The organism is Kitasatospora sp. NPDC056651, assembly GCF_042792155.1.
In the GTDB taxonomy this organism is placed as follows: Bacteria; Actinomycetota; Actinomycetes; order Streptomycetales; family Streptomycetaceae; genus Kitasatospora.
In genome coordinates, this window is record NZ_JBHTWX010000070.1 from 1 (window position 1) to 42604 (window position 42604).

The 42604-nt window shown below is 73.8% G+C and carries 36 protein-coding genes and 2 pseudogenes; 21 read left to right on the forward strand and 17 right to left on the reverse strand.

Features of this window, described 5'->3' with window-relative positions:
* Positions 1-63: 63 nt before the first annotated feature.
* Positions 64-657, reverse strand: coding sequence for a cysteine hydrolase family protein (locus ACFRAR_RS24980; RefSeq protein WP_380700408.1), 594 nt, complete (start codon positions 655-657; stop codon positions 64-66).
* A gap of 118 nt (positions 658-775) precedes the next feature.
* A complete protein-coding gene (locus ACFRAR_RS24985; protein ID WP_380700409.1) occupies positions 776-1882 on the reverse strand; it encodes an NAD(+)/NADH kinase in 1107 nt (368 codons plus the stop codon).
* Between the two features lie 400 nt (positions 1883-2282).
* Here ACFRAR_RS24985 and gndA point away from each other — a divergent pair, with 400 nt between their 5' ends.
* The 4 genes from gndA to ACFRAR_RS25005 all read left to right on the forward strand — a co-directional run bounded on the left by gndA (position 2283) and on the right by ACFRAR_RS25005 (position 5214).
* Positions 2283-3737: an NADP-dependent phosphogluconate dehydrogenase gene (gndA, locus tag ACFRAR_RS24990; RefSeq protein WP_380700410.1), complete on the forward strand. Its 1455-nt coding sequence runs from the start codon at positions 2283-2285 to the stop codon at positions 3735-3737.
* The gene (locus ACFRAR_RS24995) at positions 3686-3886 is read left to right on the forward strand and encodes an SDR family oxidoreductase (RefSeq protein WP_380700447.1); all 201 of its coding nucleotides are present in this window, start codon (positions 3686-3688) and stop codon (positions 3884-3886) included. The genes gndA and ACFRAR_RS24995 overlap by 52 nt, the downstream gene beginning before the upstream one ends.
* A gap of 244 nt (positions 3887-4130) precedes the next feature.
* Positions 4131-4826 (forward strand): 2OG-Fe(II) oxygenase, encoded by a 696-nt coding sequence (locus tag ACFRAR_RS25000; RefSeq protein ID WP_380700448.1) that lies wholly within the window; start codon positions 4131-4133, stop codon positions 4824-4826.
* Positions 4827-4911: 85 nt separating this feature from the next.
* Positions 4912-5214, forward strand: a complete 303-nt coding sequence (locus ACFRAR_RS25005; protein ID WP_380700411.1) for a hypothetical protein — start codon at positions 4912-4914, stop codon at positions 5212-5214.
* Positions 5215-5296: 82 nt separating this feature from the next.
* Here ACFRAR_RS25005 and ACFRAR_RS25010 read toward each other — a convergent pair whose 3' ends face one another.
* Positions 5297-6031 (reverse strand): L,D-transpeptidase family protein, encoded by a 735-nt coding sequence (locus tag ACFRAR_RS25010; protein WP_380700412.1) that lies wholly within the window; start codon positions 6029-6031, stop codon positions 5297-5299.
* Between the two features lie 409 nt (positions 6032-6440).
* Here ACFRAR_RS25010 and ACFRAR_RS25015 point away from each other — a divergent pair, with 409 nt between their 5' ends.
* Positions 6441-7214: an SDR family NAD(P)-dependent oxidoreductase gene (locus ACFRAR_RS25015; RefSeq protein WP_380700413.1), complete on the forward strand. Its 774-nt coding sequence runs from the start codon at positions 6441-6443 to the stop codon at positions 7212-7214.
* Between the two features lie 172 nt (positions 7215-7386).
* Here ACFRAR_RS25015 and ACFRAR_RS25020 read toward each other — a convergent pair.
* A pseudogene (locus ACFRAR_RS25020) lies at positions 7387-7914 on the reverse strand (TetR/AcrR family transcriptional regulator C-terminal domain-containing protein); the annotation flags it as partial.
* Between ACFRAR_RS25020 and ACFRAR_RS25025 the strand changes: the two are divergent.
* A pseudogene (locus ACFRAR_RS25025) lies at positions 7902-8138 on the forward strand (hypothetical protein); the annotation flags it as partial. The pseudogenes ACFRAR_RS25020 and ACFRAR_RS25025 sit on opposite strands and share 13 nt — an antisense overlap.
* A gap of 135 nt (positions 8139-8273) precedes the next feature.
* Here the strand turns inward: ACFRAR_RS25025 and ACFRAR_RS25030 are convergent.
* Genes ACFRAR_RS25030 through ACFRAR_RS25040 form a run of 3 tightly spaced genes read right to left on the reverse strand, consistent with a single transcriptional unit; the run spans position 8274 to position 11175 of the window.
* The gene (locus ACFRAR_RS25030; RefSeq protein WP_380700414.1) at positions 8274-9092 is read right to left on the reverse strand and encodes a heme ABC transporter ATP-binding protein; all 819 of its coding nucleotides are present in this window, start codon (positions 9090-9092) and stop codon (positions 8274-8276) included.
* Between the two features lie 8 nt (positions 9093-9100).
* Positions 9101-10162, reverse strand: a complete 1062-nt coding sequence (locus ACFRAR_RS25035) for a FecCD family ABC transporter permease (RefSeq protein WP_380700415.1) — start codon at positions 10160-10162, stop codon at positions 9101-9103.
* Entirely contained in the window at positions 10159-11175 is a 1017-nt protein-coding gene (locus tag ACFRAR_RS25040; RefSeq protein ID WP_380700416.1) for a hemin ABC transporter substrate-binding protein, read from the reverse strand. Before ACFRAR_RS25040 ends, ACFRAR_RS25035 begins: the two co-directional genes overlap by 4 nt.
* A 172-nt stretch (positions 11176-11347) precedes the next feature.
* On the opposite strand from ACFRAR_RS25040, the gene ACFRAR_RS25045 reads away from it, so the two are divergent.
* Together ACFRAR_RS25045 and ACFRAR_RS25050 are read left to right on the forward strand one after the other, a co-directional pair.
* On the forward strand, positions 11348-12871 hold the full coding sequence (locus ACFRAR_RS25045; RefSeq protein ID WP_380700417.1) for an HtaA domain-containing protein: 1524 nt from the start codon (positions 11348-11350) through the stop codon (positions 12869-12871).
* A 45-nt stretch (positions 12872-12916) separates the two neighbouring features.
* Positions 12917-14560: an HtaA domain-containing protein gene (locus ACFRAR_RS25050; protein WP_380700418.1), complete on the forward strand. Its 1644-nt coding sequence runs from the start codon at positions 12917-12919 to the stop codon at positions 14558-14560.
* 80 nt (positions 14561-14640) lie between these two features.
* Here ACFRAR_RS25050 and ACFRAR_RS25055 read toward each other — a convergent pair whose 3' ends face one another.
* The 6 genes from ACFRAR_RS25055 to ACFRAR_RS25080 all read right to left on the reverse strand — a co-directional run bounded on the left by ACFRAR_RS25055 (position 14641) and on the right by ACFRAR_RS25080 (position 21341).
* Entirely contained in the window at positions 14641-15309 is a 669-nt protein-coding gene (locus ACFRAR_RS25055) for a heme oxygenase (biliverdin-producing) (protein WP_380700419.1), read from the reverse strand.
* Between the two features lie 181 nt (positions 15310-15490).
* A complete protein-coding gene (locus ACFRAR_RS25060; RefSeq protein ID WP_380700420.1) occupies positions 15491-16903 on the reverse strand; it encodes an MATE family efflux transporter in 1413 nt (470 codons plus the stop codon).
* Between the two features lie 24 nt (positions 16904-16927).
* On the reverse strand, positions 16928-17959 hold the full coding sequence (locus tag ACFRAR_RS25065) for a cysteine synthase family protein (RefSeq protein WP_380700421.1): 1032 nt from the start codon (positions 17957-17959) through the stop codon (positions 16928-16930).
* Between the two features lie 32 nt (positions 17960-17991).
* Positions 17992-19332 carry a Y4yA family PLP-dependent enzyme gene (locus ACFRAR_RS25070; RefSeq protein WP_380700422.1) on the reverse strand — a complete coding sequence of 447 codons (1341 nt, stop codon included), beginning with the start codon at positions 19330-19332 and terminating at the stop codon, positions 17992-17994.
* Positions 19323-20312, reverse strand: a complete 990-nt coding sequence (locus tag ACFRAR_RS25075; protein WP_380700423.1) for an ornithine cyclodeaminase family protein — start codon at positions 20310-20312, stop codon at positions 19323-19325. The genes ACFRAR_RS25070 and ACFRAR_RS25075 overlap by 10 nt, the downstream gene beginning before the upstream one ends.
* 39 nt (positions 20313-20351) lie before the next feature.
* Entirely contained in the window at positions 20352-21341 is a 990-nt protein-coding gene (locus ACFRAR_RS25080; protein ID WP_380700424.1) for a TauD/TfdA family dioxygenase, read from the reverse strand.
* A gap of 381 nt (positions 21342-21722) precedes the next feature.
* Between ACFRAR_RS25080 and ACFRAR_RS25085 the strand changes: the two genes are divergently transcribed.
* The 4 genes from ACFRAR_RS25085 to ACFRAR_RS25100 are packed head-to-tail and all read left to right on the forward strand — an operon-like array spanning position 21723 to position 26690.
* Positions 21723-23282, forward strand: a complete 1560-nt coding sequence (locus ACFRAR_RS25085; RefSeq protein ID WP_380700425.1) for an ABC transporter substrate-binding protein — start codon at positions 21723-21725, stop codon at positions 23280-23282.
* Complete coding sequence (locus ACFRAR_RS25090) at positions 23279-24277, forward strand: ABC transporter permease (protein WP_380700426.1); 999 nt, start codon at positions 23279-23281, stop codon at positions 24275-24277. Before ACFRAR_RS25085 ends, ACFRAR_RS25090 begins: the two co-directional genes overlap by 4 nt.
* Positions 24274-25122, forward strand: a complete 849-nt coding sequence (locus ACFRAR_RS25095; RefSeq protein ID WP_380700427.1) for an ABC transporter permease subunit — start codon at positions 24274-24276, stop codon at positions 25120-25122. The genes ACFRAR_RS25090 and ACFRAR_RS25095 overlap by 4 nt, the downstream gene beginning before the upstream one ends.
* Positions 25123-25160: 38 nt before the next feature.
* Positions 25161-26690 (forward strand): ABC transporter ATP-binding protein, encoded by a 1530-nt coding sequence (locus ACFRAR_RS25100; RefSeq protein ID WP_380700428.1) that lies wholly within the window; start codon positions 25161-25163, stop codon positions 26688-26690.
* Between the two features lie 18 nt (positions 26691-26708).
* On the opposite strand, the gene ACFRAR_RS25105 is transcribed toward ACFRAR_RS25100, so the two are convergent.
* The 3 genes from ACFRAR_RS25105 to ACFRAR_RS25115 form a co-directional block, all read right to left on the reverse strand.
* Entirely contained in the window at positions 26709-27284 is a 576-nt protein-coding gene (locus ACFRAR_RS25105; protein ID WP_380700429.1) for a MarR family winged helix-turn-helix transcriptional regulator, read from the reverse strand.
* Positions 27285-27395: 111 nt separating this feature from the next.
* Positions 27396-28382, reverse strand: a complete 987-nt coding sequence (locus tag ACFRAR_RS25110) for a M48 family metalloprotease (RefSeq protein ID WP_380700430.1) — start codon at positions 28380-28382, stop codon at positions 27396-27398.
* The gene (locus ACFRAR_RS25115) at positions 28379-28858 is read right to left on the reverse strand and encodes a BlaI/MecI/CopY family transcriptional regulator (protein WP_380700431.1); all 480 of its coding nucleotides are present in this window, start codon (positions 28856-28858) and stop codon (positions 28379-28381) included. The genes ACFRAR_RS25110 and ACFRAR_RS25115 overlap by 4 nt, the downstream gene beginning before the upstream one ends.
* Before the next feature lie 424 nt (positions 28859-29282).
* On the opposite strand from ACFRAR_RS25115, the gene ACFRAR_RS25120 reads away from it, so the two are divergent.
* The 4 genes from ACFRAR_RS25120 (at position 29283) to ACFRAR_RS25135 (ending at position 34927) form a co-directional block, all read left to right on the forward strand.
* Positions 29283-30347, forward strand: coding sequence for a ParB/Srx family N-terminal domain-containing protein (locus tag ACFRAR_RS25120; protein ID WP_380700432.1), 1065 nt, complete (start codon positions 29283-29285; stop codon positions 30345-30347).
* Between the two features lie 438 nt (positions 30348-30785).
* Entirely contained in the window at positions 30786-32171 is a 1386-nt protein-coding gene (locus ACFRAR_RS25125) for an ammonium transporter (protein WP_380700433.1), read from the forward strand.
* A 72-nt stretch (positions 32172-32243) separates the two neighbouring features.
* Positions 32244-32891 (forward strand): hypothetical protein, encoded by a 648-nt coding sequence (locus tag ACFRAR_RS25130; RefSeq protein ID WP_380700434.1) that lies wholly within the window; start codon positions 32244-32246, stop codon positions 32889-32891.
* 113 nt (positions 32892-33004) lie between these two features.
* Complete coding sequence (locus ACFRAR_RS25135; protein WP_380700435.1) at positions 33005-34927, forward strand: gamma-glutamyltransferase family protein; 1923 nt, start codon at positions 33005-33007, stop codon at positions 34925-34927.
* Positions 34928-35042: 115 nt separating this feature from the next.
* On the opposite strand, the gene ACFRAR_RS25140 is transcribed toward ACFRAR_RS25135, so the two are convergent.
* Positions 35043-36233 (reverse strand): alpha/beta hydrolase family protein, encoded by a 1191-nt coding sequence (locus ACFRAR_RS25140; protein WP_380700436.1) that lies wholly within the window; start codon positions 36231-36233, stop codon positions 35043-35045.
* Between the two features lie 167 nt (positions 36234-36400).
* Between ACFRAR_RS25140 and ACFRAR_RS25145 the strand changes: the two genes are divergently transcribed.
* From ACFRAR_RS25145 to ACFRAR_RS25165, 5 genes are all read left to right on the forward strand, one after another.
* Positions 36401-37552, forward strand: a complete 1152-nt coding sequence (locus tag ACFRAR_RS25145; RefSeq protein WP_380700437.1) for a sensor histidine kinase — start codon at positions 36401-36403, stop codon at positions 37550-37552.
* Positions 37549-38238 (forward strand): response regulator, encoded by a 690-nt coding sequence (locus ACFRAR_RS25150; protein ID WP_380700438.1) that lies wholly within the window; start codon positions 37549-37551, stop codon positions 38236-38238. Before ACFRAR_RS25145 ends, ACFRAR_RS25150 begins: the two co-directional genes overlap by 4 nt.
* Positions 38239-38498: 260 nt before the next feature.
* Complete coding sequence (locus ACFRAR_RS25155; protein ID WP_380700439.1) at positions 38499-38831, forward strand: streptolysin S family bacteriocin; 333 nt, start codon at positions 38499-38501, stop codon at positions 38829-38831.
* 344 nt (positions 38832-39175) lie between these two features.
* On the forward strand, positions 39176-39931 hold the full coding sequence (locus ACFRAR_RS25160; protein ID WP_380700440.1) for a hypothetical protein: 756 nt from the start codon (positions 39176-39178) through the stop codon (positions 39929-39931).
* A gap of 11 nt (positions 39932-39942) precedes the next feature.
* Positions 39943-42405 carry a lanthionine synthetase LanC family protein gene (locus ACFRAR_RS25165; protein ID WP_380700441.1) on the forward strand — a complete coding sequence of 821 codons (2463 nt, stop codon included), beginning with the start codon at positions 39943-39945 and terminating at the stop codon, positions 42403-42405.
* The last annotated feature ends 199 nt before the right edge of the window (positions 42406-42604 follow it).

Below are 42604 nucleotides of genomic sequence, written 5' to 3' on the forward strand. Positions count from 1 at the left end.
GTGTCCCCGACCGCGACGGTCGGGGACACCGGGGCCCGCTGGTGCCGAGGACCTGCCTCCTGCTCAGGCGCCGGCGGCGGCCAGGACCTTGTCGGTCGTCACCACCTTGGCGAACCGCATCGCGTGCAGCGTCGTGGCCGTGGCACGGGCGAGTTCGGCGGCGGTGATGGTGGTGCCGTCGGGGCCGGCCATGTCGAAGGAGTGCATGGCGTCGACGGGGAAGATCGCGTCGTAGCCGAGGTTGCCGGCCATCCGGGCGGTCGTCTCGTTGCACACGTTGGTGATGATCCCGGTGACGACCACCTGCCGGGCGCCGCGCTCCTGGAGCCAGGCGTGCAGGTCGGGGGTGCCGTAGAAGGCGCTGTTGACGGTCTTGGTGATGTGCAGGTCGGGCGTGAGGGCCGCGACGAAGTCCTTCAGGGCGTGGCCCGGCGTGCCCTCCTCCAGCGGGCCGACCGGGGTGGCGTGCTGGACGGTGACGATCGGGCGGCCGGTGGACTGCCAGGTGGCGATCAGCTCGGCCATCCGCTGCTCGGCCTGCGGGTTGTCGCGGGGGCCGAAGCCGGGATCCTCGAACCCCTTCTGGACGTCGATGAGGATCAGGACGGCGTCGGGGTCGAGGGTGAGCGGGGCCTCGAAGGCATCGGTGTTCGTCATGTGACTCATTGTGCTCGACCCCAAGCAGTGATGGGTGGACATGCCACTCATCGATGGATTTCTGCCGTCTTCCGTCCGCTGTCCGCCGTCCGCTGTACGCTGCCTCCGCGGAACCGGGTCAGGCGCCGTCGTCCGCTCGGCGCACGACGCGGGGGCGGTGCCTACCGGCCTCCAGGGTGGGCAGGTTCAGGTGCTCCAGGTCGTGCGGCGGCGGTGCCGTGAGCGGCCAGGTCGAGGGGACCTCGGCCGCGGCGGAGACGGTGGCGGGCGCGTCCGTCAGCCGCATCCGCTGCCTCAGCCGGCCGTAGAAGTCGGTCGGCCCCAGGCGCACCGCCCGCAGCCGGGTCGGTGACGCGTAGACGCCGACCCAGTCGCCGGGTTCCAGCACGCCGCGGAGCTGGCCGTCCACACTGACCGCCGCCAGACCCGAGTGCGGCAGCAGCCGCATGGCGATCGGCTCGTCCGGTGCGGCCAGGACGGAGCGCCTGAAGGCCATGTGCGCCGCGACGGGCGTGAAGACGAGGACCTCCGCCCGGGGCGAGACCACCGGCCCGCCCGCGGCGAAGCTGTACGCGGTCGATCCCGTCGGCGTCGCCACCAGCAGCGCGTCGCCGGCGTAGGAGGCGAGCAGCCTCCCCGCGAAGTAGACCGCGGCGGCGACCCGGCCGTCCCGGGCGAACTTCTCCACCACCACCTCGTTCAGTCCGAGCACGTCCAGCGCGACTCCCCAGCCACCCCCGGCCTCGCACCCCGTACGCACCTGCGGAGGGGGCAACGGCGGCCGGTGGGAGTACGGCGAGGGCGGGCCGGACTCCTCGGGGAGCGGGAGCGGCCGGGAGGCCCGCATCGTCACCAGCATCCGTTCCTCGACGCTGACGCGTGACTCCCGGACGGCCTCCAGGGCCTGGAGCACGTCGTGCGCGGGCACCTCGGTGAGGAAGCCCAGGTGCCCGAAGTCGATGCCCAGCAGCAGGGCACCCCCGTGCGACGCCAGGCGCGCACCGCGCAGGAAGGTGCCGTCGCCGCCCAGCGTGACGATGAGGTCCGGGTTCCCGGCCGCGGCCATCTCCTCCCTGGCACTGCGCCGAGGCCCGGACGCGTTCCACACGTCGATCTCGGTGCACCGGATGCGGTGGCCGTCGCACCAGGAACGCACCGAGCGGGAGGCCTGTACGGCTTCGGGGCGCCCCTTGTGGACGACGAGACCGATGCGTTCGACCGCCATGGCGTGCCCTCCTCGGCGAAGGTGGGGTGGGGGCCTCTCCAGGATGCGCTCCGGTCGCGAGCCCCGGCGACTCGCCGGGTGCGCCCTGCCCGGTCCGTCGGCTTGCGGGCCGCTGCCGGTGGCAGTCCGTCCGGAAACGCCCGGGCGGGCTACCCGGGCGGGCTAACCCCCCGCGCGGTCCCGCTCCCCGGTGGCGATCCTGGTTCCGGCCGCCCGTGGCGCACCGGAGCCGCTCGGCCCGAGGCGCCCGCGGCACGAACTCGCGGGCGTCCAGGCCCGCGAACCCGCCGGGGCCCGAGCCCGCCGGAGGCCGGAGTCCGGCGGAGACCCGAGCCCGCCGGGGCCCGAGTCCGTCGGAACCCCCGGCCCGTCGTAACCCCCGAGAGAGGAAGCAGCCGCCATGGAGGCATCCGCACAGATCGGCGTGACGGGGCTGGCGGTGATGGGCCGCAACCTGGCCCGGAACTTCGCCCGCAACGGCTACACGGTCGCGGTGCACAACCGCACCCCGGGTCGCACCAGAGCGCTGGTCGAGGAGTTCGGCCACGAGGGCTCGTTCGTCCCGGCGGAGTCACCCCAGGACTTCGTGGCCGCGCTGGAGCGGCCCCGCCGGCTGCTGATCATGGTGAAGGCCGGGTCGGCCACCGACGAGGTGATCGAGGAGTTCGCCCCGCTGCTGGAGCCGGGCGACATGATCATCGACGGTGGCAACGCCCATTTCGCCGACACCCGCCGCCGCGAGCGGGCGCTGCGCGAACGCGGCCTCCACTTCGTCGGCACCGGCGTCTCCGGCGGGGAGGAGGGCGCGCTGAACGGGCCGTCGGTCATGCCCGGCGGCTCCGCCGAGTCCTACCGCGTCCTCGGCCCGATGCTGGAGAGGATCAGCGCCCACGTGGACGGCGACCCCTGCTGCACCCACATCGGCACCGACGGGGCCGGCCACTTCGTGAAGATGGTGCACAACGGCATCGAGTACGCCGACATGCAGCTCATCGCGGAGGCCTACCACCTCCTGCGGGAGATCGGCGGCTTCGCCCCCGCCGAGATCGCCGAGATCTTCCGCCGCTGGAACAAGGGGCGCCTCGACTCCTACCTGATCGAGATCACGTCCGAGGTCCTCGCCCACACCGACGCCGCCACCGGCGGGCCCTTCGTGGACATCGTCCGGGACGCCGCGGAGCAGAAGGGCACCGGGCGCTGGACGGTGCAGACCGCCCTCGACCTCGGCTCCCCGGTCACCGCCATCGCCCAGGCCACCTTCGCCCGGGTCTCCTCCGCCCGGACCGAACTGCGCCGGGCCTACCGGCCGCTGCCCGGGGGCACCCGGCAGGAGCTGCGCCCGCACGAGGCCGAGCGCTTCACCCGGGACGTCGAGCAGGCCCTCTACGCGTCGAAGGTCATCGCCTACGACCAGGGCTGGACCATGATCCGCGACGCCGCGGCCGAGTACGGCTGGGACATCGACCTGGGCGCGGTGGCGAAGATCTGGCGCGGCGGCTGCATCATCCGCGCCGCCTTCCTGGACCGGATCCGCGCCGCCCACGCCGCCGATCCCGGCCTGGTCAGCCTGCTCGCCGAGGAGCAGTTCGCGGCCGAGATCACCGACGCCCAGGCGGCCTGGCGCACGGTCGTCGCGAGCGCGGTCCAGCACGGCATCCCGGTACCGGCGTTCTCCGCCGCACTCGCCTCCTACGACACCCTGCGCAGCGAGCGCCTGCCCGCCGCACTGATCCAGGGCCAGCGCGACTTCTTCGGCGCGCACACCTACCACCGCACCGACCGGGAGGGCAGCTACCACACGCGCTGGGCCGAGCCCGGCCGCCCCGAGGTCCGGACGGACACCGGCGCGGCGTAGCCGCACCCGCCGCCTCCCCGCTGCGCCGCCTGATCCGCCCCCACGAGGTGGCCAGCATGATCACGTACGTGGCCTCCGAACAGTCCTCGGCCACCACCGGCCGAGCGCTCGGCGTCGACGGCGGCCTCCTGCCCACGATCCTCCCCTGACCCGGCCACCCGCGGCGGCCGGGTCAGCGCGCGGCCCCGGAGGCACCCGCCGTCCGACGCGGTGTCCGAATGCCGCCAGCGCACGGCTCCGTCCAGGGGCGACGATCGGAACAGTCCGAACGCTGCCGCCGACGGCCCGCCCTGCCTGGGGGACCGTGGGCCCGCGCCTCCCTGCCCGTCGAAGGATCCCCCCGTGAACGACACGCTCTCCGCCGTCGAGGCGCCCACCTCGGACCCGGCCGTCCTGCCCGCGCTCGCCCAGCGCGACTGGCAGGACGTGCACGAGCGGCTGGACCGGGACGGCGCGGCGCTCAGCGGGCCCCTGCTGTCGCCCGCCCGGTGCCGGGAGATCGCCGCGCTCTACGACCGGCCCGAACTGTTCCGCACCACCGTCGACATGGCCCGCCACCGCTTCGGATCCGGCCAGTACCGCTACTTCACCCACGACCTGCCCGAACCCGTCGCCGCCCTGCGCGAGGCCCTCTACCCCCGCCTGCTCACCGTCGCCCGGGCCTGGGCCGGCAAGCTCGGCCGCCCCGCCCCCTGGCCCGACACCCTCGCCGAATGGGTCACCATGTGCCACGCCGCCGGCCAGGACAAGAGCTCCCAGATCCTGCTGCGCTACGGCCCCGGTGACTGGAACGCCCTGCACCGCGACGTCTTCGGCGACCTCGTCTTCCCCCTCCAGGTCGTCATCGGCCTCGACGCCCACGGCACCGACTACACCGGAGGCGAGTTCCTCCTCGTCGAGCAGCGCCCCCGTGCCCAGTCCCGCGGCACCGCCATCGTCCTTCCCCAGGGGCACGGCCTGGTCTTCACCACCCGTGACCGCCCCGTCCCCTCGGCCCGCGGCCACCGCGCCGGCCCCGTCCGCCACGGCGTCAGCACCGTGCGCTCCGGCCGCCGTCACGCCCTCGGCCTCGTCTTCCACGACGCCTGACACCTCGCCACCCCGTCCGCCGCCGACGCGCGCGCCCGTCCGAGACACATCGGCGGCGGACGACCCGCCAGAAGGACCGCACCCCATGGACATCCGCCCCGCGCCCGGCCGTTCCCCCCTCCTCCCCGGAGCCGGGACCACCGTCCACGGCGGTCTCCCCGCACCCGCCCCGCACACCGCCGCCGAACTCGCGGCCCTGCTGCGCCTGCTCGCGGACCACCGCCACCCGCGGCTGCGCAGCGTCGCGATCGGCCGCAGCCGCGACGACGCCTCCCGCACGGCCGCCGCCGAGTTCGCCGACGCCTGGCACGCCGCTGGGCACGCCGCCGGGCACGCCGTTCCGGCCGTCGTCGACTGCCCGCCCCTCGCCCGGGGCGCCGCCGGGTGAACACCACCACCGCCCTCGCCCCCCGGGCGCGGCCCGGTGCCGCGTCTGGGCCCTGTCCGGCCCTGTCCGGCCCTGTCCGGCCCTAGCCGATCGCGATGACGGGGTGGTCGGCGGGGTCGATCCACCGCATCGTCCGGGTCATGAAGGCGGCGGGGACGGCGACGCAGCCGGCGGTGGTTTCGGCTCGGGGGCCGAGGTCGTGGAGGAAGATGCCGGCGCCGCGGCCCTTCACGACAGGGGCGGTGTTGAAGTCGACGACCAGGACGTTCTCGTACTGGACGGGGTGGTCGACGAGGTGTTCGCTGCCGAGAGGGCCCTGTTCGGTGAGGTGGAATCCGCCCTCGGTGTCGGTGCGCATGCGGTTGTAGTAGGCGGAGGACGGGTCCTGGACCCACCAGTCGTGCGTGGTGACGTGGTGGTAGGGGATCCTCGTTCCCGGGTCCGGGGAGATGCCGAAGGCCTGGGTGAGGGTGTACGTGCCGGTCGGTGTGGTCCCGGTCCCCTGGACGCGGGTGAGGCCGTCGTGCGTGCCGCCGGACCCGATGCGCGCGTCGGTGGTGGAGTCGAGGGAGCGCCAGGTTCCGCCCCGGCGGACCCACAGGGTCACGGTGGCGCGGGTGCCTTCCGCCTTGACCGTGATCACCTGGTCGGCCCGACCGACCGTCACCGGCACGGGGAACGGGCCGCCGTCGGCCCGCGCGCTCGGGGCGGGGCCCGCGCCGGTGAGTGCGACGGCGGCGCCGAGTGCGAGGGCCGCGCCCAGACGGGGGAGCGCCGGGCCGCGGCGGTCGGCGGGGGGTGTCCGGGGGACGGCCATGGAGGGCCCTTCTGGTGGAGGACGGAAAAGGCGGAAGAGGACCGGCACGGAGGTTGCGCCGCATGCCGTCGGGTGGTGCCGTGGTCGGCCGCCCCCGCCCGGGTCGGGCCCGTCCACGCCAGGGCCATGATCGGCTCGCCGGGGCGGCCGCGCCAGCACCGACACCGCCGGGCTGTCCGAGGGGGCGTCACCCGACGAGAGCCGCTGACGCGGAACCCGCGATGCGGAACCCGCGATGCGGACGGTGATCCGACGCCGTCGGGGGTAGGAACCCGGCTGGACGGGGGCTGTTCGGGCGACACGGATGCGGACACGGACACGAGTATGGACACGGATGCGGACACGGCTCGGGCGCCGGGGTCCGCAGCGGATGGGGTACCGGGTGTTCCGCGGGATGAGGAGGAGGGGCATGGCGTCCTTGTCGGGAGATGTCGTCGTCGTCACCGGAGCCGCCAGTGGCATCGGCCGGGCGGCCGCCGTGCGGCTGGCCCGGGCGGGCTGGGTGGTCGCGGCAGTGGACGTGGATGCGGCCGGTCTCGACCGTCTGGCTTCGGAGGCCCCCGGGCTGCGGTCGTTCGTCTGCGATGTCACCGATGGGGCGGCGGTGGCCGAGGTCGTGTCCGAGGTGGCGCGGGAGCTGGGTGCGCCGCGTCGGCTGGTGCACTGCGCGGGTGTCGGTGTGATGGGGCGGCTGCTCGACCGGGATCCGGCGGACACCCTCCGCCTGATGGACATCGTGTACGGCGGCACCCTGCGGGTGGTTCGCGCGGTGGTGCCGTTGATGGCGGCCCGGGGCGGCGGTGAGGTGGTCCTGTTCGGGTCGATCGGCGGCTGGGTGCCGGTGCCGTTGGGCGGGGGGTACGGCGCGGCGAAGGCCGCGGTGCACTTCCTGGCCGAGATCGTCGCGGCGGAACACCGCGCGGACGGCATCCGGGTCCTGTGTGTCTGCCCGCCCGCGGTGGAGACTCCGATGCTGGATCGGATTCGTGTCGAGACCCCGCAACTGCTGGGTCCACGCCGGGGGTTGAGTGTCGATACGGTGCTGGACTCGATGGACCGGGCGCTGGCGCGCGGCCGGGCGTGGGCCTTTCCGGGGCGCGGGACCCGGGCCCTGTGGACGGCTCGGCGCCTGGCGCCCCGGGCGCTCAGCGGGATCGTCGGCCGGGTGCTGGTCGGCAAGTAGGGTGCCGGTCGCGGCTACCGGTACCGTCCCGAGGCCGCGCGAATACCCCTGTGGCTCCCGGTCGTTCGCACCGCCGGGCCGCCGGGCCGCCGGGCCGCCGGGCCGCCGGGCCGCCGGGCCGCCGTGTGGACGTGGCCGGGCCGGAACGGGCTTGGGGAGGGACATCACCCGCTCAGCGCACGCCGGCGAGGCCGTCCACCAGGGAGCGGAGTCCGTCCCGGTAGGTGTCCTGAGCGGTCAGCGGTTCCCGGCGGTCCGCGATCCGTGCCAGGTGGGGCAGATCGTCCGGGTCGAGGTCGGCGAAGACCTGCTGCCGGTAGGTCGGGCGGTCAACCTCCTTGCGGCGCCGGGCCGCTGTCGCACGGACCATGATCTCTCCGGTGGTGTAGTACCAGATCGCACGGTAGCCCCGAACGGCTCCGTCGAGTGACAGGCCGCAGGCGATCAGGCCGTCGATGATCTGCTCGACGAACCACAGGGCGTGGGCGGACATCAGGTCGTCGGCGGTCAGCACCTCCACGATCCAGGGGCAGGCGGCGAGCGCCTCGTGGATCGCGGTGGCCGCGGCGACCACCCGTTCCCGGGGTTCGTCCGGCAGCTCGGTCCGGCGCAGCGCCCGCGAGGCGTGGTCGTCGAGCAGTTGGACGAGCAGGTCCTCCTTGTCGCGGACGTGGTGGTGGAGCGCCATCGGCGTGCTGCCTGACCGGCGGTGTCCGCCTCTACTTCCGTCCCACCACGCCCGGTGACGCCGAGGACATGGTGCGCCTGACGGCCGGTACCGCCGCGGTCGTGCCGCGCGGCCGCTGGCACCGCCTGGAACTCGACGCCGCCGGCGACCTGATGTCGATCACCCTCCGCAGGGGCACCCTCCTCGAACCGCGCACCGGTGCCGGCAGCCTGGAGGCCGGGACCGCGCGCGGATAGCGGCAGCACCACACCGGGGCCGCCGGTGGGCCCGCCCTCCCGCGAGCAGCGGGGCGGCGCCGACCGGCTGGTCGGCCAGACGGCCTGAGCCGCCCCCCGGCCGGGGGGAGCGGCCGGAGGGCCGGGTCCTTCGGTTCAGGTCCGTTCCGGCAGCACCAGTGGCACCCCGGTGCGCGGGTGCGCGAGCACCTCGACGGGGTGCCCGTAGAGCTCGCTGAGCAACGGCGCCCGCAGCACCTCGGCGACCGGTCCGTCGGCGACCGTCGCCCCGGCGGACAGCAGGACCACCCGGTCCGCGTAGGCCGCCGCGAGGGACAGGTCGTGCAGCACCACGACGACGCCGTCCCCGGCGGCGGCGCGCTCCCGGGCGACCCGCAGCACCAGCTCCTGGTGGCGCAGGTCGAGGGCCGCGGTCGGCTCGTCCAGGAGCAGCAGCGGGGTGCGCTGGGCCAGCACCCGGGCCAGTGCCACCCGGGCGCGCTCTCCGCCGGACAGGGCGGTGAACGGGCGTCCGGCGAAGGCGGTGGACTCGGTGGCCGCCATCGCCTCGGCGACCACCGCCTCGTCCTCGGCCGCCGCCGCCGTACCGGCCCAGGGCGCGCGGCCCATCCGGACCACCTCGTCGGCGGCGAACGGGAAGGACAGCGCGGCGGCCTGCGGCAGCAGCGCACGGTGCAGGGCGAGTTCGACGGGGCGGTAGGAGTCCAGGGGCCGGCCGCGCAGGGTGACCTCGCCGCCGTGCGGCGCGACGTCCCCGGCGAGGACGGAGAGCAGGGTGGACTTGCCCGCGCCGTTCGGTCCGAGCAGGGCCACCACCTCGCCGGCGGCGACCCGTACGGACGCGCCGGCCAGCAGCGCGCGGCCGCCCGCCGTCAGCCGTACGGCCTCGGCGGTGAGCAACTCGGTGCCGGTCGCGGGCCGTTCCGGGACCGTCCGGTGTCGGTGCAGCCTCATGCCCAGCCTCATGCCCAGCCTCCCTGCTTGGTCCGGGTCCGGCGCAGCAGCCAGAAGAAGAACGGGCTGCCGATCAGTGCGGTGAGCACCCCGAGCGGCAGTTCGGCGGGTTCGGCGAGGGTGCGGGCGGCGAGGTCGGCGGCCACCAGTACCAGGGCGCCGCCGAGTGCCGAGGCGGGCAGCAGGAAGCGGTGGCCGGGCCCGGCCAGCATCCGCAGCAGGTGGGGGACGACCAGGCCGACGAAGCCGATGATGCCGCTGACCGCGACGGCCGCGGCGGTGAGCAGCGCGACCACGGTGATCAGCGTCAGGCGCATCCGCTCGACGTCGACGCCGAGGTGGCGGGCGGGGCGCTCGCCGAGGGCCAGCAGGTCCAGCCTGCGGGCGTACAGCGGGGCGACGGCGAGCCCGACGGCGGCGAAGGGCAGGACGGCGAGCACCTTGCCCCAGGTGGCCTGGGAGAGCGAACCGAGCTGCCAGAAGGTGACCTGGCTGATCGCGGCGGAGTCGGCGGTGAACAGGAAGATGCCGATCAGCGCGCCGCAGAAGGCGTTCACGGCGACGCCGGTGAGGATCAGCGTGACCACCTCGGTGCGCCCGCCGGAGCGGGCCATGACGTACACCGCGAAGGCCGTCAACAGCCCGCCGGCGAAGGCGAAGGCGGTGACCGTCCAGTTGCCGAGGACGTCCAGGCCGAGCACGATGCAGGCCACCGCGCCGACCGCGCCGCCGGAGGAGACGCCGATGACGGCGGGTTCGGCGAGCGGGTTGCCGAACACGCCCTGCATCAGCGCCCCGGCGCAGCCGAGCGAGCCGCCGACCAGCAGGGCGAGCACGACCCGGGGCAGCCGGACGTTCCACAGCACCGATTCGGGCACCCGGTCCAGGGCGTGCCCGCCCAGGCCGAGGCGGTGGGCGGCGGAGGCGAGGACGTCGCCGAGCGGGATGCGGTAGGCGCCGGTGCCGGCCGCGATCAGGGCGCAGAGCACCAGGGCGGTGGCGAGCGCGGCCGTGACCAGGGCGGTCCTGGACGGCCCGGGGAGGCTCTTCTCCCGTACGGCGGTGGTCACTTGGCGCCCGCCGGGTGGAGCTGGGCGGTGATCTCCCGGAGCACCTGGGGGGTGCGCGGGCCGTAGCTGAGCAGCTGGCCGTCCTCGACGGAGACGATCCGGCGGTCCAGCCCGGCCGGGGTCTGGGCGACGCCGGGGAGCTTGAGCAGGCCGTCGACGCCGCCGACCGAGTCGAGTCCCTTGCTCATCACGAGGATCGCGTCGGGCGCGGCCTTGACCAGGGCCTCGCTGGTGAGCGGGGTGAAGTCGCCGGTGAGCCCGGCGGCGGTGCCGGCGTCCTCGCCGCCGACCGCCTCGATCAGCGAGCCGGCGCCGGAGGCGGGGCCGCCGAGCAGGTAGACGGAGGCGCTGCCGCGCAGGTAGAGGAAGGCCACCTTGGGGCGGTGGCCGGTGGCCGGGACGGCGGCCTTGGCGGCGTCGATCCGCTGCTCGGTGCGTTCCCTCAGCTGCCGCCCGGCGTCCGGCACTCCGAGGGCGGAGGCGACCGTGTCGGTGCGCGGGCCGACGTCGGCGAGCCTCTTGGCGTCGTCCAGGACGATCAGCGGGACGCCGGCCGCGCGGATCTGGGCGATCGCCTCGGCCGGGCCGGTGGAGCGGTCGGCGAGGACGACGGTCGGGTGCAGCGAGAGCACGCCCTCGGCGGACACGTCGTGGGCCTGGGTGATCACCGGCAGTGCGGCGGCCTGCTGAAAGGTGGTGGAGACGTCGCGGGCGACCACCTTGGGGCCGAGGCCGAGGCTGAACACCAGCTCGGCGAGGCTGCCGTTGAGCGGGATGATCCGCTCGGCGCTGGTGACGGTGACCTGGCGGCCGTCGGCGGACGGGGTGGTGGCCGGGAGCCGCGGGACGGGTTCGCCGGGCAGTGGCTCGACCGCGTCGGGGGCGCGGGAGGCGGACACCGCGGTGGTGCCGGTGGCGGAGCCGCAGGCGGTGAGGGCGAGGAGGAGGCCTAGGAGCAGCAGCAGGAGGGCAGGCCCGCGGGCTGCCTGGGGGCGGATCGTACTGCTGCTCAACGTGCTTCCCTTCACCGGGGGTTGTCACCGACTCCGCCCAGGTGGGGAGGGGAGGCGGCGGGGCTCTTGACCCATATATTAGGTTAGCCTTACCTAGCTTCCGCAAGGGGGTCGGTGACCCTCCCGACCCTCCCCTTGCCACGCCCCCATGACCCTTCGAGGAGTGATCCGCGTGTCCCTGCCCTGCCGGCTCCGCCGTCTGGCCGCCTCCCTGGTGGCCCTGCTCGCCGCCCTGTCGGTGGTGGGCCTGTCGCCGGCCCGGGCGGTGGCCGCCGAGGGCAAGGTCTCCGGCGGGCGGTTGGACTGGGGGATCAAACAGTCCTTCCTGACCTACGTCACCGGGCCCATCGCCAAGGGCGGTTGGGCTCTCACCGGCGGCGCGGCCACGGTCGGCGGCAGTACTTTCCGCTTCCACTCCGCGAACGGGACGTACGACCCGGCGACCGGCGCGCTGACCGCGGCCTTCTCCGGCGGTGTCCGCTTCACCGGACACCAGGAGAACGGCGCCGACGCGCTCGACCTGAGCCTCGGCCGGCTCACCTTCCGGGCCGCCCCCGGCGGCGCGGCCGGGCTCTACGCCGACGTCAGCAGCAAGTCCAAGGAGACCGGCCAGGTCGGCAACGCGAGCCAGGCCAAGCTGGCCGACCTCTCGCTGGCCGGCGTCGACCTGCGCGGCGCGGCCGGGACCCTGAGCCTCGGCAACGTCCCGGCTGTCCTCACCGATGCCGGGGCGAAGGCCTTCGGCAACTTCTACCAGGCCGGAACGGCCCTCGACCCGCTCAACCTCTCGGTCGACCTGCCCGCCGCGCAGGCGACTTCGGCGGCGCCGTCACCGAGCGCCACGCCGACGGCCGCGCCCACGTCCGCGCCCACCGACGAGGCCGCGCCCGCCGTCGGGACGGCCCCTTCCGCCGAGCCCGCCGCCCAGGCGCCCACGAAGACCGAGTTCGGCAACGGCGCCCTCGACTGGGGCGTGCGCCGCACCTTCCGCGACTACGTCACCGGCGCGATCGCCCAGGGCCGTTGGGAGCTCGGCGGCGGCGCGGCCGACGGCGGCGCCTACTTCCGCTGGACCCCGGCCAAGGGCGCGTACGACGCCGCGACCGGCGACCTCACCGCCGCCTTCACCGGCACCGTCCGCTTCACCGGCCTGCGCAGCGGCGAGACCTACGGGCTGGACCTCACCCTGGCCAACCCGGGCGTCACCGTGGCCGGCGGCCAGGGCCGACTGCTCGCCGACGTCTCCGGCCGCACCCCGGACGGCGCCACCCAGCAGCTGACCGGCGTCGAGCTGGCCGCCTTCGACCCGGCCGGCCTCAAGCCCGAGGGCGGCCTGCTGAAGGCCGTCGAACTGCCGCTGAAGCTGGCCGAGGGCGGCGCCAAGGCCTTCGGCGGCCTCTACCCGGCCGGCACCGAGATGGACCCGCTGAGCTTCGCCGTCGCCCTCGACCCGGCCGCCGCACTGCCCCCGCTGCCCGACCTCGGCAGCGCCCCGGCCACGCCGGCCACGCCGGCCGCCTCGGGCACCCCCGCCGCCTCGCCCGTCGCGTCCTCCGTCGGTTCGTCCTCGGGCGGCTTCCCGGTGGCAGCCGTGGCCGGCGGCGCGGTGCTGGTCGCCGCGCTCGCCACGACCGGCGGGCTGCTGGTGCGACGCCGCCGCGCGGCCGCCGCCCCGGACGGCGACCACACGGCCTGACCCCTTTCCCCCGCCATCCCCCCATCCGAACGGAGCACCACCACCATGTCCCGCAACCGCACCCGGCTGGCCGCCCTCGCCGCCGCCACCGCAGGCCTCGGCCTGACCGCCCTCGGCGCCCCGGCACTCGCCGTCGCGGGCGGCGCCCCGGGTAGCGTCACGTACGACACCGGCGCGCTGGACTGGGGGGTGAAGGCCGGCTTCCGCAGCTACATCGAGAGCCCGGCCTCCCAGGGCGGCGCGGTCGAGCTGACCGACGGCGCGACCCGCAACGCCGACGGCACCTTCCACTTCGGCCTGGCGAGCGCCACGTACGACCTCACCGCCCACGCGCTCAGCTCCTCCTTCACCGGCGGCGTCCACTTCACCGCCCACCACGGCGCGCTGGACGTCGCGCTCAGCGACCTGAAGGTCACCACCTCGGGCACCATCGGCACGCTCACCGCCGACACCGCCTCCAAGGAGTCGATGGGCGCCACCGAGATCACCCGACGGAACGATGTGCCGCTGGTGACCTTCACCGTCGGGCGGGACACCACCACCGGGGTGCCGACGGCCGCCAAGCTGACCGAGCAGGGAGCCCAGGCCTTCGCCGGCTTCTACCGAGCCGGGACGGACATGGACCCGCTGTCGCTGCTGCTCCGGCAGAGCCCGGCGACGCCCTCGCCCTCGCCCACGCCGACCACGCCGACCACGACGGCCTCGCCGACCGCGCAGCCCACCGGCACGCCGACCGCCGAGCCCACCGCCACGGCCTCGCCGACCGCGCAGCCCACCGGCACGCCGACCGCCGAGCCCACCGCCACGCCGACCTCGACCCCGTCGGGTGGCCCCTCCGCCACCTCCTCGCCGTCGGCCCCCGCGACGCCCGCCCCGAGCGGCACCCCCGGCACCACCCCCGACCGCCTGCCGGTGGTGAACGGCACGCTGAACTGGACGGTCAAGGAGAGCTTCCGCAAGTACCTCGAGTCCCCGATGGCCGCCGGCAAGGTCGAGTTCGGCGGCGGCGCGGCCGACTACCGCTTCGGCGGTGCCACCGGCGCCTACAACACCGCCGACCACTCGCTGACCGCCGGCTTCACCGGCTCGGTCCGCTTCCTCGGCCACCCCGGCAAGGACGGCTGGGCGCTGGACACCACGCTGTCCAAGCCGGGCCTGGTCATCGACCGGGAGGGCGCCTTCCTGACCGCCGACGTCAACGGCAAGTCCCCGGACGGCGCGTCGACCACGCTGAGCGGCGCCCGGATCGCCAAGCTCGACGTCCCGGCCGCCGCGCTGAAGCCGGTCAACGGCGTGGTCACGCTCGCCAACGTTCCGGCCACGCTCACCGCCGAGGGCGTCCCGGTGTTCTCCAACTACCCGGCCGGTACCGCCCTGGACCCGGTCAGCGCCACCCTGGCCTTCGACAAGGACGCCAAGCTGCCGACCACCCCGCCCGCCGGCGGCTCCGGCACCGGTGACGGCTCCGCCGCGGGCGGCCAGGCCTCCGGCGGCCAGGCCTCGGGCGGCGGCACCGCCGGTGGAGCCTCGCTGACCACGGGCGGTCCGAGCACGGGCGGCGGCTCGCTCGCCGCCACCGGCGCGGACACCCCGGTGGCCCCGCTGCTGGCCACCGCGGCCGGCCTGCTGCTGGTCGGCGGCAGCGCCACCGCCCTGGTGCGCACCCGCCGTCGCGGTGCCCAGGTCTGACCTCTGGTCGGAAACGCGAACCGGCCCCGGCGAGCACCTGCTCGCCGGGGCCGATCGCTTGCCATCGTCAGGGGAAACGTTCACGCACTCAGCGGGTAGCGCGTGTCCAGGTCGCGGAAGACCGCCCCGTTGAGCACGAAGGCCCGCTTGCACTCCTCGACCACCCGGCGCCGCTCGACCTCGTCCATCGCCTCCCCGGCCGCGTCCAGCTTGGCCCGGTAGTCGCGCTTGAAGGCGGCCGGGTTCTCGACCCCCTCGAAGACGTAGAACCGCACGCCGTCCCCCTTGCGTTCGAAGCCCCACGTCTTCTCCGCCAGGCCCCGGATGATCTGGCCGCCCGACAGGTCTCCCAGGTAGCGGGTGTAGTGGTGCGCGAGGTATCCGGCGGGCCACTCGGCGGCCAGCTCCTCCACCCGTGCCACGTACGCGGCGGTGGCGGGCAGCGGCGCCAGCCCGTCCCGCCAGTCGGGTCCGCGCAGGTGCGCCAGGTCGCGCTCGATGGCGTCGGTGCGCAGGAGCGCCCGGTCCACGAACGGGCCGGCCAGCGGGTGCTCCGCGAGCTGCTCGGCCCGCTCCTCCAGTGCCCGATAGACGTACCAGAGCTGGCCGGTGAGGTCGGCGTAGGCCTCTATCCCGAGGTGCCCGCCGAGCAGTCGGCTCATGAACGAGGACTGCTCCGCGGCCTCGTGCTCCTCACTGCTGGCGGTGCGGAGCACGGTGGAGAACGGGACGGAATCGGGCGTGGGCATGCGGGCTCCAGGGATCGGATGCGGCCGGGTCGGAATGACCTTGATAGCTATGGTTAGCCTAACCTAAATAGCAAGTTGCCGACACTGTGTCGGGAACGCCGGGCCGGGCGCTCCCGGGAAACGGCGGAGGCCGGGGTCCGCGGACGAATCCGCGAACCCCGGCCTCCGGCCGTTCGGCCCCTCAGGCGGTCGCGACGGCCGCTTCCGGCACGGCGGCCGCCCTGGCGGACAGAGCGCGGCCGTAGCGGCGCAGCAGGAGCACGGCAGTGGTGGCGAGGCCGGTGAGCAGGCCGAGCCACAGACCGCGGGTCTCGCCGCCGAGCGGGTAGGCGAACAGCCAGGCGGCGGGCAGTCCGACGAGCCAGTAGCCGACGAGGGTGATGCGGAAGCCGCTCCGGGTGTCGTCGAGGCCGCGCAGCAGGCCGACGCCGATGTTCTGGGCGCAGTCGAAGAACTGCAGTACGGCGACGACGACCAGGAGTCCGGTGGCGATCCGCAGGCCCTGCTGGTCGGCGGCCGTGCCGGGGTCGAAGTAGGGCCGCAGGACGAGGTCGGGCACGGTGAGGTAGGCGGTGCCGACGAGCGCGGTGACGACGGCACCGCAGGCGAGCGCGGTGTTCCTGATCCGGCGGGCGGCGGCGTACCCGCCGAGGGCGAGCTCCCGGCTGACGTTGATCGAGGCGGCATGGGAGAGGCCGACGGCGACCTGGAAGACGATGTAGATCAGCTGGTTGACGGCGGTGTGGGCGGCGAGCGCGGCGGCGCCGAAGCTGCCCGCGAGCAGAGCGGTGACGGAGAAGAAGCCCGCCTCGGAGCCGTAGGTGGCGGCGATCGGGGTGCCGAGGCCGAGCAGGCGGCGCACGGTCGCCGCGTCGGCGCGCCAGAAGTCCGGGCTCAGCAGCGGTGCGAGCTGCGGGTCGCGGCGGGCGGAGGCGTAGAGGGCGAGGAAGGAGAGCAGGTAGACGCCGCTGGTGGCGACGCCGATGCCGGTGAGGCCGAACCTGGGCAGGCCCCAGGTGCCGTGGATGAAGACCCAGTTGAGTCCGGCGTTGACGGCGACGGAGGCGATGGTGATCCGCAGGAGGGCCTGCGGGCGGCGCATGCCGACGGTGAACTGGCGGATCGCCTGGAACCAGAGGCAGGGCAGCAGGCCGGGAGCGAGGGCGGCGAGCATGCCCTGGGCGCGGTGGGCGACCTCCGCGTCCTGGCCGAGGAAGGTGGCGGCCTGGCCGATGAGCACCATCAGGACGGCACCTGCGACGCCGGCCAGGGTGGCGACGGCCATCGCGGCCCGGACCAGGCCGCGCACCTCCTCCCCGCCGTCGTCGGTCGGGTCCTCGGTCCGTTCGGCGCGCGCGGCGGCGGCCGCGACCTGGTTGCCGACGGCGGTGACGAGCCCGACGCCCATGGTGCGCAACTGGTTGAAGACGACCAGGGCGAGGCCGCCGGCCGCGAGCGCCTCGGTGCCGAGGACGCCCATCATGATGGTGTCGGTGGTGGTGAGGGCCACCTGGGCGAGCTGGGTGAGGGCGAGCGGGACGGCGAGCGCGGCGAGCGCGCGGCTGTCGCGGGCGAGGGTGGCTAGCTGCTGCATCGTGGGTGTCACGTTTCCCGGAAGTCAGGGCCTGCGGAGTTCGGTGAGCATGTCGTCGACCCCGGCCTCCACGGCGTCGTCGAGCAGGGCGCGGGCGTTCATCCAGTCGTCGTTGAAAACGGTGTCGAGGTACTTCTCGCCACCGTCGTTGATGAAGGCGACCATAACGGCCTCCGGTGCCAGGGTTCGCAGGCGGTTCAGGGCCTCGTGGACGACGCCCCCCGCCGAGCCGCCGAGGAGCAGGCCGGTGCGGCGGGCGACGACGCGGGCGGTGGCGAAGGCTTCGATGTCGCCGACCTTCACGCCCTCGTCGATGAGGTCGTAGTCCACCAGCAGGCCGATGGTCGCGCCCTCGGGGGTGCCGGTGCCGGACTGGTAGTAGTCGTGGGCGGGCGGGCCGAAGGCGATCGAGCCCTTCGGTTCGACACCCACGACGGCGACGTCGGGCACGGACTTCCTCAACTCCCGGGCGGTGCCGCAGAGTCCGCCGCCGGTGCCGACGGCGCCGACCAGCACGTCGACCCGGTTGTCGAGGGCCTGGGCGATCTCGCGGCCGACGGCGTGGTAACCCACGGCGTTGCTGGGGTTGTTGTGCTGTTCGGTGAAGAAGGTGTTCTCCCTGCCGCTGGCCATCTCCTCGGCGAGTTCCTCGCGGGCCGCGGTGTGGAGTTCCTCGCCTTCGGTGTCGGCGTCGACGTAGACGAGTTCGGTGCCCATCGCCAACATGGCGCGCAGCTTGTCGGCGGCGGCGTGGTGGTCGACGACGGCGGTGAAGCGGTAGCCGCGTTCGGCGGCGACCACGGCCAGGCCCAGGCCGGTGTTGCCGGAGGTGGACTCCACGATGTGGCCGCCCTCGCGCAGCTCGCCGCGCTCCTCGGCGTCGAGGACCATCTGGCGGGCCATCCGGATCTTGGCGCTGCCGGTGGGGTTGAACATCTCCAGTTTGAGGAGCAGGCGGGCGCCGTTGTCGGCGCGGGCGAGTTCGAACAGCGGGGTGTGGCCGATGAGGTCGGAGATCCGGCTGACCACCGGGGGGCGGTGCAGGGCGTCGGTCATGGTGGGGCTCCGTGGGGACGGCGGGGCGGGGGTCAGCGGTCGAGGCGCCAGCGGGGCGGGCCGGTTCCGTCGGGGTGGTCGATGACGACCTTCGGCGGCAGCGGCAGCTCGTGGAAGGGGGACTCGTTGGAGTCCATCTGGTAGCCCGCGGTGTTGGGGTAGACGAGTAGGTCACCGACCCGGGGCCGGGCCGGGAAGGGGACCTTGCGCCAGGTCAGCAGGTCGGAGTCCAGGCAGCTGGCGCCGCCGACGCAGGCGGGGAAGGGCCCGGTCGCCGTCCCGCCGGTGCGTGCGGGGAGCAGTTGCGGTTCGGGCAGGTACTCGCTGTCGAACCACTGCTCGGACAGGCTGAGGCTGGTGCCGTCGACGGTGACGATGCCGTACCCGGTCCGGTCCTTGACGCCCTGGACGCGGAAGACCGAGGAACCGGCCCCGTCCAGCAGTGCGCGGCCGGGCTCCAGCAGCAGCGTCACGCCCGCCTGCCGCAGCCGCTCGGCGAGGCTCGTGCCCGCGCCGCCGGGGCGGGCGGCGAGGATCGCGCGCAGCGCGTCCGCCCCGGCGACGGGGGAGTGGTACGGGTAGAAGTCGCCCACGGCGAAGGACTTCCCGCCGTGGTAGTGCCGGGGCCCCTGGTCGGCGAGGAAGGCGTCCCACGCCTCGGCGGCGACGTAGTCGACGGGGAAGCCGCCGCCGATGCTGATCCGGTCCGCCCGCAGGCCCGAGGCCCGGGCCTTGAGGCAGAGTTCGACGAGCTCCCCGGCGAGGTCGGCGCGCGGCTGGATCGCGTAGCCGGAGAGGTGGAAGCTGAAGCCCTCCATCCGTACGGCCTCGCCGGCCCCGGCGCACCGGTCGAGCGCCCGGTGCAGCTGCGGGTCGTCGAGGCCGAAGCGGCTGCGGGGCTGGGCGGGCGGGTGTCGGCGGAGCAGGATCCGGGCGGGACGGCCGACCCCGAGGGCGAGCAGCCGCTCCAGCTCGTCGAGGGCGTCGACGGCGATCAGCGCGCCCTGCCGGACGGCGACGCGCAGCAGGTGCTCGGACTTGGCGGGGCCGGTGACGACGAGGTCCTCGCCGCGCACGCCGTGGCCGAGGGCGTCGCGCAGCTCGCCGAGGGAGGCGACGTCCACGCCGGCGTCGGCGGTGGCGCAGCGCTCCACGAACACCGAGGCCTTGTTGGCCTTCTTCGCGTAGTACACCCGCCCGTCCACTCCGGCGTCGGCGAGGGCGTCGCGGAACGCGGCGAGGTTCGCGTCGAACCGCTCGGGCAGCAGGTAGTGGAAGGGGCCGCCCAGGCCGTGGGCGAGTTCGTGGAGCAGGCCGCCGGCGTGGATCCGTTCGGTGAGCGGGTCGGGGTGGGCGGGCAGGCTCAGCGCCACAGCGCCACCTCGGTGCCGAGGCCCTGGGCGGTGGCGAGTTGGGCGAAGCGGTGGCCCAGCGCGATGTCGGTGACGACCAGCCCGCTGTTGTAGGCGAAGATCCGCTGGTCGGGGGCGGTGCGGGCGTCGGCGGCGCCGGAGACGGCGGCGGGCAGTTCCAGGTCGACGGCCGGGAACGCGCCGTCCGCGTCGGCCATGTCGGTGCCGGTGACGCGCATCTGGGCCTCGCTGGTGGCGATCACCCGGTCCGCCCGGTGGAGGGTGGAGGGTGCGAGGCCGTGGCCGACCAGGATCGAGACCGTGCCGGGCGTGAGCCAGTCGGCCTCGACGGCGGCGGGGGTGTGGGCGCCGGCGGTGGCGACGATGACGTCGGCGTCGCGGGCGGCGGCCCTGAGGTCGGTGACCAGTTCCGGTTCGCGCTCGGGGAAGTGCCGGGCGAGTTCGGCGCGGACCGCGGCGATGCCCTCGGGATGGGTGCCGGACAGCAGCAGGCGCTCCAGCTTCGGCAGGGTGGTGAGCAGGAACGGCAGCGCGAGGCGGCCCTGGGTGCCGGTGCCGATCACCAGCGCGGTCGAGGCGTCGGGGGCGGCGCATTCGCGGGCCAGCAGCGCGGAGACGGCCGGGGTGCGCAGGGAGCCGATGCGGGAGCAGTCCATCATCGCCAACGGCAGGCCGGTGGTGTCGTCGTAGATGGTCAGCGTCGTGTAGTAGTGCTGGTTTTCGCGGCTGTCGTGCAGGCCGTGCTTGTACGAGGTCTTGAAGGCGAGGACGTCGCGGACCCCGTCGCGGCCGAGCATGGCGTAGGAGACGGAGTGGCCGTCGGCGGGTTTGACGGTCAGTTTGCGCGGGTTGTCGGACTGCCCGGCGGCGAGGGTGCGGCAGGCCTGTTCGACGGTGTCGACGACGTCGGCGAGGGTGATGTCCAGGCCCGCGAGGTCGCTGGTGGACAGTACGCGCAGGGAGGTGTCGTCCCGGTCCATGAGGGTGCCCTTTCGAGGAGGTGAGGCGGCGGTGGTGGTTCAGACGGCCCAGGCGGTGAGGGCGGCCTGGCCGTAGCCGTGTTCGTCGTGCTCGGCGAGCGGGCGGGTGGGGCGGCCCTCCACGCGTACCGAGGCGCGCTTGAGCCAGCGGTCGGTGCCGTCGTAGCGGGCCCGGAACGGCACCCGGCCGTGGACGACGAGGTCGTTGTCGACGACCAGGACGTCACCCGGCTCCAGGCTCACCGCGACCGAGACGCGGGCCAGTTCCGCCCCGAGGCGCCGGTACGCCTCGCGCCAGGCCCGGTCCGCCCCCTCCAGCGGGGTGTAGGCCGGGTCGTAACGCATCGTCAGGCCGTCGGGCGTCTCGAACAGGGTGGGGACCGGTACGGGGCGTTCGCCGGAGTTCCGGGCCCGCTCGTAGGCGTCGTCGGGCAGGATCGGGGCGACGGGCCGTGTCAACTGCTCGACATCGCCGGCCGACAGGTCGGCCAGGCGCACACCGGCGGCGGTGGTGGCGATGCCGTCGTGGTTGCGCATGCAGCACAGCAGCAGCAGATGGGCGCGGCCGGGGTGGAAGGCGTCCTCGGTGTGCGGAGCGAGCAGGACGGCACTGGAGGCGCCGGTCTGTTCGCCCTCGTGGCCCGGCGAGGGGACGATGTTGTGCACGAACCGGCCGTCCTGCTGGCCCTCCCAGGCGATCGGGGTGCCCATCAGCGTGGAGACGAGCAGCAGGGTGACGTCCCACAGCGCGCCGGCGTCGCCGGCGGTCGACCAGTGGCCGGGCGTGGGGCCGAGGCCGGTGTCGTCCACGTCCAGGCCGCGCAGCACGAACAGGCCGTCGGCGGTGTCGACCGGGCGCAGCAGGCGGTGCAGCGGCTCGCTGAGCCGGGCGCAGGTCGCGGGCAGGTCGGCCAACAGGGCGGGGCTGGTCGCGGAGCCGTGGAGGGTCAGTAACTTCGCGGCGGTGGCGGTGAGTTCCGAGGCGGCGTCGGTGTCGAGACGGCGTATCGGGGCAGGGCAGGTGGGCACGGCGGGAGACCTTCCGGGGACGGGAGGGGAGCAGGGCGCGGGCACGTGGCATCACCGCGCCGGTGGGGGGACGGCGGCGGGAACTGCGCGTGGGGCGTGGGTCCGGGGCGCCTCGAACGGCCGGACGGGAGGAACGTAACAACGACTCTGAGGTGAGGCAAGCCTTACCCGGCTGGATGTCTACGTGTGCGTAGTCCCGGTTCCGGGTGGCGGCGCACATGTCGCGCGGGCTCGAAGTCGCTGCTCAGGAGGGCTTTTGAGGGTTGAGGGGCGCATGGCCCGGGGGTGGGTGCGCTCCGCCGGACGGCTTGCGGCTTGTCTTGAATTTAGGATAGGTAACCCTAAGCAACTTGAGTACGGCACCCGAGACGAGGATCGAACGTGGGCGTCACCAGACGACAGCTGCTGTGGGCCGGAGCCGGAGCCGGGGCGGTCGGCGTGCTCGCCGCCTGCGGTGGCGGCAAGGGTGGCGCCGACGAGGCCGCGCCCTCCGACGGAGCCGGCCGGCAGCCCCGCCCCGGAGGGACGTTGAAGGTCGGCGCCCTCGGGAAGGCCTCCGCCGTCACCCGGGACCCGCACGGCACCCAGGCCAACGAGAGCGACTACCTGATCATCAGTCTGATCTATGACACGCTCGCGATACCCGGAGACCAGACCAACACCGCCCCCCGCCTGGCCGCCTCCTGGAAGCCGTCCGAGGACCTCAGGACCTGGCGCTTCACCCTGGCCGACGGCGCCACCTTCCACGACGGCACCCCGGTCACCGCCGACGACGTCGTCTGGTCGCTCAAGCGCCTGCGCAACACCCCGGCCGGCAGGAGCCGCCTGCCCGGCATCCAGCCGGAGGGCATCACGGCCGAGGACGCCAGGACCGTCGTCCTGGTGTCGGACTACGCCAACGCCGACCTGCCGCTGCTCACCCGCCTGACCACCTTCGTCCTCAAGAAGGACACCAAGGACGACGCCGTCGCGAGCGCGCCAGGCACCGGCCCCTTCAAGCTCGACTGGTACCGCGACGGCAACGCCCGCCTGGTGCGCAACGACAGCTGGTACGGCGGCAAGGTCCTGTTGGACGCCATCGAGGTGCGTCTCTTCGAGAGCCCCCAGGCCATGGCCAACGCGCTGCTCGCCGGACAGATCGACGTCGCCTCCAACGCCGGCGCCGTCGCCGCCCGCACCGCCGAGGCCCGCAAGGACATCCGGATCGTGCGCCGCCCCAACGACATGGCGATGCCCGTCGTCATGCGCACCGCCGACGGCCCGTTCGCCGACGTCCGGGTGCGCGAGGCGCTCAGGCTCGCCGTCGACCGCGACGCCATGGTCAAGCAGGTCCTCTCCGGCTACGGCAGCACCGCCAACGACATCCTCGGCACCGGCGACCCGGCCTTCGCCAAGGACGTCCCCCAGCGCACCCGCGACCTCGCCAGGGCCAGGCAACTGCTCGCCGACGCCGGCTTCGACACCGCCAGGACCTACGACCTGGCCACCACCGAGGACATCGCCGGCCTCGCCGAGTCCGCGACCCTGTTCGCCACCCAGGTCCGCGAGGCCGGGGTGAAGATCAACGTGGTGAAGCAGGACTCCAAGGTCTTCTGGGACGACACCTGGCTCAAGGGCACCCTCTACACCACCTACTGGGGCACCAACGACTCGGTGGTCTTCTTCGCCTCCAAGACGATGCTCTCCGACGCGGGCCAGAACGAGTCCGGCTGGAACGAGCCGGGCTTCGACGAGACCTACCGCAAGGCCATGGGCACCGCCGACGCCGCCGAGCGCGACAAGCTGCTGCACCGGCTCCAGGAGATCGAGTTCGCCAAGTCCGGCTACCTGCTGTGGGGCATGGCCGACGGCATCGACCTCGCCGGCGCGGCCGTCCGCGACCTGCCCGAGCTCCCCGGCTACGGCCGCGTCCAGCTCGAGAAGACCTGGCTGGCACGTTGACCGCGCTCCAACCGGCCGGCGCCCGAGCGCCGCGCGGCCTCCCGGCCCGCATCCTCCCCGGTGCGGGCCGGGTCGCCCGGCAGGCCGTCCGGCGACTCGTGATGCTGGTCGTCCTGCTCGCGGCCGTCTTCGCGGCCATCGAGCTCCTGCCCGGCGACGCCGCCGGCGCGAGCTCCGACCGGGGCGTCACCGCCGCCGACCTCGCCGCCCGACGCACCGCCATGGGCCTCGACCGGCCCGTCGGGGAGCGCTTCCTGGACTGGATGACCGGCCTGCCCACCGGCGACCTCGGCACCACCGCGCGCGGTCGGCCCGTCACCGACGTCCTGGCCGGGCCCTTCCCCAACACCCTCCTGCTCGGCGGCCTCGCCCTCGTACTGAGCACCGTCGGCGCCCTCGCCCTCGGCGGCTGGGCCGCGCTGCGCCCCGGCGGGCGCGTCGACCGCGCCGTCGATGCCCTGTCCACCGCCGCGTTCGCCCTCCCGGAGTTCGTGCTCTCCGTCGCCCTGCTCCTGCTGCTGTCCCAGTGGACCGGCTGGCTGCCCGCCGTCACCCTCACCGGCCCGGACGGCAGGCCCGAGTCCTGGACCATGATCGTCCTGCCGCTGCTCTCCCTGGCGGTCCCCCAGATCGGCTGGAACACCCGGATCGTGCGCGGAGCACTCGCCGACCAGTCGGCCCTGCCGCACGTCCAGGCAGCCGTCCTGGACGGCCTGCCCCGCCGGCGAATCCTCAGCCACCACATGCTCCCCGGCGCCCTGCCCGCCATCGCCGTCGGCATCGCCACCTCCGCCGGCATGCTCCTCGGCGGCACCGTCGTCGTCGAGACCCTCTTCAACTACCCCGGCACCGGTGCCGTCCTGGCCGGAGCGATCACCGACCGCGACACCCCCCTGGTCGCCGGAGTGGTGGCCGCGGCCGGTGCCGCCATCAGCCTGCTCCTGCTGCTCGCCGACCTCGTCCGCACCACCACCCTCGGAGAGGAGCGACGATGACCGTCGACGCCCCGGCAACGGCCGCCGCGCCCACCACCCGACGGAAGCGACGGGCGCTCATCCGCGCGGCCCCCGCGCTCGTCCTCGTCGCCCTCGCACTGGCCGGGCCGCTCCTCGCGCCGCACCCGATCGACACCCCGGTCACCTTCCCGTACGCCGAAGCCGGCGGCGACGCGCCCCTCGGCGGCGACCAGCTCGGCCGGGACGTCCTCAGCCGCCTGCTGACCGGCGGCGCGCCCCTGATCGCCACCGCCCTCGCCATCGCCCTCGTCGTGACCGCGACAGCCACCGCCATCGGCATCCTCGCGGTGCTGCGTCCGGCCCTCGGCCGGTGGATCGAACGCGCCGCCGACCTGACGATCCTGCTGCCGTCCGTCCTCGCCATCATGCTCATCGCCCTGGCCTGGCCCGGCGGCGGGCGCCTCGCCGTCGCGGCCGCCGCCATCCTCCTCGGCATCCCCTACGCGGTACGGATCGTCGCCGCCGCGGCCGCACCCCTCGCCGCCGCCGGCTTCGTCGAAGCCGCCGCCGCGGGCGGCGAGAACCTCTGGCACCTCACCGTCCACGAGGTCCTGCCCAACCTCCGCTCCACCGTCCTCGCCCTGTTCGGCCTGCGCTTCGTCGAAGGCGTCTACATCGTCTCGGTCGCCGCCTTCCTCCAACTCGGCCCCCAACCACCGGACGCCGACTGGGCGTTGATGATCCGCGAGAACGCCGCCGGAATCACCCTCAACCCGTGGGCGGTCGGCGCCCCCTGCCTCGCCATCGGCCTGCTCGCCATCAGCGTCAACCTCGCCGCCGAAGCGCTCGCCCCCGCCCGGCCCACCCCGGAGACCCCGCTGTGAGCGACACCGACCCCGCTGTGAGTGTTGCCAACCCCGCTATGCGTGTCGCCGACCCCGCTCCGAGTGCCACCGGCCCCGCCGCCCGTGCCGCGGGCCTGTCCGCCGCCCTCGGCGGCACCCCGCTGCTCACCGACGCCACCCTCACCCTCACCCCGGGCCGCATCACCGCCATCACCGGGCCCTCCGGCGCCGGCAAGACCACCCTGCTGCGCGCCCTCGCCGGCGCCCTCCCGCCGGGCGCGCGCGTCACCGCCGGGAGCCTCACCGTCCTCGGCCACGACATCCTCGCGCTCCCGGCCGAGGAACTGCGCCGGATCCGCCGCCACGAACTCGCCTTCGTCGGCCAGGATCCGGGCTCCGGACTCAACCCCCGGATGCGCGTCGACCGGCTCATCGGCGAGACCGCCCCGCGGCGCCGCCGAACCCCGGTGACGGACCTGCTGCGCGCCGTCCGCCTGCCGACAGACGAAGGCCTCGCACACCGTCGGGCCGCGAGCCTCTCCGGCGGTCAGCAGCGGCGCGTCGCGCTCGCCCGCGCGCTCGCCCGCCGCCCCGCGATCCTCCTCCTCGACGAACCCACCGCAGGCCTGGACGCCGCCCTGCGCGACGACATCGCCGACCTGCTCCGCGACCTCGCCGACCGCGACGCCATCGCCATCGCGCTCACCAGCCACGACCCCGACTTCGTCGCCCGCTGCGCCGACGACGCCCTCGCCCTGTGGCCCGACCGTCCGGTCACGACCCCGGTCACACCCGTGCCCGTGCCTGTTCCCGTTCCTGCTCCCGTGTCCGCTCCCGTGCCCGCGCGGGCACCCGATCTCGCCGCCACGGCGACCACCGGTCCTGAGCCCGTCGTCGAGGTGAAGGCACTCGACGCCCGAGTCGGCACCGGCCGGAACCGCCACCAGGTCCTCGCCGGACTCGACCTCGCCCTGCGACCCGGCACCCTGACCGGGATCACCGGCCCGTCCGGCTGCGGCAAGACCACGCTGCTGCGCACCCTGGCCGGCCTCCACCGCCCCGAGGGCGGAGACATCACCCTCGGCGGCGAACCGCTGGCCGCCTCCTACCGGCGGCGCACCCGCGACCAGCGCCGCCGCATCCAACTCGTCCCGCAGAACCCGCTCGGCGCGCTCAACCCCGCCCACACCGTCGGCGCCACCCTCACGCGCCCGCTGAAGCTCCACTTCGCGCGACCCGCGGACCGGTGCGGCGCCCGCGTCGCCGAACTGCTCACCGCCGTCGGCCTCACCCCCGACCACGCCGCCCGGTACCCCCACGAACTCTCCGGCGGACAGCGCCAACGCGTCTCCATCGCCCGCGCCCTGGCCGCCGAACCCGACGTCCTGCTCTGCGACGAGGTCACCTCCGCCCTCGACGCCGACACCGCAGACGACATCATGGAACTCCTGCACGGCCTACGGGCCGACCAGGGCCTCGCCGTCGTCCTCGTCAGCCACGACCTGTCCCTGCTCTCGGCTCACGCGGACCTCCTCCTCGCCCTCGACGGCGCGGCCGGGGCGCCGCTCACCGGGCACCGCGCGGCCCCGAGTCCGGTGCCGGGCTGAGCGCTCCGCGCGGCGGAGTCAGCCCGCCGTTCCGGTGTCCGGCTCGTCGGCCGGGGCGGCGCCCTCCCGAACCCTCGCCCAGGTCCGCCGGGAGCCCTGGGTCAGGGTCCAACCGCTCTTCTCGCGGAGCCGCGGCGCCTGCCCGGCTCCCCGGGCGGCGGCCGCGCACACCCGCCGCAGCAGGGAGTTGAGCTCGACGCGCTGCCCCTTCGTCAGGGACGCCAGCAGGTCGTCCTGCGCCGCCGACGCGTCGGCGTGGAGCACGTCCAGGGCGGACTCGCCCGAGGCCGTGATGGTCAGGACCTCCTGTCGGCCACCGACATGGACCACCATCGCCTGCAACAGGCGCGCCGACAGGAGATCGTCGAGGGCCTGCTCGACCTCGGGGGCGGTCGCCGGGACACGGGCGGTGAGATCCTTGCGGCTGTGGGGCCCCAGCTGCGCCAGCGACGACAGCAGCGCGTGGTGGACCGGGGTCAGCCCCCGGTGTGCCAACCGTTCCGTCAGCAGACGGTCGACGGCCCGGCCGGCCTCCGACAGGAGGTAGACGGACTGCTCGAACGGACTCGACGAGCCCTGCCGTCCGTCGTACACACCATGTTCCCATCATCGGAAAAGCGCGACGCACTCGGCGTCGGAGAAGCAAACCGAGGCTCACCATACCCACGCCCGCGACCATTGGTCTACATCGATGTCGTCAGACCGTCAGGGGCCGACGATCGCCCTGACCGTGTGCTCCACGTACTCGTGCAGGCCGTAGGGGAGACCGAGCGTCAGCAGGGCCGACACCGCCACCGCGGCGAGGAGACCGGCTGCGGCCGCGCGCGGCCCGCGCCCCCTGGGCCCCGCGGGCTCCGGCTCCAGCAGGGCCTGGACCCGCCGGGGGACCGGTCCGGTGCTCACGGACAGGAACCGGCGGCCGCGCACACCGGCCCCGCGCACACCGGCCCCGCGCACACCGGCCCCGTGCCCACCGGCCCCGGCCGAGTCGGCCAGCGCGGCGCGGGCGATGGCGGCCGCGGCGAGCCTGCGGTCTCCCACCGCCGCCGCGGCGGCCTCGTCCGCCCACCGCTCCAGGTGGAACTCCAGCGCGGACCCCAGCCGCGCGAGCGCCGGATGCACGGCGGCGGCCAGGTCGACGACGGCCGAGAGCACATGGTGCCGCCCGTGGAGGTGGGCCCGTTCATGGGCGAACAGCACCGCGCGCTCCGACGGTCCGAGCGCCTTCAGCATGCCCTCCGACACGACGACACGGGCGCGCCGCCCGCGGTGCCGGGGCAGGGCGAAGGCCTCCGCCTCCTCGCCCGGTACGACGAGCACATCGCCCTCGGCCGTCCCCTCCCCGGTCAGCCTCCACGCACGGGACAGCAGCGCACGCCGCCGCCGTGCGACCAGCGCCAGCCGGAGGGCCTGCGCGGCGAGCAGCGCCCCGGCGGCACCGGAAACCGGCACCACCGCCGGCCAGTCCGCCGCCACCCGCTCCAACGGCAGGTGCTCCAGCGCCGCCAGGAACGGCACGTGGAAGAGGCCGACCAGCGCCGCGACCGTGCCGCCCGCGAGCAGCACGGCCGCTCCCGTGAGCGCCCAGGAGGCCTCGCGCGGCGGGAGCAGCCCGGCCAGACGGCGTGCCGCGGGCACCGCCGCCCAGGGGAGGGCGACGGCGAGGGCGACGATCACCAGGAACGGCGTCACGCCCCGCCTTCCGACACGACCTCGCCCCCGGCCCGAGCTGTCTCGGCCTCCGCCTGGGCCTCCGCCTGTGCCGTCGTCTCGGTCTCCGTATCGGTCTCCGTATCGGCCTCCGCCTCGATCAGCAGGCGCCGCAGCACGTCCCCGTCGTCCGTGGACAACGAGGACACGAAGCGCTTCAGCACGAGGTCCCGCTGCGGCTCCTTCTCCAGTTCCCGGCGCATCCGCCCGGCCGCCAGGCCGGCGGCGTCCGAGACCGGCGCATAGGCGAAGGAACGCCCCGGCCGGGTGCGCTCCACGGTCCCCTTCTCGTGCAGGCGGGCGAGGATCGTCGCCACGGTCGTCCGGGCGAGGTCCTGGTACAGCGCCCCCTTGACCTGCTGCGCCGTCATCGGCTCACCGGCCGCCCACAGCACCGCCATCACGTCCGCGACCAGCTCCCCGTGCGGACGTCTGGCCTCCTGGCCGTCCCTCGCCATCTCTCTCCCTGTCCGATGTCTTCGTCCGGCACACCCCGCCGCCGACAGCGGACGGCGATGACCGCCACCCGCCGCGATGCGGCGGGCTGAGGCCATGTGACTTAGGTGTGCCTAAGCTAACTTTACGGGGAGTGTGGACCGCCGTCAGGGTGCCGTCCAGCCGCATCCCGTCCCTCCGGGTCCGCCCTCCCGCCCCGCCGGGAGGGCGGCCCCCGCCAACAGCCCGCCGGCCCGACCGATGCGCTCGAACTCCCGCTGTGGGCCGACAACGGCGGTGGGCAACGGGGCGCTGCCCGGCCCGGGCACGTACGCGGCACCGTGATCGTTGACCTCGGGTTCGTCCGGATGTCGCGGGAACGAGGGCCGGCGTTGGCCGGGCGCTGCCACGCTCACGGGCCTGTCCGCCCTTGAAACGAGGAGTGCCATGCGTTCCATCCCCCCGTCCCGCCGCACCGCGGCCCTCGGAGCGGCCGTCGTCGCGGTGATCGTGTCGGCGCCGGTCGCGTACGCGGCTCCCGGCGCGCCGGGCACCCGGCCGCCGCAGTGCGGGCACGACAACCGCTCCACGCCGTTCGCCCAGTACCTGTGCGCCGAGCCCGGCCGGCTGCTGGACGTCCGGATCGGCGACGTGCATCCCACCCAGCCCGCGCTGGGCTATGACGAGGTGTACTACAAGCTCGGCCGCTACACTCTCGGCAAGGACGCGGTCAACAAGAAGTTCGCCGACTGGTGCGAGGCCGACGGCCGCGTCGACGCGGCGACCGTCCAGCCGGGCGCGCGCCTGGACGACCCGTCCTCCTTCACCTGCAAGCTCCCCGTCGGCGCTGAGACGGCCGACAGTGTCGCCGCCATGAAGACGGTCGTCATCGGCCCGCACGGCGAGCCCTTCCTCACCGACGGGCACCACACCCTCACCTCCTTCTACGAGACCCCGGACGGCGGCGCGAACCTGCACGTCCGGCTGCGGGTGCTGGCCAACTACAGCAACCTCACCCGCCAGGACTTCTGGGACCGGATGCAGGCCAACAAGTGGGTCTACCTGCGCGGCCCGGAGGGCGACCAGGTCAAGGTGAACAAGCTGCCGACCGGCGTCGGCCTGGCCAACTTCCGTGACGACAAGTACCGCAGCCTGCTCTACTTCGGCCGCGACATCGGCTACACCCAGAACTCCCTGCCGTTCCAGGAGTTCTACTGGGGCAGCTGGGTCCGCGACGCGAAGCCGGTCGACCTCTCCGGCTGGAACCGCAACGACCTCGGCAGCTACCTGGCCACCGTCCAGGGCCTGACCCGGACGATCGCCGCGCTGCCCAAGACCTCCGTCGTCGACAGCGGCTTCACCGCCGCGGACCTCGGCGCGCTCGACCAGTGGAACGCCGGCAAGCCCGCCACCAAGGGCGAGTTCGACAAGCTGAGCAAGCCGTACTCCGACGCCAAGCCCGGCAAGCTCGCCTACGCGCTGGAGTACAAGCGGATCAACGGCCTGGGCTGACCCGGCTCACCGTAGGCTCCGGGCCGCTCCAGGCCGAGACGTCGCCGGCTGCGTGACGCCCGCAACCCCTGCAACCCCTGCGGCCCCCGGAAGGTCCGGAAAGCCCCGGAGGCCGGTTGGTCCTCACGGCCCGCCCGTCCCGCGTTCCCGCGTGACCACAGGTGACGCACGGGCCCGGCCGCACGGCTGACGGGGTCGCAGGGCTCGCCCGTTCGGCGTACGCGGGGGATGGCTCGGCCGCTCCGGGCGGTGTCCGGCGGTACGGTACGTCACGGCCTGCGGTCCGGGTCCAGGCCCGTCGACCCCGGGCCGGTGCACCGGGGCCGCGCCCGGGGCCGGGCCGGGCTCCGTCGCTCTCCTCCGCACCGCGGACACCCCGGGTGCCGTGGGACGGGATTCCCACCAGTGGTGTGGCACCGACAGCAGGAGGAGACGCCGATGCCGGACGGCTTCAGCGCGGGTGACACGGCGTTCGTGCTCGTCGCTGCCGCGCTGGTGATGCTGATGACCCCCGGACTGGCCTTCTTCTACGGCGGCATGGTGCAGGTCAGGAGCGTCCTGAACATGCTCGCCATGAACTTCGTGGCGCTGGCGGTCGTCAGTGTGCTGTGGGTCCTCTACGGCTACTCGCTCGCCTTCGGCACGGACTCCTTCGCCGGTCTGATCGGGAATCCGGACCACCTGGGGATGCGCGGCATCGGCCGGGACGACCTGAAGGGCTCGATCCCGGTCACCGTGTTCGCCGCGTTCCAGCTGATGTTCGCGATCATCACCCCGGCGCTGATCAGCGGGGCGATCGCGGACCGCGCCAGGTTCACCGCCTGGGTGCTGTTCGTCGCCCTGTGGGACACCGTGGTCTACCTCCCGGTCGCGCACTGGGTGTTCTTCACCGACAACGGGCACGGCGGCTGGCTGGTCGACCGGGTGGGCGTGATCGACTTCGCCGGCGGCACGGCCGTGCACATCGACGCGGGCGTCGCCGGGCTCGCGCTCTGCCTGGTGCTGGGCAGACGGATCGGCTTCAAGAAGGACCCGACGCGGCCGCACAGCCTGCCGCTGGTGATGCTCGGCTCCGGGCTGCTCTGGTTCGGCTGGTTCGGCTTCAACGCGGGCTCGGCGCTGGCCGCCGACGGCGTCGCCGGCATGGCGTTCATGAACACCCAGGCCGCCACCGCCGCCGCGATGCTCGGCTGGCTGGTCTACGAGAGGTACCGGCACGGCGCGCTCACCACGCTGGGCGCCGCCTCAGGCGCGGTGGCCGGACTGGTCGCGATCACCCCCGCCTGCGGCTCGGTCTCGATGCTCGGCGCCATCGCGATCGGTGCGGTCGCGGGTGCGGTCTGCTCCGCCGCCGTCTCGCTGAAGTACCGCTGGGGCTTCGACGACTCGCTCGACGTGGTGGGCGTGCACGCGGTCGGTGGGGCGGTCGGCTCGCTGCTGATCGGCCTCCTGGCCACGGGGAACGTCGGCCAGAGCGCGAAAGGTCTGTTCTACGGCGGCGGGCCCGGACAGCTCGGCCGGCAGGCGATCGGCGTCGTGGCGGTCGCGGCGTACTCCTTCGTACTGTCCTGGCTGCTGGCCGAGGCGGTCGACCGGCTGGTCGGCTTCCGGGTCTCCGCGAAGGCCGAGACGGCCGGCATCGACCAGGCCGAACACGCCGAGACCGCCTACGACTTCACCGGGGCGAGGATTCCCTGGCCGGCACCCGAGGAGCCCCGGACGCGGCCGCGGGGTCCGGCCAGGCACCTGATGGGAGCGCTGCGACGGGGCCTGATGAGGAGCTCCGCCACGAAGGCGGAACGGTCGGGGACCGACGCCGACTGAGGCCGGTCGCGGGCCGTCCCCGTCGCAAGGGCGGGCCCGCCGCTGTCGGAGGCCGTTCCTACACTCTGGCCCATGGGACTTTCGATATCCGTGGGACTCCTCCACGACCAGGCCCGCAATGACGCCGAGGGCCTCGACCATCACCGCGCCGCCTTCGCCCGACTCGGCCGGGCGCTCGCGGCGGAGGGAATCGGCTGGCGCGAGCCGGAGAGCACCGATCTGCCCCCTGCCCACGTCTTCTCCGGCGGCTTCCCCTACGGATACCTGACCCAGCTGCGCCGCATCCTGGTGCTCGTCGGCCTCGGCGAACCCGTCACGCCCGCTCGGGAGGTCAGCGAGCGCCAGTACGACCGCGACCGCGAGAAGATCCAGGACGAGACGTCGATGCTCGCCTCACATCTGCTCTGTCACTCCGACAGTTCCGGCTACTACGTGCCGGTCGGTTTCGAGGATCCGCTGTTCCTTCCCGACGAGGCGGAAGTCGAGGGCGCCGGAATCGTCGGCTCCAGCCAGCGCCTGCTGGCTGAGCTCTCGGAGATGGCGTCGTCGATCGGCATCGAACTCGACGGCGAGGGTGTTCCCTCCGCCGCGGGGGAGTTCGGGCCGGCCGTGGATCCCGCGACGGACGGACCGTTCGAGACGGAGCGTTTCGCCTGGTGGCAGCTCTACCGGGCGTGTGTGGCGAGCATCGCCGGGGGTCACGCCATCGTGTTCCACTGACTCCTTCTTCCCTGACCGTCGCGCACCGGAGGGGAGGCCGGCTGGGTTTTCAAGCCAGGGGAGTACCGGGTAGGGATCCCTGGCAGCCCAGGCCCGACCCAAGGGGGACTCGTATGGTCACCACCCGTCCGACTCTGCAGGGCACCTTCGGGATGGCGGCTTCCTCGCACTGGCTGGCCACCGCGGCGGCGATGGCGGTGCTGGAGGACGGCGGCAACGCCTTCGACGCCGCGGTGGCCGCGGGATTCACCCTTCAGGTGGTCGAACCGCACATGAACGGGCCGGCCGGCGAGGTGCCGATCATCCTCGCCCCGGCGGGGGGACGCCCACGGGTGCTCTGCGGCCAGGGCGGAGCGCCCGCCGGAGCCACCATCGGGCACTTCACCTCGCTCGGCCTGGACGAGGTACCCGGCACCGGACCGCTGGCCGCCGCGGTCCCCGGCGCGTTCGACGCCTGGCTGCTGCTGCTCCGCGACCACGGCACCAAGCGCCTGTCCGAGGTGCTCCGGTACGCCATCGGATACGCGGCGCACGGATTCCCGGCGCTGCCGGCCATCGGGGCGACGGTCGCGGCGGTGCGCGAGCAGTTCGAGCGGTACTGGCCGAGCTCGGCGGCGCTCTACCTACCGGACGGCCGCCCGCCCGCCGCGGGTGCGCTGCTGCGCAACGTCCGCCTCGCCGACACCTGGAGGCGGCTGCTGGCGGAGGCGGAGGCCGCCGGGGCGGGGCGGGAACAGCAGATCGAGGCGGCACGGCGGGTCTGGCGGCAGGGGTTCGTCGCGGACGCGCTGGCCGGGTTCGCCGCGCGGCCGGCGATGGACACCTCGGGAGTGCCGCACGCCGGGGTGCTCACGGGTGACGATCTCGCGGCCTTCGAGGCGACGTACGAGGAGCCGGTCGGCTACGAGTGGGGCGGCTGGACGGTCTGCAAGCCGGGCATGTGGAGTCAGGGGCCGGTCTTCCTCCAGCAACTCGCCCTGCTTCCCGATGAGTTCGGACGGCCGGCGCCGGAGTACGGCGGGCCGGAGTACGGCGGACCGGAGTACCTCCACGCGCTGATCGAGGGCGGCAAACTGGCGATGGCCGACCGGGAGGCCTGGTACGGCGACAACACCGAGCACATCGAAGTCACCGTGGCCGACCTGCTCGATCCCGCCTACAGCGTCGAACGCCGCGCGCTGATCGGTGAGTTCGCCTCGGCCGAGCTTCGCCCGGGCAGGCCCGGAAGGCCCGGCGGGCCCGGCGGGCCCGGCTCGCCCGGCGGCCGGCCGCCACGGCTCGGCCGGCGCGGCTCGGTCGACGCGACGCGCACCGGCGACTGGGCGATGGCGCTCGGCGGCGTCGAGCAGACGGGTACCGACCCGGGCGCCCGCGGCCACCACGTCGGGCCGGCCACTGCCGCCGACGGGGCCACCGCCGCCGACGGGACCACCAGCGGCGACACCTGCCACGTCGACGTGGTCGATCGCTGGGGCAACATGGTCTCCGCCACGCCCAGCGGCGGCTGGCTGCAGTCCAGCCCCGTCGTCCCGGACCTGGGTTTCCCGCTCGGGACGCGCCTCCAGATGACCCACCTCCAGCCGGGACTGCCCAACTCCCTGACCCCCGGCCGCCGTCCACGCACGACGCTGTCCCCGTCGCTGGCGCTGCGGGACGGCGAGCCGGTGCTGGCGTTCGGCACCCCGGGCGGCGACGCCCAGGACCAGTGGACCCTGCACTTCTTCCTGGCCGTCGCCCTGCGCCCGGCCGTGCGCGGCGGCCTCGACCTGCAGGGCGCCGTCGATGCTCCGAACTGGCATCAGGAGGGCTTCCCGTCCTCGTTCCACCCGCACGCCATGGACCCGGCCCGGGTCGTCGTCGAGTCGCGGATCGGCGATGCCGTCATCGCCGAACTGCGGCGGCGTCGGCACCGGGTGCGGGTCACCGGACCGTGGAGCGAGGGCCGGGTCTGCGCGGTGGCCCGCGATCCGGGCACCGGGCTCCTGTCGGCCGCGGCGGACCCGCGGGGCATGCAGGGCTACGCGGCCGGACGGTGACCAGGCGTCGCAAGCTGCGGGCCGCGCTCCGTCCCCTCCCTCGCCGGACTCCGCCCGGTGAACGCCCTGGCGTCGTGCCTCGGAGCCCGGACGGGCGGGACCGGCGCCAAGGTGTTCACCGGGCGTAGTCGACCTCGGGGAAGCCGGGGGAGGGACCGTCGAGCAAATGCCCCTGGTCGCGGAGGTGGAGGTCGAAGAAGGCTCGCGGGTAGGCGCGTTGGAACGCCTGTGCCCGGTGCCCGGGGATCGTCCCGACCTCGTCCTCCAGATCGGGCGGTGACATGCCCAGGAGAGGGGCGATCAGCGGCAGGATCAGCACGTCGTCGCCGAACGCCTGGTGCGCGGCTCCCCGTACGGTCAGGTGCAGGCGCCAGCCGCGCAGACGCGACCAGAACGCGCGCAGGGCGGGGTTGCTCTCCATGCCGCCCTTGCCCAGGGTGTCCACGACCAGGAACGGACGGTCGAGCCCGGCGTCCACCACCGGGCCCGCCGCGCCCCCGTCCAGGCTCGCACCCGCCATGATCCGCCCGTCGGCGAGCATCGTCGCGGCGGTGGTGGCGCCGCCCAGGGAGTGGCCGATCATCCCGACGCGCCGCAGGTCGAGCGCCTCGCGGATGCCCGGGGGCAGTGGGGTGCGGCAGACGCCGGGTCGGCCGCCCGAGCGGAGGACGGCGAGCCGGTCCAGGACGAAGCCGATGTCGGCGGTACGGACCGCGAGGGCCTTGGCGTAGTCGCTGATCTTGCCCAGCGGATTCGTCTCGACGCGTCCACCGGGGAAGGCGACTGCCGCCGCGTCGTAGGTGTGGTCGACGGTGACCACCACGAAGCCGTGGCTGGCGAGGTCTTCCACGACACCGGTGCCGAACGACCGTGACGCGTTGGCGCCGGGAGAGTAGAGCACGACGGGCAGGGGGCCTGGTGGGCCGCCGACCGGAGCGCCCTCGTGGCCGTGGGTGTCTCCCAGTCGTACCCGGCCGGGAGGCAGGCCGAGGATGTCCAGGTACCGGTCGGCCGCCGCCGGAGGCATCCAGGGAACGGTGGGGCGGGCCGCGCAGCCGCGGGCGGGGTACCAGATGCTGATCATCAGCTCACGGCAGGGGCGGGAGGGCACCCAGGGGTCCGGCCGCGCGGTGTCGGCGAGGTGCAGCGCGATCGTACCCAGCGGGTACGGTCCGTTCGGGGCGGGCAACTGGAACCTCACGGGTTCCTCCTGCCTCGGTCGGGCGACGGCCACCGGCGCGAGCGGACCCGGGACCAGGGCGGCGGCCAGTCCGGCGCACGAGGACAGCAGTGTTCTCCGGTTCATGGCTCCACTGTTCCGTCCGATGAGCCCGGCGGCTTCGCCCCCGGGGAGGAACCCGGTGTCAGCCCAGGAGGGTATGACGGGCATCAGCCGCGCGGAGGACTCAGCCCGTGAGATGACGTCCTCCGGGCTGACAGGCCCCGGGGCCCCGTGTGGATAGCGTGGTCCGCATGGGCGACGGGGAGTCACGGCCGCTGGTGGCCAGACGTCTGCGGGACGGACAGTGGCACGGCGTGGACACGGTCGCGGCCGTGCTCCTCGCCCTGGCGTTCGGCGCGAGCGAGACGCGGAGCGGTGGCTGGGGTGCGGGAGCCGTGGCGGCAGTGGTCTGGCTGCCGGTCGCGGTACGGCGTAGACGGCCCGTCCGGGTGCTGTACACGGTCCTGGCCGGAGCGGTCCTCGCCATGGCGTTCACCGGCTGGGAGGAGTCCTGGGTGCCCGTCGGGGCCGCGCTGTACACGGTGGCGGCGCGGGAACCGCGGCGCCGGTCCGCGACGGCGCTCGGCTGCTCGCTGGGCGCCGTCGCGGCGGCCATGGCCCTCGTCCCGCGACCGGTCCCGGCCTCCGGGGTCGCGTGGGGCGTCGTCTTCGCGTCCTTGATGATGACCCTGCCCTGGCTGGTGGGCACCGCGCTGAGAGAGCAGCGGTCGTACGCGGAACTCGCCGCCCGGCAGGCCGTGACGGACGAGCGCCTGCGGATCGCCCGCGAGCTCCATGACGTGGTGGCCCATCATCTGACTGTCATCGCGGTACGGGCCGAGGTGGCCTGTGCGGTGGCCTCCACCAACCCGGGGGAGGCCGAGCGGACCCTCGCACTGGTCGGGACAGCGGGCCGGACGGCGCTCACCGAGATGCGCCGCATGCTCGGCGTTCTGCGATCACCCGGTGACGGGGCCGAGTTGGGGGCCGCCCCCGGTCTCGCGGACCTGCCCGCGCTCGCGGACGGCGCGGGCCCGCGCGTGGAGCTGTCCGTCGACCCGGACCCACCGCTCCCCCCGGGTGTGGAACTGGCGGTCTACCGGATCGTTCAGGAAGCGCTCACCAATGTCGTCAGGCACGCGGGATCGGCGGACTGCCGGGTGAACCTGTCCCGGGTGGGTCCCGAGACGGTCGAGATCGAGGTCGTCAACGACGCGCCGGCTCGGCTCCCGGTCCGGCTCCCGGTCCGGGTCCCGTCCCGGCGTCCCGGCGGCGGGCACGGACTCATCGGGATGCGGGAGCGGGCGGCCATGTGCGGCGGGACCCTCTCCGCCGGCCCCCTGGCGACGGGCGGATTCCGGGTGCATGCGCGGCTGCCCTGCGGATCGGAGACAGCACGGTGAACCGGCCGGTCCAGATCCTCATCGCCGATGACCAGGCGCTGTTGCGGGCGGGCTTCCGCCTGCTCATCGAGAGCGTGCCGGACCTCGCCGTCGCGGGCGAGGCCGCCGGCGGCGAGCAGGCCGTCGAACTCGCCCTGCGGCTGCGGCCCGACGTCGTGCTGATGGACATCCGGATGCCGGGCATGGACGGTCTGGAGGCCACCCGGCGCATCTGCGCGGACCCGGACGCCGTCGGCACCCGTGTGCTGGTCCTGACCACGTTCGACCTGGACGAGTACGTGTACGCGGCACTCCGCGGCGGAGCCAGCGGATTCCTCCTGAAGGACATCCTCCCCGCCGACCTGCTGACAGCCCTGCGGGTGGTCGCCTCCGGCGACGCCCTGCTCGCGCCCGCGGTCACCCGCCGTCTGATCCGCGAGTTCGCCGGACGCCACGAGCCGCGCCCGCGGCTCGCCCGGGAGCTGGCGGGCCTGACCCCACGGGAACGGGAAGTCCTCCGACTGGTGGCCCGGGGACTGCCCAACCTCGGGATCGCCGAGCACCTGGGGCTGAGCATCGCGACCGTCAAGACACACGTCCGGCGGCTGCTGGCCAAGCTCCACGCCCACGACCGGGCCCAGATGGTCGTCATCGCCTATGAGACGGGCATCGTCACCGCGGGTGGGAACCTCCCACCCGCGGGCTGACGCCTCACCCAGGTCAGTACGGCCGGTGATCCAAGACGACAGCCCCAGTTCACCCCATTAGGCTAGTCAGTGAGAAGGTGCAAGGCGGGCGGCCGTACAGCTGACAGCCCCAGCAGCACGAAGCCATACCCAATGTCACATGGTGGTGTACCCGCCGGATCGACGGCCACGAGAAGTCGCAGCAGCGCACCTCCGGCGGAACATCGCTCCGCGATGAAGACGGCGCGCTATGCGGACGTCCAGGACAGGGATGCATTCTCATGGCCGATTACCGAATCAGTAACCTCACGGTTCGCGTCGAGGACCAGTCGCTCCCCAAGGGAGTCATTCACAGCCAGGGCAGGTTCCTGGGAGACCCGACGGTCACGGCCCACAGTGCCGTGCGGGAAGAGGACGACGGCGGCGACGGCGGCGGCTGCGGGTGTTCCTGTTCCTGTTCCTGCACATGCTCGTGTACGTGCACGTGCAGCAAGACGGGCAGCAAGAGCTCCACGCATGAGATCCCCGAGGTGGAGCTGACGGTCCTGCGGGAGTCGTTGAAGGCCGCACTGGCCGATCTGGAACAGACAGCCAAGGAGCGGAGTTCGGGCTGACGGTCCCGTCGTTCGGAACCGACAGGCGCGGACCTGACGTCATGCGCTCCCGTCAGCGAGTCGGTCTGGCCCCGCAGTGGTCCTATGCCTCCCGTGACGAAGCTCAGGACATGGAGGAATGCGTCGGCCTGCGCATTCCTCCCGGAGGCGGTGTGCTGATCTCCCACACGCACCCAGCGAGAGTCAAGTTCCTCCCCCGGGACATCGCCGAGGCTGTCGGCAGTCTGGCCCGCCGGGGAGAGGCCCGCGCAACCGAGACCGGACTCGATCCGCGCTTGCTCCGAGCCCTCGAATTGGAGGGGATAATCCATGCGCTTCCGCCGAGTCCTCCCCCCGAGGCGTGCATGCGCCAGGCTGCCGACGACTCCTCGGTGAGTCTCTCCGCTCTGTGGTGGGCAGCCGCGTTCCCGAAGGTCACCGCCGAAGCTCTGCACCGTCGCCTGTACTTCTACGGACGGCATCCCGTGTCATGTCGCTGGTTGGCGCGGCTTCCGGACGAGCAGGCGGTGGCAGGGTGGCTGGGGCTGGGCCTCCTGCCGCTGGAGCGCGCCGGGTTCAGGGCCCTGCCGCGCACCGCGGACACCTGGGTGTGGCGGCGCTGGGAAAAGGGTTCAGCTGTTCACGCGATGACGAAGTTGTACCTGTGCTGCATGCCGGAAGACCTGCCGTTCGCCTTGCGGCAGGTCGTGCCGGTCCTGGCCCACCCCGCCGTCACCGGGTTCAAGGTCGGCTTCGACCTCCCCTCCGTCCTTCGCCCGGACAAGTTCATGCTGTACCTGTCGGACTCCGGCGCCGCCGACCAGGTGGCGGCCGAGATCGCCGACGCCGTCGGACCGTTGAACGTGCAACCTCTCCCCTTCACCGCGGCCACGTCCGCTGGGCCCTTCGTCACCCAGGCAACCGACCCTCCCGACTGGGAAGGGCGCCCCGTGTGGCACGAACTCGCCAGCTGGCGCCTGTATGTCTGCCGACTGGCCGCGGAGACGCTCATCGCATCGCACCAGGCACCCCCGCAGGAGCGGGTCGCCGCCGTGCTGGAAAGACTCCATCTCGCGAGCGTGGACACCCATTGCTGGGCATGGGCGGAAGGGGGCCGATAATGCTCACGGACATGCCCCTCGTCGTCACCGAAGACTTGTCCGTCGTTCCCGCCCGTGACCTTTCCGCCGCCGTGCGCAACTCCCTCGGGTCGGAGTTCGACGCGGACGGTGCCGTGCTCGGGCGTCGGAACAGCCGCCTCAACGCCGTCTTCGTCAACGGCAATGTGCTGCAGCTCGTCACCGAGTTCCACGACCCGACGCCAACCGTCACAGCGGTGATCCGCCACGCACAACGCACGGGACGGTCTCCTGAGCGCATCCTCGACGAGTGCTACGCCGCTCTGGTGCGCCTTCGTGATCTCGGCTTGATCAGACCGGTCGGCGACCGAGCGCCAGGCCCCCTCTGCGGTATCGGTGACGGCCTCCTCCAGTGGAGGATCACCTCCTGCCTCCAGTCCTACGAGGACGGAGACGTGTACACGGCCACGGATCCGTCCGGAGAGTCGGTCGTCTGCAAGCTTGGCCGCGAGCCCAGCCGCGGGACGCTGCCGTGCGACCTGCGGCACGAAGCAGCCGCGCTGCGCCTGCTCGACGGCCGCGGCGTCAGGGTCCCGAAGCTCGTGGCCTTCACTCATGACCGTGAACAGCGCCCGGTCCTCGTCATGAGCCGCATTCCCGGCCGGCGTGTGGACCAGGAGGCACAGGTGATGCGCCGGGTCGCCACGCCCCGCCTACTCAGGGTCTGTGTCCGGACGGTCGACACCCTGGGCGCCATCCACGCGGCAGGCATGCTCCATGGAGATGTCCACGGCGGCAACTACCTGCTGGGGCCTGATGACTGTGTGTGGGCGATCGACTTTCCGCACGCTTCCACCATCGGCAGGCCGTCGGTCCGTCACGGCGTGCCGCGTCTGATGGATCCCCAGTGGGCACAAGCACGGCTGTCGGGTACCGGTGACGTTCCGGACTCGCCGGCCAGTGAGCAGTACAGCATGGCCGCCCTCCTCCACTTCCTGATCACGGGGGAACATCACTACCCCTTCGCCAACACCGAGCAGGAACTGCTGGAGCACCTGGCCGCCGGAACCGTCCGCGCAGACTTCGCCCGGAATGTCGACCCGGTTCTGCGGGAGACCTTCACGGTCCTGGAGCGCGGGTTGCGCCGGGAACCCGAGGAACGCTGGCCGAATCTCGCGTCGTTCGCGACGGCTTTCACCGAGGCCGCGGACAAGGGGATCAGCCGCATCGGTAGGCGAACCTCCGGCCTGCACCACTCCCATCGCGAGCACTTCCAGACCTATCTCTCACCGTCCGCGCTCTCCCGGCGACCGATCCTCCCGACCATGGCCTCGGGCTCCGCCGGGACGGCGAGCGCGCTGCTATGCGCAAGTTGCCTGACCGACGACCCGGCACTCCTGGCCTGGTCGGTCCTGTGGGCGGACCAGGCCGTCACCGGCGACTCGGCCGGGCCTGTCGCCGCGCCGGAGTCGGCCGCCCGTGAAGCGGCCGCACCGGGCCGCGGCGGTGCCTGGTACGGCATGCTGGGCGTTCTTGGATCCGCGGTCGCCGTCTCCCACGCCATCGATGACCGTGTGGCCTGCGCGGAAGCCGCGCGCGCCTATCTGGATGAGCATCGCCGCCAAGTGACACCGACCTTGCCCCTCGATCTCACCCACGGCCTGGCGTCCTGCATCCTCATGAACGCCCACGTACTGCGGGCACTGCCCGAGGACAGTGCCGCGGCTCTCAGGGAGCTCGGCGACCGTGCGGCATCACGGCTGGGCCAGGCGGCAGTTCGCCTGCCCCCTCGGCCGGGTCTGGCCCACGGATCCCCCGGATGGCTGCTGGCCCTCCTGGCGTGGCAGGCCGCCACTGGGCGGCCCGCCCAGGACCCCGGTCTCCTGGGCGACTGTCTGCAACGCGTCTCTCTGGCGCTGCGGGAAAGCCTTGAGGGCCCAGAGGAGAGACTCGGTCAGTGGTGCCGTCCCGGCTGGGAATCGAGCTGGTGCAACGGAGCGACGGGGCTGTGCCTGCTGCTCCTGAACGGAGCTCAGACCCTGGGACGGGCAGAATTCCTCCAGGCCGCCGAAGCCGCCATGCTCGTCGCTCTGCGGGGGGAACCGCATGGCCACGACCTCTGTTGCGGATCTGCCGGCCGTCTCTACGTCCTGCGCCGACTGGCAGAGGCCACGGGGCAGGACAGGTGGCGCAGGCAGGGAGACACAGAGGCGCGTGCAGTCGATGAATGGCTCCCCAGGATGCCCGACCACGGTTTCACCAAAGGACGGGCCGGAGCCTTGGCCGCCCTCGCCGTCACATCCGAGAGCTCCTGCACCTTCCCTCTCGTGGATGCGCCGCCGCCGACTCGGCCCGGCCCGGAGACGATCGATCCGGCCCTGCCTTCGGCAGGCGGGGGCCTGGTCGACGTCGCGCCGACCGCGCAGCCGGGTTCTGCGGCGGCGGGCGACGATGACCTCCCGGGCTCCGTGAGTGCCCGGTCGCTCCTGATGGACTGTCAGCAAACTCGGCATTGAGTCGGCATCGGTCCTGTCGGAGGCTGTCGCGGATGGTCGAACCGTGCCATGCGTCGACTGCGGAAGCGCGTGCCGACGGGGGCGCTTCGAGGTGGGCGCACGGGGGCTTTGGGGCGGGCGTGCGGGGGGCCGGGGCCCCCCCCCCCCCCCCGCCGGGCGCCCCGGGCAGCGCCCGGTTACCCGGGGCGTGTGGGGGGTT

Excerpts from the sequence above, each read along its gene's own strand:
- ACFRAR_RS25075 (WP_380700423.1), bottom strand. The coding sequence starts at position 20,312 with ATGGACCGGGACGACACCTCCCTGCGCGTACTGTCCACCAGCGACCTC.
- ACFRAR_RS25160 (WP_380700440.1), top strand. The coding sequence starts at position 39,176 with ATGCGCCAGGCTGCCGACGACTCCTCGGTGAGTCTCTCCGCTCTGTGG.
- ACFRAR_RS25065 (WP_380700421.1), bottom strand. The coding sequence starts at position 17,959 with ATGACCGACGCCCTGCACCGCCCCCCGGTGGTCAGCCGGATCTCCGAC.
- ACFRAR_RS25135 (WP_380700435.1), top strand. The coding sequence starts at position 33,005 with ATGGTCACCACCCGTCCGACTCTGCAGGGCACCTTCGGGATGGCGGCT.
- ACFRAR_RS25100 (WP_380700428.1), top strand. The coding sequence starts at position 25,161 with ATGCGTGTCGCCGACCCCGCTCCGAGTGCCACCGGCCCCGCCGCCCGT.
- ACFRAR_RS25155 (WP_380700439.1), top strand. The coding sequence starts at position 38,499 with ATGGCCGATTACCGAATCAGTAACCTCACGGTTCGCGTCGAGGACCAG.
- ACFRAR_RS25095 (WP_380700427.1), top strand. The coding sequence starts at position 24,274 with ATGACCGTCGACGCCCCGGCAACGGCCGCCGCGCCCACCACCCGACGG.
- ACFRAR_RS25010 (WP_380700412.1), bottom strand. The coding sequence starts at position 6,031 with ATGGCCGTCCCCCGGACACCCCCCGCCGACCGCCGCGGCCCGGCGCTC.
- ACFRAR_RS24980 (WP_380700408.1), bottom strand. The coding sequence starts at position 657 with ATGACGAACACCGATGCCTTCGAGGCCCCGCTCACCCTCGACCCCGAC.
- ACFRAR_RS25145 (WP_380700437.1), top strand. The coding sequence starts at position 36,401 with ATGGGCGACGGGGAGTCACGGCCGCTGGTGGCCAGACGTCTGCGGGAC.
- ACFRAR_RS25120 (WP_380700432.1), top strand. The coding sequence starts at position 29,283 with ATGCGTTCCATCCCCCCGTCCCGCCGCACCGCGGCCCTCGGAGCGGCC.
- ACFRAR_RS25005 (WP_380700411.1), top strand. The coding sequence starts at position 4,912 with ATGGACATCCGCCCCGCGCCCGGCCGTTCCCCCCTCCTCCCCGGAGCC.
- ACFRAR_RS25130 (WP_380700434.1), top strand. The coding sequence starts at position 32,244 with ATGGGACTTTCGATATCCGTGGGACTCCTCCACGACCAGGCCCGCAAT.
- gndA (WP_380700410.1), top strand. The coding sequence starts at position 2,283 with ATGGAGGCATCCGCACAGATCGGCGTGACGGGGCTGGCGGTGATGGGC.
- ACFRAR_RS25015 (WP_380700413.1), top strand. The coding sequence starts at position 6,441 with ATGGCGTCCTTGTCGGGAGATGTCGTCGTCGTCACCGGAGCCGCCAGT.
- ACFRAR_RS25055 (WP_380700419.1), bottom strand. The coding sequence starts at position 15,309 with ATGCCCACGCCCGATTCCGTCCCGTTCTCCACCGTGCTCCGCACCGCC.
- ACFRAR_RS25030 (WP_380700414.1), bottom strand. The coding sequence starts at position 9,092 with ATGAGGCTGCACCGACACCGGACGGTCCCGGAACGGCCCGCGACCGGC.
- ACFRAR_RS25140 (WP_380700436.1), bottom strand. The coding sequence starts at position 36,233 with ATGAACCGGAGAACACTGCTGTCCTCGTGCGCCGGACTGGCCGCCGCC.
- ACFRAR_RS25165 (WP_380700441.1), top strand. The coding sequence starts at position 39,943 with ATGCCCCTCGTCGTCACCGAAGACTTGTCCGTCGTTCCCGCCCGTGAC.
- ACFRAR_RS25115 (WP_380700431.1), bottom strand. The coding sequence starts at position 28,858 with ATGGCGAGGGACGGCCAGGAGGCCAGACGTCCGCACGGGGAGCTGGTC.
- ACFRAR_RS25060 (WP_380700420.1), bottom strand. The coding sequence starts at position 16,903 with ATGCAGCAGCTAGCCACCCTCGCCCGCGACAGCCGCGCGCTCGCCGCG.
- ACFRAR_RS25050 (WP_380700418.1), top strand. The coding sequence starts at position 12,917 with ATGTCCCGCAACCGCACCCGGCTGGCCGCCCTCGCCGCCGCCACCGCA.
- ACFRAR_RS24985 (WP_380700409.1), bottom strand. The coding sequence starts at position 1,882 with ATGGCGGTCGAACGCATCGGTCTCGTCGTCCACAAGGGGCGCCCCGAA.
- ACFRAR_RS25125 (WP_380700433.1), top strand. The coding sequence starts at position 30,786 with ATGCCGGACGGCTTCAGCGCGGGTGACACGGCGTTCGTGCTCGTCGCT.